Annotated in this window: 52 protein-coding genes, 1 pseudogene and 1 riboswitch (1 of these 54 cut by a window edge); of the genes and pseudogenes, 24 read left to right on the top strand and 29 right to left on the bottom strand. The window is 70.0% G+C overall.

The annotated features are described in order from the left end of the window. Window positions 1–1,601, top strand: a pseudogene (locus MLJ35_RS08870) (hypothetical protein); the annotation flags it as partial. A gap of 108 nt (window positions 1,602–1,709) precedes the next feature. After that, window positions 1,710–2,339, top strand: coding sequence for a flavin reductase family protein (locus MLJ35_RS08875; RefSeq protein WP_243384034.1), 630 nt, complete (start codon window positions 1,710–1,712; stop codon window positions 2,337–2,339). A gap of 31 nt (window positions 2,340–2,370) precedes the next feature. On the opposite strand, the gene MLJ35_RS08880 is transcribed toward MLJ35_RS08875, so the two are convergent. The 11 genes from MLJ35_RS08880 to MLJ35_RS08930 form a co-directional block, all read right to left on the bottom strand. After that, window positions 2,371–3,207 (bottom strand): bifunctional transcriptional activator/DNA repair enzyme AdaA, encoded by an 837-nt coding sequence (locus MLJ35_RS08880; RefSeq protein WP_243384035.1) that lies wholly within the window; start codon window positions 3,205–3,207, stop codon window positions 2,371–2,373. Window positions 3,208–3,269: 62 nt separating this feature from the next. After that, a complete protein-coding gene (locus MLJ35_RS08885; RefSeq protein ID WP_243384036.1) occupies window positions 3,270–4,445 on the bottom strand; it encodes a diaminopimelate decarboxylase family protein in 1,176 nt (391 codons plus the stop codon). Window positions 4,446–4,464: 19 nt separating this feature from the next. Then, the gene (locus MLJ35_RS08890; protein WP_243384037.1) at window positions 4,465–5,580 is read right to left on the bottom strand and encodes a pyridoxal phosphate-dependent aminotransferase; all 1,116 of its coding nucleotides are present in this window, start codon (window positions 5,578–5,580) and stop codon (window positions 4,465–4,467) included. A 28-nt stretch (window positions 5,581–5,608) separates the two neighbouring features. Beyond that, window positions 5,609–6,430 carry a 2,3,4,5-tetrahydropyridine-2,6-dicarboxylate N-succinyltransferase gene (locus tag MLJ35_RS08895; protein ID WP_243384038.1) on the bottom strand — a complete coding sequence of 274 codons (822 nt, stop codon included), beginning with the start codon at window positions 6,428–6,430 and terminating at the stop codon, window positions 5,609–5,611. After that, the gene (gene dapA, locus MLJ35_RS08900) at window positions 6,430–7,332 is read right to left on the bottom strand and encodes a 4-hydroxy-tetrahydrodipicolinate synthase (RefSeq protein WP_243322413.1); all 903 of its coding nucleotides are present in this window, start codon (window positions 7,330–7,332) and stop codon (window positions 6,430–6,432) included. Before dapA ends, MLJ35_RS08895 begins: the two co-directional genes overlap by 1 nt. Beyond that, window positions 7,329–8,057, bottom strand: coding sequence for a 4-hydroxy-tetrahydrodipicolinate reductase (locus tag MLJ35_RS08905; RefSeq protein ID WP_243384039.1), 729 nt, complete (start codon window positions 8,055–8,057; stop codon window positions 7,329–7,331). Before MLJ35_RS08905 ends, dapA begins: the two co-directional genes overlap by 4 nt. Continuing rightward, window positions 8,054–9,394, bottom strand: a complete 1,341-nt coding sequence (gene lysC / locus MLJ35_RS08910; protein ID WP_243384040.1) for a lysine-sensitive aspartokinase 3 — start codon at window positions 9,392–9,394, stop codon at window positions 8,054–8,056. The genes MLJ35_RS08905 and lysC overlap by 4 nt, the downstream gene beginning before the upstream one ends. A 178-nt stretch (window positions 9,395–9,572) precedes the next feature. Further along, on the bottom strand, window positions 9,573–10,628 hold the full coding sequence (gene asd / locus MLJ35_RS08915; protein ID WP_243384041.1) for an aspartate-semialdehyde dehydrogenase: 1,056 nt from the start codon (window positions 10,626–10,628) through the stop codon (window positions 9,573–9,575). Between the two features lie 3 nt (window positions 10,629–10,631). Then, a complete protein-coding gene (locus MLJ35_RS08920) occupies window positions 10,632–11,666 on the bottom strand; it encodes a M20 family metallopeptidase (RefSeq protein ID WP_243384042.1) in 1,035 nt (344 codons plus the stop codon). A 57-nt stretch (window positions 11,667–11,723) separates the two neighbouring features. Beyond that, window positions 11,724–11,903, bottom strand: a riboswitch (Lysine riboswitch). A 37-nt stretch (window positions 11,904–11,940) separates the two neighbouring features. Continuing rightward, window positions 11,941–12,465, bottom strand: coding sequence for an RBBP9/YdeN family alpha/beta hydrolase (locus tag MLJ35_RS08925; protein WP_243384043.1), 525 nt, complete (start codon window positions 12,463–12,465; stop codon window positions 11,941–11,943). 46 nt (window positions 12,466–12,511) lie between these two features. After that, the gene (locus MLJ35_RS08930; RefSeq protein WP_243384044.1) at window positions 12,512–13,117 is read right to left on the bottom strand and encodes a TetR/AcrR family transcriptional regulator; all 606 of its coding nucleotides are present in this window, start codon (window positions 13,115–13,117) and stop codon (window positions 12,512–12,514) included. Window positions 13,118–13,201: 84 nt separating this feature from the next. Here MLJ35_RS08930 and rhlP (MLJ35_RS08935) point away from each other — a divergent pair, with 84 nt between their 5' ends. Genes rhlP (MLJ35_RS08935) through MLJ35_RS08950 form a run of 4 tightly spaced genes read left to right on the top strand, consistent with a single transcriptional unit; the run spans window position 13,202 to window position 16,236 of the window. Next, complete coding sequence (gene rhlP / locus MLJ35_RS08935) at window positions 13,202–14,017, top strand: rhombotarget lipoprotein (protein WP_243384045.1); 816 nt, start codon at window positions 13,202–13,204, stop codon at window positions 14,015–14,017. 50 nt (window positions 14,018–14,067) lie between these two features. Next, complete coding sequence (rhlP, locus tag MLJ35_RS08940) at window positions 14,068–14,925, top strand: rhombotarget lipoprotein (protein WP_243384046.1); 858 nt, start codon at window positions 14,068–14,070, stop codon at window positions 14,923–14,925. Then, window positions 14,925–15,422, top strand: a complete 498-nt coding sequence (locus tag MLJ35_RS08945) for a rhomboid family intramembrane serine protease (RefSeq protein WP_243384047.1) — start codon at window positions 14,925–14,927, stop codon at window positions 15,420–15,422. Before rhlP (MLJ35_RS08940) ends, MLJ35_RS08945 begins: the two co-directional genes overlap by 1 nt. 37 nt (window positions 15,423–15,459) lie before the next feature. Next, entirely contained in the window at window positions 15,460–16,236 is a 777-nt protein-coding gene (locus tag MLJ35_RS08950) for a thiazole synthase (protein WP_243384048.1), read from the top strand. Here the strand turns inward: MLJ35_RS08950 and MLJ35_RS08955 are convergent. Then, window positions 16,233–17,159: a LysR substrate-binding domain-containing protein gene (locus MLJ35_RS08955; protein ID WP_243384049.1), complete on the bottom strand. Its 927-nt coding sequence runs from the start codon at window positions 17,157–17,159 to the stop codon at window positions 16,233–16,235. The two genes, MLJ35_RS08950 and MLJ35_RS08955, sit on opposite strands and share 4 nt — an antisense overlap. A gap of 122 nt (window positions 17,160–17,281) precedes the next feature. Between MLJ35_RS08955 and MLJ35_RS08960 the strand changes: the two genes are divergently transcribed. The 4 genes from MLJ35_RS08960 to MLJ35_RS08975 all read left to right on the top strand — a co-directional run bounded on the left by MLJ35_RS08960 (window position 17,282) and on the right by MLJ35_RS08975 (window position 20,419). Beyond that, the gene (locus MLJ35_RS08960) at window positions 17,282–17,701 is read left to right on the top strand and encodes a rubrerythrin family protein (protein ID WP_243287429.1); all 420 of its coding nucleotides are present in this window, start codon (window positions 17,282–17,284) and stop codon (window positions 17,699–17,701) included. A 114-nt stretch (window positions 17,702–17,815) separates the two neighbouring features. Then, window positions 17,816–19,210 carry a heterodisulfide reductase-related iron-sulfur binding cluster gene (locus MLJ35_RS08965; protein WP_243384050.1) on the top strand — a complete coding sequence of 465 codons (1,395 nt, stop codon included), beginning with the start codon at window positions 17,816–17,818 and terminating at the stop codon, window positions 19,208–19,210. Continuing rightward, entirely contained in the window at window positions 19,207–19,779 is a 573-nt protein-coding gene (locus tag MLJ35_RS08970) for a DUF3501 family protein (protein ID WP_243384051.1), read from the top strand. The genes MLJ35_RS08965 and MLJ35_RS08970 overlap by 4 nt, the downstream gene beginning before the upstream one ends. A gap of 7 nt (window positions 19,780–19,786) precedes the next feature. Continuing rightward, window positions 19,787–20,419 carry a YceH family protein gene (locus tag MLJ35_RS08975; protein WP_243384052.1) on the top strand — a complete coding sequence of 211 codons (633 nt, stop codon included), beginning with the start codon at window positions 19,787–19,789 and terminating at the stop codon, window positions 20,417–20,419. 13 nt (window positions 20,420–20,432) lie between these two features. Here the strand turns inward: MLJ35_RS08975 and MLJ35_RS15940 are convergent, their stop codons facing one another. The 3 genes from MLJ35_RS15940 to MLJ35_RS08990 are packed head-to-tail and all read right to left on the bottom strand — an operon-like array spanning window position 20,433 to window position 22,684. Then, the gene (locus tag MLJ35_RS15940) at window positions 20,433–20,891 is read right to left on the bottom strand and encodes a barstar family protein (RefSeq protein WP_243322381.1); all 459 of its coding nucleotides are present in this window, start codon (window positions 20,889–20,891) and stop codon (window positions 20,433–20,435) included. After that, the gene (locus tag MLJ35_RS08985; RefSeq protein WP_243384053.1) at window positions 20,891–21,316 is read right to left on the bottom strand and encodes a guanyl-specific ribonuclease; all 426 of its coding nucleotides are present in this window, start codon (window positions 21,314–21,316) and stop codon (window positions 20,891–20,893) included. The genes MLJ35_RS15940 and MLJ35_RS08985 overlap by 1 nt, the downstream gene beginning before the upstream one ends. A gap of 48 nt (window positions 21,317–21,364) precedes the next feature. After that, entirely contained in the window at window positions 21,365–22,684 is a 1,320-nt protein-coding gene (locus MLJ35_RS08990; protein WP_243384054.1) for an MFS transporter, read from the bottom strand. Between the two features lie 237 nt (window positions 22,685–22,921). On the opposite strand from MLJ35_RS08990, the gene MLJ35_RS08995 reads away from it, so the two are divergent. Continuing rightward, window positions 22,922–24,592 carry a M4 family metallopeptidase gene (locus MLJ35_RS08995; RefSeq protein WP_243384055.1) on the top strand — a complete coding sequence of 557 codons (1,671 nt, stop codon included), beginning with the start codon at window positions 22,922–22,924 and terminating at the stop codon, window positions 24,590–24,592. A 98-nt stretch (window positions 24,593–24,690) separates the two neighbouring features. Next, entirely contained in the window at window positions 24,691–25,410 is a 720-nt protein-coding gene (locus MLJ35_RS09000) for an FYDLN acid domain-containing protein (protein WP_243384056.1), read from the top strand. A 25-nt stretch (window positions 25,411–25,435) separates the two neighbouring features. On the opposite strand, the gene MLJ35_RS09005 is transcribed toward MLJ35_RS09000, so the two are convergent. From MLJ35_RS09005 to MLJ35_RS09015, 3 genes are read right to left on the bottom strand one after another with little or no spacing between them, the layout of a single operon-like run. After that, complete coding sequence (locus MLJ35_RS09005; RefSeq protein ID WP_243384057.1) at window positions 25,436–27,367, bottom strand: APC family permease; 1,932 nt, start codon at window positions 27,365–27,367, stop codon at window positions 25,436–25,438. A gap of 21 nt (window positions 27,368–27,388) precedes the next feature. Beyond that, window positions 27,389–29,278, bottom strand: coding sequence for an APC family permease (locus MLJ35_RS09010; RefSeq protein WP_243384058.1), 1,890 nt, complete (start codon window positions 29,276–29,278; stop codon window positions 27,389–27,391). A gap of 16 nt (window positions 29,279–29,294) precedes the next feature. Further along, a complete protein-coding gene (locus MLJ35_RS09015) occupies window positions 29,295–29,705 on the bottom strand; it encodes an EamA family transporter (protein WP_275976459.1) in 411 nt (136 codons plus the stop codon). Window positions 29,706–29,863: 158 nt separating this feature from the next. On the opposite strand from MLJ35_RS09015, the gene lipA reads away from it, so the two are divergent. Beyond that, on the top strand, window positions 29,864–30,790 hold the full coding sequence (lipA, locus tag MLJ35_RS09020; RefSeq protein WP_243384060.1) for a lipoyl synthase: 927 nt from the start codon (window positions 29,864–29,866) through the stop codon (window positions 30,788–30,790). Between the two features lie 27 nt (window positions 30,791–30,817). Here the strand turns inward: lipA and MLJ35_RS09025 are convergent, their stop codons facing one another. From MLJ35_RS09025 to purB, 3 genes are read right to left on the bottom strand one after another with little or no spacing between them, the layout of a single operon-like run. Continuing rightward, a complete protein-coding gene (locus MLJ35_RS09025) occupies window positions 30,818–31,465 on the bottom strand; it encodes a 4Fe-4S dicluster domain-containing protein (RefSeq protein WP_243384061.1) in 648 nt (215 codons plus the stop codon). A gap of 7 nt (window positions 31,466–31,472) precedes the next feature. After that, window positions 31,473–32,303, bottom strand: coding sequence for a hypothetical protein (locus MLJ35_RS09030; RefSeq protein WP_243384062.1), 831 nt, complete (start codon window positions 32,301–32,303; stop codon window positions 31,473–31,475). Between the two features lie 22 nt (window positions 32,304–32,325). Next, complete coding sequence (gene purB / locus MLJ35_RS09035) at window positions 32,326–33,777, bottom strand: adenylosuccinate lyase (RefSeq protein ID WP_243384063.1); 1,452 nt, start codon at window positions 33,775–33,777, stop codon at window positions 32,326–32,328. 117 nt (window positions 33,778–33,894) lie between these two features. Between purB and MLJ35_RS09040 the strand changes: the two genes are divergently transcribed. Together MLJ35_RS09040 and MLJ35_RS09045 are read left to right on the top strand one after the other, a co-directional pair. Continuing rightward, a complete protein-coding gene (locus tag MLJ35_RS09040; protein WP_243384064.1) occupies window positions 33,895–35,133 on the top strand; it encodes a serine hydroxymethyltransferase in 1,239 nt (412 codons plus the stop codon). Between the two features lie 75 nt (window positions 35,134–35,208). Continuing rightward, the gene (locus MLJ35_RS09045; protein WP_243384065.1) at window positions 35,209–35,637 is read left to right on the top strand and encodes a gamma-glutamylcyclotransferase family protein; all 429 of its coding nucleotides are present in this window, start codon (window positions 35,209–35,211) and stop codon (window positions 35,635–35,637) included. A 52-nt stretch (window positions 35,638–35,689) separates the two neighbouring features. Here MLJ35_RS09045 and gyrA read toward each other — a convergent pair whose 3' ends face one another. The 4 genes from gyrA to dnaA all read right to left on the bottom strand — a co-directional run bounded on the left by gyrA (window position 35,690) and on the right by dnaA (window position 43,698). Then, entirely contained in the window at window positions 35,690–38,296 is a 2,607-nt protein-coding gene (gyrA, locus tag MLJ35_RS09050; RefSeq protein ID WP_243384066.1) for a DNA gyrase subunit A, read from the bottom strand. A gap of 54 nt (window positions 38,297–38,350) precedes the next feature. After that, a complete protein-coding gene (gene gyrB, locus MLJ35_RS09055) occupies window positions 38,351–40,915 on the bottom strand; it encodes a DNA topoisomerase (ATP-hydrolyzing) subunit B (protein WP_243384067.1) in 2,565 nt (854 codons plus the stop codon). 49 nt (window positions 40,916–40,964) lie between these two features. Next, the gene (gene dnaN / locus MLJ35_RS09060) at window positions 40,965–42,098 is read right to left on the bottom strand and encodes a DNA polymerase III subunit beta (RefSeq protein WP_243295257.1); all 1,134 of its coding nucleotides are present in this window, start codon (window positions 42,096–42,098) and stop codon (window positions 40,965–40,967) included. Between the two features lie 214 nt (window positions 42,099–42,312). Further along, the gene (gene dnaA / locus MLJ35_RS09065) at window positions 42,313–43,698 is read right to left on the bottom strand and encodes a chromosomal replication initiator protein DnaA (RefSeq protein WP_243322353.1); all 1,386 of its coding nucleotides are present in this window, start codon (window positions 43,696–43,698) and stop codon (window positions 42,313–42,315) included. A gap of 233 nt (window positions 43,699–43,931) precedes the next feature. Here dnaA and rpmH point away from each other — a divergent pair, with 233 nt between their 5' ends. From rpmH to thiS, 9 genes are all read left to right on the top strand, one after another. After that, window positions 43,932–44,066: a 50S ribosomal protein L34 gene (gene rpmH / locus MLJ35_RS09070; RefSeq protein ID WP_026852422.1), complete on the top strand. Its 135-nt coding sequence runs from the start codon at window positions 43,932–43,934 to the stop codon at window positions 44,064–44,066. 10 nt (window positions 44,067–44,076) lie between these two features. Beyond that, entirely contained in the window at window positions 44,077–44,445 is a 369-nt protein-coding gene (locus tag MLJ35_RS16150; protein ID WP_243384068.1) for a ribonuclease P protein component, read from the top strand. Beyond that, on the top strand, window positions 44,442–46,007 hold the full coding sequence (locus MLJ35_RS09080; protein ID WP_243384069.1) for a YidC/Oxa1 family insertase periplasmic-domain containing protein: 1,566 nt from the start codon (window positions 44,442–44,444) through the stop codon (window positions 46,005–46,007). Before MLJ35_RS16150 ends, MLJ35_RS09080 begins: the two co-directional genes overlap by 4 nt. A 9-nt stretch (window positions 46,008–46,016) precedes the next feature. Further along, on the top strand, window positions 46,017–46,481 hold the full coding sequence (locus tag MLJ35_RS09085) for a R3H domain-containing nucleic acid-binding protein (protein WP_243384070.1): 465 nt from the start codon (window positions 46,017–46,019) through the stop codon (window positions 46,479–46,481). 9 nt (window positions 46,482–46,490) lie between these two features. Continuing rightward, window positions 46,491–47,792, top strand: coding sequence for a tRNA modification GTPase (locus MLJ35_RS09095; RefSeq protein ID WP_338028451.1), 1,302 nt, complete (start codon window positions 46,491–46,493; stop codon window positions 47,790–47,792). A gap of 33 nt (window positions 47,793–47,825) precedes the next feature. Next, window positions 47,826–49,310: an Asp-tRNA(Asn)/Glu-tRNA(Gln) amidotransferase subunit GatB gene (gatB, locus tag MLJ35_RS09100; RefSeq protein ID WP_243384071.1), complete on the top strand. Its 1,485-nt coding sequence runs from the start codon at window positions 47,826–47,828 to the stop codon at window positions 49,308–49,310. Further along, window positions 49,307–49,597 (top strand): hypothetical protein, encoded by a 291-nt coding sequence (locus MLJ35_RS09105; protein WP_243384072.1) that lies wholly within the window; start codon window positions 49,307–49,309, stop codon window positions 49,595–49,597. Before gatB ends, MLJ35_RS09105 begins: the two co-directional genes overlap by 4 nt. 72 nt (window positions 49,598–49,669) lie before the next feature. Next, window positions 49,670–50,863 carry a trans-sulfuration enzyme family protein gene (locus MLJ35_RS09110; protein ID WP_243384073.1) on the top strand — a complete coding sequence of 398 codons (1,194 nt, stop codon included), beginning with the start codon at window positions 49,670–49,672 and terminating at the stop codon, window positions 50,861–50,863. Next, window positions 50,860–51,060 (top strand): sulfur carrier protein ThiS, encoded by a 201-nt coding sequence (gene thiS / locus MLJ35_RS09115; protein ID WP_243384074.1) that lies wholly within the window; start codon window positions 50,860–50,862, stop codon window positions 51,058–51,060. Before MLJ35_RS09110 ends, thiS begins: the two co-directional genes overlap by 4 nt. 1 nt (window position 51,061) lies before the next feature. On the opposite strand, the gene MLJ35_RS09120 is transcribed toward thiS, so the two are convergent. From MLJ35_RS09120 to MLJ35_RS09135, 4 genes are all read right to left on the bottom strand, one after another. Further along, a complete protein-coding gene (locus tag MLJ35_RS09120; protein ID WP_243384075.1) occupies window positions 51,062–52,738 on the bottom strand; it encodes a hypothetical protein in 1,677 nt (558 codons plus the stop codon). A 69-nt stretch (window positions 52,739–52,807) separates the two neighbouring features. After that, window positions 52,808–53,971 (bottom strand): bifunctional diaminohydroxyphosphoribosylaminopyrimidine deaminase/5-amino-6-(5-phosphoribosylamino)uracil reductase RibD, encoded by a 1,164-nt coding sequence (gene ribD, locus MLJ35_RS09125; RefSeq protein WP_243384076.1) that lies wholly within the window; start codon window positions 53,969–53,971, stop codon window positions 52,808–52,810. Continuing rightward, a complete protein-coding gene (gene ftsY, locus MLJ35_RS09130; protein WP_243384077.1) occupies window positions 53,964–54,875 on the bottom strand; it encodes a signal recognition particle-docking protein FtsY in 912 nt (303 codons plus the stop codon). The genes ribD and ftsY overlap by 8 nt, the downstream gene beginning before the upstream one ends. A gap of 79 nt (window positions 54,876–54,954) precedes the next feature. After that, a protein-coding gene (locus MLJ35_RS09135) for a hypothetical protein (RefSeq protein ID WP_243384078.1) crosses the window boundary here: on the bottom strand, window positions 54,955–55,159 show its 3' portion. 5 nt of this gene lie beyond the right edge of the window; only the last 205 of its 210 coding nucleotides appear in the window; the start codon falls outside the window, past its right edge; the stop codon is at window positions 54,955–54,957.

Genomic DNA, 55,159 nt, shown 5'->3' on the forward strand with positions numbered 1-55,159 from the left:
CTCCCGTGCCTGCGCCCACTCCGGCCGTGATCATGGCGCCGCCGGCCCCGCTTCCTCCACCTCCCGCCCACCCTCCCGCGCCGGCTCCGCCCACACCAGTCGCCCCGCCGCCCCCCCCTCACGTGGAGCCCGAACGCCTGGTCATCGAGGGCTGCACGCTCTACGACATGGGCCAGGTGGCCGACGCCCTCCAGAAGTGGGAACAGGCCCTGGCCATCGATCCCACCCAGAGCCTGGCCCTGGGCTACGCCAATGGCGCCCGCCGCGAGCTTGGGCTCCCGCCCCTGCAGGGAACGGCTCCCGCCGTTCCCGCCGAGGAGCCGGCCCCCCAGGCCGACGAGGACGTGGACAAGCTGCTTCGCGAAGCGGTCCAGCTCTACGACATGGGACTGACGGAAGAGGCCATCTCCAAGTGGGAGCACGTGCTCGCCCTGGAACCCCATCGGGAGGAGATCCGGGGGTACCTCCGCCAGGCCCGGATGGAAGTGACCCAGGCCGCGCCCCAGCCGGCCCCGGTCCAGCCCCCACCTCCAGCACCAACCCCTGCGCTGCCCCCGGCTTCAGCCGCGAGCCCCGCCGCCCCTGCCCCGACCCCCGAGGCGGAGGCCCTGGCCCTCAAGCTCCGGCAAGCCGAGCACCTGCTGACCCTCCAGCGTCCCGATGAGGCCGCCTTCACCTATCAGCAGGCCCTCCGGCTGGCGCCCGGAAACCCCGAGGCCCTGGCGGGGCTCGAGCGCTGCCGGCGACCCCAACCCGGGGCCGGAACCTCCAGCTCCGGCATCAGCCTGGACCTACCGGACCGCATCGCCATGGTGGAGGAGGAGCCCACCCTCATCGTCACCGATCCCGGTCGCGTGGAGCCTCCCGCCTCCATGACCCGGAGCGCCCCGGCCCCGCGGGAGGGCCTGAGCCTGCCGGCCCGCCTCCAGGAGGCCTCGTCCAACCTTCCCTGGCTCCGGGAGCCCAAGGTCTGGGCCATCGCCGGGGGGAGCGCCCTGACGCTGGCGGTGGCCCTCTACGCGATCCACTCCTACCGCAGGGACCAGGAGCTGAAGGAAGCCGTCAAGGCCGCCCGCCAGGCGGCCATCGCTCCCGTCGCCCAGCAGGCCCAGTCGCCCGACCTCACCGAAACGCCCGCGGCGATCCTCCGCGAGGGTGAGTCGGCCCTGGAGGCGGATCCGCTCCGGGCCTATTTCCGGGCCCAGTACATCCTGGCCCAGAATCCCGGCGACGCCACCGCCGCCCAGCTGCTGGAGAAGGCCAAGGCCGCTCTGCCCGGCGGGGCCGCCGGGGCGACCCTCCCCGAATTCCAGAAGCACCTCCAGGCCGGCGATCTCGACGCCGCGGCCAAAGTCATAGACGCACTCCTGCGGGCCCAGCCCGACGATCCCGCCCTCCGTGCCAAGGCTGCCAGCCTGCATCTGGCCTTCTGCGCGGCCCATGCCGGCCAGGCCAAGTGGGATGCGGCCGCCGAGGATCTGCGCCAGGGCCGGGCCCTGTTCCCCAGCGACAAATCCTGGCAGGCGCGCCTGCTCCTGCTCGAGCGCGTGAAGACCCTGCCCAGGTCGCAGCAGGCGGCCTGGCTTCCCCTGCTGGGGTAGGCTTCTCCGCCGGCATATCACGGCAAGAACCGGGTCGCCCGGCGTGCCGACGCGCCGGATGCTGAGCCCACGGGAGCGCCCTGGCGCCTCCCGCCTGGGAGGTGCGCCATGCACAAGGTCGTCCGTCCAAAGATGCTGTACTTCGGGACCCCGGTGGTCCTCATCAGCACACTGAACCCCGATGGCTCGGCCAACCTGGCACCCATGTCCTCGGCCTGGTGGCTGGGGGACACCTGCCAGCTGGGGATGAGCAGCCGATCGCGGACCGTGGAGAACCTCGCCCGCGAGGGGGAGTGCGTCCTCAACCTGCCCTCCTCGGCGCTGGTGGCCGCCGTGGACCGCCTGGCGCTCCTCACGGGAAGCGATCCGGTGCCTCCCTACAAGGCGGCCATGGGCTACCGCTACGAACCCCGGAAATTCGAGGCCGCGGACCTCACCCCGATCCCCGCGGACCTGGTGAAGCCGCCGAGGGCCCTGGAGTGTCCCGTCCACCTGGAGGCCCGAATCCGCAGCATCCGCCGCATCGGCGATGAGGGCAGCCACCTGGCCGCCATCGAGGCCCAGGTGGTCCGCGTCCACATCGACGAGACCCTGATGATGCCGCGGGAAGGGGACTACATCGATCCCCAGCTCTGGCAGCCCCTCATCATGAGCTTCTGCGATTTCTTCAGCCTGACCGGGTCGCCCCTCCTGCCCTCCCGGCTGGCCCGGGCCTGGCGCCCGCCGGTGGCCTCCTGAGGCCTTGGCTCAGGAAGAGTTCTGGAAGCCTTCAGGCCGTCCTCGCCCGCTCAAAGGCGAGGATGGCCTGCTTGCGCGGGGCGCCCCAGTGGTACTGGCCCAGGGCCCCGGTGGCCTGGATCACGCGGTGGCAGGGGATGAGCCAGGCGATGGGATTCTGCCCCACGGCCGTGCCCACGGCGCGCATGGCGCCTGGGGCCCCGGACAGGGTGGCCAGGTCGCGGTACGACACGGCCTGGCCCGGAGGAACTCGCAGCAACGCCTCCCAAGTGCGGAGCTGGAAGGGCGTGCCCTTGAGGACGAGGCTGAGGGGCTGGCCCACGCCATGCCGCATGCGGGCCTCGAAGGCCTCCGCATAGGGACGGATGAGGGCCTCCCCCCGCTCCAGGCGCGCCCCCGGCCAGCGCGCCCGGAGCTCGGCCAGGGCGCCGTCCAGCCCCTCGTCCTGGAGGAAGGCCAGGCCGCAGAGGCCCCGGTCCAGGGCCGCGAAGAGGGCCGGACCGAAGGACGTCTCCGCCACCCCCCAGTGAATCATGAGGCCTTCGGCCTGGGCCTTGTACTCCCCGGGGGTCATCCGCTCCAGACGAAGGAAGAGGTCGTGCAGGCGACCCGGGCCCGAGAGGCCCACCGCGTGGCTCACCTCGAGCAGGCTCCGGGACTCGGCGAGCATGCGCTTGGCCTCCGCCAGGGTCAGGACCTGGAGGAAGCGCTTGGGGCTCACCCCCGCCCACCGCTGGAAGAGCCGCTGGAAATGGAAGGGGCTGAGGCCCACCTCCTCCGCCACCCGCTCCAGGCTCGGCTGCTCCTCCGCGTGATCGGCGAGGAAGCGGATGGCCCGCTCCACCCGGCTGTAGTCGCTGCTGGACATGGGGACCTCCCCTGCCAGGGTGGGTCCGGGGGCGCTCCGTTCCCACCCGGATCTTGCGGGGATCAGCCCGCCACCCAGACCTCCGGCGGCACAGGGTGGCTGAGGAAGTGGGTCATGCCCTCGTTCAGGCCGTACGCGCCGGCGGTGCCAAAGGCGAGCAGGTCTCCGGCCGCCAGCTCCGGCAGGCGCACCTCGCCCAGGCGGTCCAGGCTCGTGCAGAGGGGACCAGCCAGGGTGTAGGACACGGTTCCCCCGGCCTTCCCCGAGCTCTTCTCCGCGCCCTTCCCCACGGCCTTCACCGGAAACGGCTGGCCTGTGAGCAGGGGCCGGATGAGGTGGTTGATGCCGCCCTCCAGGATGGCGAAGTACGTGCCCCGGCTCTCCTTGAGGCGCACCACCCGGGCCAGGTAGACGCCGCAGGGGCCAGCCAGGAAGCGGCCAGGCTCCAGGATCAGCTCGCCCTTGAACCAGGCGTGCCGCGCCAGCAGTTCGGACAGCCCTTGTCCAAAGGCCGCCAGGTCCAGGGGCGCTTCATCGGAGGCGTAGGGCACGCCCAGGCCGCCCCCCAGGTCGATCTGCTCGAAGGCGAGGCCATGGGCCGCGTGCAGGCGCTTCGCCAGGTCCAGCACCGCGCCGTGGATGGCCTTCAGCTGGGCGGCATCCCGCTGATTGCTGGCGGCGAAGACATGCAGCCCCTTGATGCGCACGTGCGCCAGCCTCGCGGCCTTCTCGAGCAGGGCCGGCACGTCCTCTTCGTCCACGCCGAAGGCCGAAGGCCCGCTGCCGCCGATGATGCGGTTGCCCTCGTCGATGTCGAAGGCCGGATGCACCCGAAGGTTCACGGCCGTCTCCCGGGTAGCCAGGGCGTCAATCCGGGCCAGGTCCTCGAAGCCCTCGGCCTGCACCCGCACGCCCATCTCCAGGGCCTTCTGCAGCTCCGCCTCCCGCTTGCCCGGCCCGGCGAAGAAGGTGCGGCCCGCCGGCAGGCCCAGCGCCTCCACCCGCTCCAGCTCCCCGATGGAGGCGCAGTCGAAGCTGGCTCCCAGGGCGGCGAAGCACTTCAGCAGGTCCGGATGCGGGTTGGCCTTCACCGCGTAGGCGAGGCGCACCCGCGGGGGTAGCACCCCACGCAGCGTGGTGAATTGCTCCGCCGCGACGGCGGCGGAGTAGGCGAAGCAGGGCGTGCCGTGGGCCTCCGCGAGGGATCGGCACTGGGCATCGTCGAAGGCAAAAAGCATAAGGGCCTCTAACCGCGGATCAGTTCTTCCAGTACGGTGCGAACCGCCGCACGCCCTCTCGCAGCTGCTCGGGGGTGGCGGCGAAGCTGAGGCGGGCGTGGCCGCGGCCGCCTTCGCCGAAGGCCAGGCCGGGGATGAGCACCACCTTGGCCTCGTCGCGCAGCCTCAGGCAGAAGGCCACGGGATCTGCATGCGCGGCCTCGGGCAGAGCCATGAAGTGGTAGAAGGTGCCATCCGGCGGGGCCGGCGTCTGGCCCAGCTCCTCCTGAAGAGCCGCGGCCAGGGCCTCCCAGCGCTCGCCCACGGCGGCCCGGGCCTCGGCCAGCACGCTGTCCGAGTGCTCGATCAGCGCCAGCGCCGCCCACTGGGCGGGCGTGGCCGTGCCCGTCACCGCATAGCCGTGCACCGTGCGGGCCGGCACCAGCCAGGCGGGATCACCCACAGCCCAGCCCACGCGCAGGCCCGGGGCGCCCCAGCCCTTGCTCGCGGAGCTGGTGACGACGCCGCGGTCCGTCACATCCCGCAGGCTGGGGCAGCGCGTGCCGAAGTGCAGGTCGCGGTAGACCTCGTCGGAGATGAGCAGCACGCCGCGGGCGAGGCAGGCGTCGGCCACGCGCTTGAGCGCCTCCAGGCTCCCCCCGCCACCGGTGGGGTTCGAGGGCAGGTTGAGGATCACGACGGACACGTTTGGCGTGGCGTCCAGCACGCTGATCAGCGCGTCCGCATCGAGCCGGAACCGGTCCTTCGACAGCGGATAGGGCACGACCTCGGCGCCGGCCATGAGGGCCAGGGCCGGATAGGCCACGAAGCCTGGATCGGGCACCAGGACCTTCGTCCCTGGATCCACCCAGGCCTGGAAGAGGGAGAACAGCGCCCCTTGCGAGCCCGTGGTGATGAGCACCTCGTCCACGTGGGCGCCATGAAAGGCGGCCACGGCCTTCCGCAGGTCGAGCAGGCCCACGTGGGGCACGTAGGGGCAGGGGCCCGGGTTCCGCAGCAGGGCCTTCCGGCCCACCTCGGGCAGGTCCCAGGTGGGCTCGCCCAGGCCCAGGGGGATGGCCCCGGGCGGCGTGCCGTCCGTGATGGCTCGGATGGGCGAGGGCTTGAGCAGGGATAGGCGGGAGGCGGGCTTCATGGCTTCTCTCGGTCGGGCCGGAACGGGGCTACCTCAGCGCCCGTTCCAGGGCGGTGGCCGCGTCGGTCCTGTCGTCGCGGTACTTCACGATACAGGGGGCCGACACCTGGAGTCCGTGAGCCTTGGCATAGTCGCCCGAAGCGGGGCGTGAACCCGGCACCACCACGGCGCCTTCCGGCACCTCCTGGCGCAGCTCGCGGCCATGCACCAGGTCGTAGATCGCCGTGCTGCCGGTGATGACCACGCCCGAGGCCAACACCGCCCGCCTCCGCACGACGATCCCCTCGAAGAGGCCCACGAGGCCGCCCACGAAGGCCTCGTCCTCCACCACCACGGGCCGAGCCCCGGCGGGCTCGAGCACCCCTCCGATCTGGGCGGCGGCGCTGAGGTGCACGCGCTTGCCGATCTGGGCGCAGCTGCCCACCAGGGCGTGGCTGTCCACCATGGTGCCCTCGTCCACGAAGGCGCCCACGTTCACGTAGGCCGGCGGCATGATCACCACGCCCTTGGCGATGTGGGCGCCGCGGCGCACGGAGGAGCCGCCGGGCACCAGGCGCACACCGTCCTCCAGCCCGAAGTGGCGGGCCGGATAGGCGGTCTTGTCGAACATGGGAAAGCCGGGCCCGGGCATCTCCACGATGTTCGTGCGCCGGAAGCCGCAGAGGATGGCCTGCTTCACCCAGGGGTTGGCCTGCCAGCTGCCGTCCGGCTGCTGTTCGGCGGCCCGCACGATCCCGCTCTCCAGGGCGGAGAGGAGCACCTGGTGCATGGCCGGCGCTTCGGGATCGGCGGCCAGATCCTCGGGGGGCCGGCTGAAGAAGCGGTGGATGGTACCGAGGTCGACGACCATCAGATCACTCCGGGGAAGGTGCCCTCGGTGGAGAGGCAGAGGGCCTCGGCCAGTCGGGTGCGCGTGGCGGCGACGGCGGGGACCAGGGGCAGGCGCAGGCCTTCCCCGCAGAGGCCCAGCATGCGGAGGGCGGCCTTCAGCGGGATGGGATTGCTCTCGAGGAACAGGGCGTCCATGAGGGGCAGCAGCTGCTGGTGGAGGCGGAGGGCCTCCTTGCGGTCCCCCCGGCGGGCCGCCGCGACCAGGGCGGCGGTCTCCCGGGGCAGCGCGTTCCCAAGCACCGAGATCAGGCCCGAGGCCCCCACGGCGATGGAGGCCACGGCCAGGTTGTCGTCGCCCGACAGCAGGACCTTCCCCTTGGGCAGCTGGCGGACGATTTCCGCGATCTGCGCCAGGTTGCCGCTGCTCTCCTTCACGGCCACCACTTGGGGATTCTCCCAGAGGCGCGCCAGAACCGGCGGAGTCACGTTCAGCCCGGTGCGGCCCGGCACGTTGTAGGCGATGATCGGCAGCCCCGGCGCAGCCTCGGCCACGGCGGCGAAGTGGGCCACGAGGCCGTCCGGCGTGGGCTTGTTGTAGTAGGGCGTCACCACCAGGGCCCCCTGGGCGCCGAGGGCCTGGGCCCGCTTCGTCATCGCGGCGGCCTGGCGGGTGGCGTTGTGCCCCGTGCCCACCACCACCGGGCGGCCCCCGGCCTCCTCGAGGCAGGCCGAGATGATGGCATCCCGCTCGGCGTCGAGGATGGTGGCGGCCTCGCCCGTGGAGCCCAGGGGCACGAGGAAGTCCGCGCCGCCGGCCGCCACGTGGCGCACCAGCTTGCGGTAGGCGGGCAGGTCCACCTCGCCCGAGGCCGTGAACGGCGTGGCCAGGGCGACGGCAAGGCCGGAGAGGTCGAGGGTCATGGTCTGTCTCCAAACACAAAGAGGGGGTCGAGCAGATCGGCGGCGAGGTCGTCCATGGTGAAGACGCCCTTGCGGCCATGGAGCCACCGGGCGGCCGCCAGGGCGCCCTGCGCGAAGGGTACGCGGGAGCGGGCCCGGTGCGTGAGCTCCAGCACTTCCGCCGGGGCGTCCAGGCCCACGGTGTGTGTGCCGAACTCGGCGCCGGCCCGCACCACGCCCAGGCTCAGCTGGTGGGCCGCCGGAGCGCCAAGGGTCCACTCGGTCTTGCGGGGGCAGCCGGTCATCAGGGCCGCCGCCAGGGTTTTGGCGGTACCCGACGGCGCATCGGCCTTGAGGCGGTGGTGATGCTCCGCCAGGTAGGGATCCCGGGCGGGATCCAGGGCGGCGAAGCGGCCCAGCACGGTGGCCATCCGGGCCATCAGGGCCACCGCCAGGGAGAAGTTCGAGGCGGTCAGCACGCCGATTCGGCCGGCGACCCGGGCCTCGAGATCGGGCATGGACCAGCCGGTGGTGCCGATCACCAGGTCCGTGCCTGTCTCCAGGGCCCAGGCCAGGTGCGCCTCCACGGCCTCGGCCACGCTGGCATCGATGACCACATTGGCCACGCCGGTCCCGGCGTCCGGGGTCTCGCCCCGGCCGGCGTGCCAGGCCAGGGCCGGCCCGGCCTCGGCGGCGATGGCCGAGCCCAGGCGGCCCTTCCCGAAGAGCCCGAGGCGGAGCGTCACGGCGCCCCTCCCACCAGCACTTTGTGGAGGCGGCGCAGGGCCTCGTCGCCCTGCTCCCGGCGCACCACGAGGCTCAGGTTGATCTCGTTGGCGCCCATGCTGATCATCTCCACGTTGATGTCGCCCAGGGCCGAGAGCAGGCGCGCGCCCAGGCCCGGCGTGGACTTGAGGCGCTCGCCCACGGCGGCGATGATGGCCCGGTTCTCGTTCACCTCCACCGTGGCGAAGGCCGAGAGGTCCTTGATGAGGGCCTTCAGGGGCATGTCCGCCTCCACCGTGAGGGAGACGCTCACCTCGGCGGTGGCCACCAGGTCGACGCTCACGCCGCGCCGCCCGAACACCTCGAAGAGGCGGGCCAGGAAGCCGCTCTGGGCCAGCATGCGGGAGCTGCTCACCGTGAGCACCGTCACGGGGCCGCGGCTGGCTAGGGCCGTGATGGGCCGGCCCGTGCGGACCTCGGCGGAGATGGTGGTGAAGCGGCCCTCTGGCTTCTGCGTGTGGCGCACCGTGACGGGGATGCGGGCTTCCACGGCGGGCTGGATGGTGGCCGGGTGGAGCACCTTGGCGCCGAAGGCCGCCAGCTCGGCGGCCTCCGCGAAGCTCAGCTCGGGGATGGGCAGGGCCTCGGGGACGATGCGGGGATCGCAGGTGAGCACGCCTTCCACGTCCGTCCAGATCTGGACCTCGGCCGCCCCCAGGGCCGCGCCGAAGAGTGCGGCCGAGAAGTCACTGCCGCCGCGGCCAAGGGTGGTGGTGAGGCCGTCCTCGGTGGCGCCGATGTAGCCCTGGGTGATGACGGAGCGGCCCGGCCCCACGCGGGGCTTCAGGTGGGCCTCGGCCAGGGCCCGGATGGCTTCCGGCTGCGGCGTGGCCTCGCCGAAGGTGGCGTCGGTGCGGAGCACCGTCCGGGCATCCGCCCAGGCGCCGTCCACGAAGGCCGCGAAGATCCGCGTGGACAGCCGCTCGCCGATGGAGGCGATGGCGTCCATGCTGCGGGGGCTCAGCTCGCGCAGCATGGCGACGCCGCGGAGCAGCAGCTCCAGCTCTCCGAAGAGCTCCGTCAGGTCCGCATCCAGTGCCTCGGGCACCTCCCCCGCGAAGAGGTCCTCCGCGGCCTTGCGGTGATGGGTCATCAGCTTCCGCTGCCGCTCCATGGCGCCGCCCAGGTCCCCGGCCTCCGCGGTCTTGGCGGCATCGAAGAGCCCGTTGGTGGTCTTGCCCATGGCCGAGAGCACCACCAGGGGCGATTGGGGAAGGGCCGCCTTCACGAGCGTCGCCACCTGCCGCATGCAGGCCGCGTCGGCCACGCTGCTTCCGCCGAACTTGAGGACGATCATCGGAGGTACCCCTTCGCGTGGGCGAGTTCGGCATTGAGGATGCTGCCGCCGGCCGCCCCCACTCGGGGGGGCCCCGCTCTGCGATCCCGCGCAGCGGGGAGCAGGAGGACATGCCTTGATGGCATGTCCGATCGCGGGCTGCCAGACAACACGTGCGAGGGGCGATTTGAGGAACGGGTCATCGGAGGTACCCCTTCGCGTGCGCCAGTTCGGCATTGAGGATGCTGCCGCCGGCCGCCCCTCGCTCAGTGTTGTGGCCAAGGAGCGCGAACTTCACGCCCAGGATGGGGCAGGGCCGCAGGCGGCCCACGTGGACGCTCATCCCCTCGTCCTTCTCCACGTCGCGGCGCACCTGGGGACGGTCCTCCAGGGTGTGGATGTGGATGGGCACCGCCGGCGCGGAGAAGAGCTTGAGCTGCTGGGGTTCCGGCCGCCAGGTCAGCCAGGCGTCGCGCACGGCCTCCAGGGACGGGTTGCCCTTCAGCTTCACGCTTACGGCCTCCGTGTGGCCTTCGATGACGGGCACGCGGTGGCAGAGGGCGCTCACCAGCATGGGCGCCAGCTCCACCTCCTTGCCCGTGAAGCGGCCCAGCATCTTCGGGGTCTCCTCCTCCACCTTCGGCTCCTCGTTGCGGATGAAGGGGATGACGTTGCCCAGGATGTCCAGGCTGGCCACGCCGGGATAGCCGGCGCCGCTGATGGCCTGCATGGAGGTCATCAGCACGGCCTCGATGCCGAAGGCCCGCTGCAGGGGCGCGAGCGCCATCACCAGCACCGTGGCCGTGCAGTTGGCGTTGGTGACGATCCCGCCGCTCCAGCCGTGGTGGTGGCGCTGCACGTCCAGCAGGCCCAGATGGTCCGCGTTCACCTCGGGCACCAGCAGCGGGACCTCCGGCGACATGCGGAAGGCCGCGGCGTTGGAGAACACCATGGCTCCGGCCCGGGCGAACTCGGGCTCCAGCTCCTTGGCCGGGCCCGTGTCCAGGGCGCTGAAGATCACGGGCGAGAGGGCGAACTCCGGCGTGCCCTCGGCCATGACTTGGTCGCCCAGGCCGCCGTAGGGTTCGCCGTCCAGGCGCCAGGCGCAGGCATCGCGGTAGCGCTTGCCCGCGCTGCGCTCGCTGGCGGCCAGGTGCTCCACGCGGAAGAGGGGATGGTTGGCCAGCCGGCGCACGAAGCGCTGGCCGACGACGCCAGTGGCGCCCAGGACGGTGACGGGGATTTTGGCGGTCATGGTTCAGTCTCCCAGGAAGTGCAAGGCCAATCGGTGGTTGAGCGCCACGCCCGCCTCGAGGTCGGCGAGGCTGAGGCGTTCCTCCAGCGTGTGCGCCACGCGGATGCTGCCGGGCCCCGCCAGCACCACGGTGCGGTCGGGCACCAGGGCCCGCAGGGTGGCGGCGTCGGAGCCGAAGGGCATGGGGGCCCGCTCGAAGCCGGGGATCTCGGGGTAGCGGTCCGGCGGCTCGTCCAGCGTGAGGGCCAGGGAGCCCTCGGGCGGCGCCAGGCGTCGGGCCTCGTCCACAAAGGTGCTCCCGGGCAGGGTGCGGATCATGAGCCGGGCTTCTCCCGCCGCGGGTACGGAATTGAGGGCCTCGCCCGCGCGGAGGATGCCGAGGTTCCAGACCTCCGGGCCCAGGGCCGGGTCCACGGGGCGCGGCTGGGCGCGCAGGCGCTGGAGCCAGTCCAGCAGGGGCCAGGCGGCGTCATGGCCCAGCTCGGGGCTGCCGCTGTGGGCGGCGCGGCCCGCGCAACGGAGGTGCAGGTGCTGGGCCCCGCGCTGGCCCGTGGCCAGCTTCAGGTCCGTGGGCTCGCCGTTGATGAGTACGCGCAGGTCGCGGAGCCGGTCCGCCAGACCCAGGGCCGCCGTGGCCCCGGCGCTGTCCGTCTCCTCGCCCACCACCCCCAGCCAGGCCAGGCCTTCGCGGCCCTCGACCAGAAGCGTCTTCACGGCACCGAGCTGCGCGGCGATCTGGCCCTTGGCATCGCAGGCCCCGCGGCCGTGGAAGACCTCGCCCTCCAGGCGCAGCGGCAGGTGGGGCGGCACCGTGTCCAGATGGGTAGAGAAGAGGACTTTCGGCCGGCCCCAGGTGGCCAGCACGTTGGTGCGGCCTTCGGCCACGGGCTGCTCCACCACTGCGGCGCCGAGCTCCCGGAGGAGCTCCCGCAGCTCCGGCAGACCCGCGTCCTCCTGGCCCGAGGTCGTCTCGCGCGCGCAGAGCCGCTGGAGGCTGCCGGTGAGCCAGCTTCGGAGATCAGCGGGGGTGGCGTTCATGGAAACCTCGGCGGGCCGACGGTGCCATCAGGAACGCGGGGGGAAGGATCCCACCGCCGCGCCTCAGGCCCTCCGCGCCGGGTGACCGGCACGACAGCCGCCGGGCTTTCGCCTCGACGTCCAGGGGCCGCGCCGATGAGTCGCGAACCCTTCGGCGATCCTCCCCTTTCCCACCGGGTCATCGGGTTCATCGCCCTCACCGCCGGTACTGATGGGGACCGCTCCTCCATCGGAACCTCCACCTTCCCACGCCGGGCCTCCCTTCCGCAACCCGCTAAAGGATGTCGGCCAGCAGGCCCTCGCCCCGGGGCCAGGGGCCGTGGCCCGAGGCCAGGTTCAGGTGCCCGCAGGGTCCCAGGTCCACCAGCCGGGCCCCCCAATCCGAGGCCAGGATGTGGGCCCGGGCCGGGGTCAGGAAGGGGTCGTCCGACGAGGCGGCCAGGATGCTCTGGAAGGGCAGCCGCTGACGGGGGATCGGCGCGAAGCTGCGCAGGACCGGCAGCACGTCCGGACGCTCCACATCCGAGGGGGCCGCCAGGAGGGCCCCGCGGATCTCGCGGTCATGGTCCTTCGCCCAGTGGACGATCGCCAGGCAGCCCAGCGAGTGGCCCACGAGGATGGGCGGCTCCGTGCAACCGGCGATGGCCTCGTCCAGGGCCTCCACCCAGTCCACCTTGTGGGGGAAATCCCAGTTGGGCATCTCCACCCGCTTCGCGTCCCTCAGGCTGCCCTCCCACAGGCTCTGCCAATGGCCGGGGCCCGAATTCTGGTAGCCGGGGACGATCAGGATCGCGGCCATGGATCACCGTGGAATGGCTCCATGGAACGCCCACCGGAGCCGGAGTTCAAGCCCTCCTTGGGACCCGCGCCGGCACCAGTGCGTCCGCCAGCTGGCGCACGTAGCCGCTGAGGTCCGTCACTTCCTTCACCGCCCTGGGCGTGGCCCGCAGCAGCTGGAAGTAGCCCGCATAGGCCGCGTAGGCCAGCAGGGCCCGCTGGCGCGCCTCCGTTTCCGTCAGGCCCAGCGCCAGGAAGGCTTCCGCACCGAAGGCCAGGCGGCGCTCTGTGGCGCGACGGAGGAAGGGCGCCACGCGGGGATCCTCACCGGACAGCGCCAGGGCTGCGAAGAAGAGACCGTTCTCCACGTCCTCGAAGGCCGCGAAGAGCAGGACTCGCAGGCGCCGCCGCGGGTCGGCGATGCCCCCGTAGCGGGTCACCACATCCGCGCTCTGGTCCTGCTCCCAGTCCGCCAGAGCCGCCTTGATGAGGGCGTCCCGGCTGTCGAAGTGCCAGTAGAAGCTGCCCTTCGTGACCCCCAGCCCCTGGGCCAGCGGCTCCACCGCCACGGCCGACACGCCCTCCCGGATAATGAGGGCCTGGGCCGCCTTCACCCAGGCCTCGGGGGACAGGGGTTCGGCGGAGCGGCGGGGCTTCTTGCGGGGAGCGGGCATGGCGGCCTTGACAGGTGACCGGGCCAGCTTACCATACCATACCGTATGGCAACCATACGCATGCGTATTGAACCCGGAGGCTCCATGCGACACGCACTCCTCCCCCTCCTCGCCGCGTTCTGCCTCATCGCCGGCGGCTGCGCCACGCCCGAGACCGTCCAGCGGCGCAGCAGCCTGACCGCCTACCTCGGCGCCGGGGAGGCGCCTCCACCCGGAGAGGCAGCCGAGCCAGCCCGGCTGCAATTGCCCCTCCGCCTGGGCATCGCCTTCGTGCCCAGCGAGTCCACCGAGCGCAAGGGGCACAGCGGCCTTGGCGAGGGGCCCTCTGGCCTGATGTCGCCTGATCAGGAAATGCTCCAGCAGCAGAAGGTGGCCGAGGTCTTCCAGGCCAAGCCCTGGACCGCCACCTTCAAGGTGATCCCCAGCCACTACCTCACCCGGAACGGAGGCTTCGCCGATCTGGGCCAGGTCGCCCGCACCTTCGGCGTGGAGGTCGTGGCCCTCGTGAGCGTGGACCAGGTGCAGTTCAGCAGTCCCCGGTGGTACTCCTGGACCTACTGGACCCTGGTGGGCGCCTACATGGTGAAGGGCGACAAGAACGACACCACCACCCTGGTGGACGCCGCCGTCTACCACGTGCCCTCCCGCACCTTCCTGTTCCGGGCCGGGGGCGTGGGCACGGCCAAGGGCAGCTCCACCTGGTCCGGCCGAGAAGAGGCCTTCCGCCGGCAGGCCCAGGAAAGCCTCTCCCTGGCCATGACCCAGCTCTCCACCTCCCTCGACCAGGGCGTGGCCGCCTTCAAGCAGGACCTGCTCAAGGGCGCCCGGAAGGACGTCCTCCTGGTCGACAAGGCCGGGAACCCCCTGGGCAGCCCCGGCTACGACCCCGCCCGCCATTGAAGGCCCGGCCCAGGCGCCGTCCTGACCTTCCACCCTCCTCCGGAGCCCCCATGTCCCGCCCCCTCCTCACCGCTGCCCTGGCCCTCCTGGCCCTCCTCGGCTGCAACACGCCGGAGACGCACGTGCGCCGCAGCAGCCTCATGGACTACCTCTACCCGAAGGAGAAGGCCGCCCCCCTGCCGAACCCCGCTGGGGCCCGCCTCAAGCTGCCCCTGACGCTGGGCGTGGCCTTCGTCCCCGGCGGCGCGGCCTCCTGGCGGGTCCAGAACCTCATGGCCCCGGGCCAGGAGAAGCAGCTTCTGGACGTGGTGAAGCAGAGCTTCAAGGACCGGCCCTGGATTTCGGAGATCAAGCTCGTCCCCAGCGCCTACCTCCGTCCGGGCGGCGGCTTCGAAAACATGGACCAGGTGGCGCGGATGTACGGGGTGGACGTGATGGCCCTCGTGAGCGTGGACCAGGTGCAGAACACGGATCCCCGCTGGTACAGCTTCACCTACCTCTCCATCGTGGGCGCCTACGTGCTGCCCGGCGACGCCAACGACACGAACACGCTCATCGACGCCGCCGTCTACGACGTGGCCAGCCACACCTTCCTGCTGCGCGCGCCCGGCCAGAGCCAGGTCAAGGGCAGCTCCACCTGGGCCTACCGCGAGAAGCAGCTGCGCGAGCACTCGGCGAAGGGCCTGGAGCTGGCCATGACCGATCTGGCCAAGAACCTCGACGCCGAGGTGGGCGCCTTCAAGGCCGAGGTGGCCCGGGGCGAGCGCAAGGACGTGGACGTGGTGGACCGCCAGGGTGTGTCCCTGCGCCAGAGCGGCGGTCGCAACTTCGGCGGCAGCACGAGCTGGATCGAGGTCCTGGGCGCCCTCATCCTCCTGGGCGCGGCCCTGAGGCTGCGGCGAGCCTGATGGATGCCCTCGCGCTTACCGCCGAGGCCCTGCGGGAGCCCTGGCGCCTCTGGACGGGGCACCTGGTCCACTTCGGCTGGGAGCACGCGCTGGCGAACGCTGTGGCCCTGGCCGTGCCCTGGATCCTGGCTGCCCCCCGCGACCGGCGACGGCTGGCCCTCGCGACACTCATCCTCCCGCCCCTGCTGAGCGTGCTGCTGCTGCCCTCCCTGGGCGGTGGCGAGTACCGGGGCGCCTCAGGCCTGGTCTGTGCCCTCTGGGCCCTGGTGGGCCTGCGGCTGGCCGTCCGGAACGAGTCCGCCCTTCTGGGCCTGATGCTGCTGGCGAGCCTTCTCGTCAAGCTGGCCGCCGAGACGGTCGTTGGCGGGGGGGTCTTGTTGCGCGCGGATGGCTGGTCCACCCTGCCCGCCGCCCACCTCTGGGGCTCGGGGCTGGGCCTGGCGGCGGCCCTGCCGGTCCAGGCGCGCATCCGGCTCTTCCGCCCGCGCCGAACCTGAGGCGGGGCCGGGGTACACTGGAGGCTCGGAGCGCCCCATGTCCCTCGTCATCGCCGGCAAGACCTTCAGCAACCGCCTCGTCCTCGGCACGGGCAAGTACAAGGACTTCGCCACCATGCAGGCCTGCTACCGGGCCGCGCGGGTGGAGATGGTCACCCTGGCCGTGCGCCGCTTCGATTTGAACGCCACGGGCGAGGACAACATCCTCACCTGGATCCCCAAGGACATCACCCTCCTGCCCAACACCGCCGGCTGCTACACCCGCGAGGAGGCCCTGCGCGTGGCCCGCCTGGCCCGCGAGGCCCTGAACACCCCGTGGGTGAAGCTGGAGGTCATCGGCGACCAGAAGTCGCTCTACCCTGACAACGAGGAGACCCTGGAAGCCGCGAAGATCCTCGTGAAGGAAGGCTTCACGGTGCTGCCCTACGTGAACGCCGATCCCATCCTCGCCAAGAAGCTCTGCGACGCGGGCTGCGCGGCCGTCATGCCCCTGGGCAGCGCCATCGGCTCGGGACTGGGCGTGCAGAACCCCATGACCCTGCTCCTGATCAAAGAGGTCGTGGAGGCCTACCAGCTGCCCATGATCGTGGACGCCGGCGTGGGCACGGCCTCGGACGCCACCCTGGCCATGGAGCTGGGCGCCGACGGCGTGCTGCTCAACACCGCCGTGGCCGAGGCCGGCGAGCCCACCAAGATGGCCCAGGCCATGGACCACGCCGTGCAGGCCGGCCGCCTGGCCTTCGAGAGCGGCCGCATGCCCAAGCGCCTCTACGCCAGCGCCAGCAGTCCCGTGGCGGGCGTGGTGGGCCGCTAGCGCTCCGGCCAGGCCCTCCGCAGGTCCTCCGCGAAGGTTCCCATGGCCTCGGTCAGGGGTGATTCCTTCCGCCACGCCAGCACCAGGGTGCGTCCAGGCACGGGCCGGCCGAAGGGGCGCAGAGCCAGCGGCGCGCGGCTCGCCTCCACCGGGATGCAGAGGCCGGGCAGCAGGGTGAGACCCAGCCCCGCGGCCACCATCTGCACCAGGGTGGGCAGGCTGGAGGCCCGGAAGTCGACCTCCCGCGCCCCCGCCTCCCCGCAGAAGGCCAGGGCCTGGCCCCGCAGGCAGTGGCCGTCCTCCAGCAGAAGGAGGGGCTGGCCCTCCAGGTCCCGCAGGCTCACCCGCGCCTTAAGGGCCACAGGGTGATGGAGGGGCGCCGCCAGCAGGAAGGGATCCTCCCTCAGAGGAACGCGCACCAGCTCCCCAAGATCGGTGCCTTCCGCCAGGATGGCCGCCTCCAGGCCCCCGGCGGCCAGCTCCGCCAGCAGGACGGGGGTGCGCTCCTCGCGCAGCTTCAGGCGCAGATCCGGGTGGGCGGCGGTCACGACGGGCAGCACCTCCGGCAGCAGGTAGGGCGCCACCGTGGGGATGACGCCCAGGCGCCAGGCCCCCTGGAAGGGGTCCCGCCAGGCCTCGGCGGCCGCCAGGAGGTCCTGGGCCTCCCGCAGGATGCGGCGGGCCCGGGCCACCACCGCCTCGCCCGCGGGCGTGAGGAGCACCCGGCGGTGGTCCCGCTCGAAGAGGCGCAGGCCCAGTGTGGCCTCGATCTGCTGGATCTGGGCGCTGAGGGAGGGCTGGGAGACGTGGACGCGCTCCGCGGCCCGATGGAAGCCCAGGGTGTCCGCCAGGGCCACCAGGTACTCCAGCTGCCGGAGCGAGAGGTCCGAGGGACGCACCATGGGCGGGAGCATGGCAGCCATGATCAGAAAAACCAAGAGCCAGAGCCATGTCTGATAGCCCAGCTCTATCGGACTGATCCACAAGAAGTATCGGCCCACCCGGCCACTCGGACCTATGTTGGGGACCCGATCCCGGAGGAACCATGACCAAGCTCAAAGGCACCCGCACCCACCAGAACCTGAAGGACGCCTTCGCGGGCGAATCCCAGGCCAACCGCCGCTACCTCTACTTCGCCAAGGTCGCCGACATCGAGGGCTACCCGGAGGTGGCCGGCAACTTCAAGGAGACGGCCGACGGCGAGACCGGCCACGCCCACGGGCACCTGGACTACCTGAAGGCCGTGGGCGATCCCGCCACGGACCTGCCCATTGGCGACACCGCCCTCAACCTCAAGTCCGCCATCGCGGGCGAGACCCACGAGTACACGGACATGTACCCGGGCATGGCCAAGACCGCCCGGGAGGAGGGCTTCGCCGAGATCGCCGACTGGTTCGAGACCCTGGCCAAGGCCGAGAAGAGCCACGCCGGCCGCTTCCAGAAGATGCTCGAGTCCATCAGCTGAAAGAAGAACGCGAAGGGCGCCAAGGAAGCGAAGAACGCTAAGCAGTCATTTTTGTATTCGTGGTTCTTCGCCCCATTCGCGTTCTTCGCGTTCCAGATCCTTTCGAGGTGACGCATGGCCGAGCGCTACTCGGTGGGTGACCACGACCGCCCGCACACCACGCCCGGTGAGCGCATCAGCTACCTGGCGGGAAAGAGCACGGTCTACGACCTGGCGGATCCCCGCTACTGGGACGAGGCCTTGCTGAAGGAGGAGGTGGAGCGGGCCTTTGAGATCTGCCACGGCTGCCGCATGTGCTTCAAGTACTGCGACGCCTTCCCGGGCCTCTTCGCCCTCCTCGACCAGAGGCACCACGGCGACGTTCGCGCCCTCTCGAAGGCGGAGCGCGACGGCGTCATGGACGACTGCTTCCAGTGCAAGCTCTGCGAGGTGCAGTGCCCCTACACGCCGCGGGAGGGCCACGCCTTCGCCCTGGACTTCCCCAGGCTCGTCCACCGCTACCAGGCCCAGCGCCGGAAGCGCGAAGGCGGCACCCTGCGCGACCAACTCCTGGGCGACCCGGACCTCTCCGCCAAGCTGGCCCGAGCCTCCTTCGGCCTGGCCAACACCATGAACCGGGTGGCGATCCACCGCTGGTTCATGGAGAAGACGCTGGGCATCCACCGGGAGGCCCACCTGCCGGACTTCGCCTCCGCCACCTTCGAGGCCTGGGCCGAGAAGAGCGGCCGCATCCAGACCGAACCCGGCGCCGAGGCCGTGCTCTTCCAGACCTGCATCGTGCAGAACAACGAGCCCCAGCTCGGCAAGGACACCCTGGAGGTGCTGGAGAAGAACGGCTGCCGGGCGGGCTGCGTGAAGGGCCTCCAGTGCTGCGGCATGCCCGCCTGGGAGCACGGTGACCTGGACAGCCTGAGACGGCAGGCCCGCGCCAACCTGGACGCCCTCATGCCCCACGTGGAGGCGGGCTCGCTGGTGCTGGCCATCAACCCCACCTGCGCCATGATGCTGCGCCAGGAGTACCCGGAGCTGCTGGAGGGCGCGGATCGCGAGCGCGCGAAGAAGCTGGCCGCCGCCGTGCGGGATCCCGCGGAGTTCCTCTGGTCCATCCGCAACGAGCCCCGGGCGAACTGGAGCTTCGAATCCAGCCCCGGCCCCATCGCCTACCACGCCCCCTGCCACCTGCGCGCCCAGCGGGTGGGGTTCAAGGGCCGCGACCTGCTGAAGAAGATCCCCGGCGTCTCCATCGTCTCTGTCATGGAATGCTGCGGCCACGACGGCACCTACGCCATGCGCGCCGAAACCTACGAGGCCAGCCGGCGCGTGGGCCAGAAGGCCTTCGCGGGCATGAAGGGCGCGGAGGAGGCCGAGGTCTGGGCCACGGAGTGCCCCCTGGCGGGCATGCAGTTCGAACAGCACGCCGGGCGGCGGGCCCTGCATCCCATGACGATCCTGGCCCGGGCCTACCGCAAGGACGGCTTCCCGAACCCCGTGGGTCCGGAGGCGCCATGACAGCGAAAGTCGAGCGCGCCGAGATCCTGGACTTCCTCACCTACGCGGACCGGAGGGACGCCATCCGGGCTTCCGCCATGGCCGCCAAGGACCTGCGCCGGGTCCACCTGGGCGAGCACCTCACCCTGCTCTTCGAGAACCGGGAGACCATCCGCTACCAGATCCAGGAGATGGTCCGCGCCGAGCAGATGGTGCGCGAGTCGGACATCCGGCACGAGCTGGACACCTACAACGCAGTTCTCGGCGGCGAGGGAGAGCTGGGCTGCACCCTGCTCATCGAGATCCCCGATGCCGCCCTGCGCCCCGTGCTCCTCCGCCGCTGGCGGGGCCTCCCGGGCCACCTGCACCTGACCTTCACAGACGGAAGCCGCGAGTCGGCCCGCTTCGATGCGGCCCAGATGGACGAGGCGCGCCTCTCCTCCGTCCAGTTCCTCCTCTTTCCCGTGGGCGACCGCATTCCCGCGGGCCTGGTGGTGGATCTGCCGGAGCTCGCGGTCGGCACCTCCCTCAGCCCTGCCACCCAGCGGGCCCTGTTGGAGGACCTGGGTCGACCCCCGGCGGAGGCATAATGCCTCCATGCCCGACCTCGACCTTGCCCCCCTGGAGTGCCGCGTCCTCGGCTGCCTGCTGGAGAAGCAGCTCAGCACCCCGGATGCCTACCCGCTTTCGCTGAACGCCCTGGTGAACGCCTGCAACCAGTCCAGCAACCGGGAGCCCGTGCTGGCGGCGTCGGAGGTCGAGGTTCAGGCGGCGGTGGATGCGCTCATGGCCCGGGGTTTGGCGGAAACCTGGCCGGGCCGGGTGACGAAGTTCGCCCACACGGCCAAGCCCACCTGGAACCTCTCCGTGCAGGAGGCGGCCCTGCTGGCGGAGCTGCTGTTGCGGGGCCCGCAGACGCCCGGCGAGCTGCGCACGAACACGAGGCGCATGTACACCTTCCCGGACCTGGCAGAGCTGGAGGGCTGCCTCGCGGCCCTGATGGAGGCCGAGCCCCCCCTGGCCGTGCGCCTGACCCGGGCCCCGGGCGCGCGGGAGGCGAGGGTGGCGCACCTGCTCGCGGGACCCGTGGCGACCGAGGCCGCTCCCGCCAGGCCCGCCGTTCCAGCTGCGCCCGGCCGCATAGAGCAACTTGAGACCGAGGTCGCCTCCCTGCGCGAAGAGCTCACGGTCCTGCGCCAGGCCTTCGAAGCCTTCAGGGCCCAGTTTTAGGGCCGGACAGGCCCTAAAGATCCCCGTAGGCCACATTCAGGGCCCGGAGGCCGGCCACCAGGTCGCCCCGGCGGGCGGGATCCACCTGGAGCACCAGGTGGAAGGGCTGGGGGGCCAGGTCCTCGGCGACGTCGGCCAGGACGGCCATCAGCGTGACCCCGTCCTCAGGCGAGGCGTCCTGAAGGAGCTGGTCCGCCTCCAGCACCAGGAAGGCGCCGCCCTCGGGCAGGTCCGAGAGGCAGTCCCGCAGGCTGTCCCAGGTGCCGCCGAAGTGGGGCGGGAACTGGGCCGCGGCGGCCCATTCGTCCAGGAGCCCCGCCCGGGTCCGCATGCGGTCGCCCCGCAGCCAGCGGAGCAACCGGCCGGTCTCCGCGGGCGCAGCATCCACCAGGGCGGAGGCGGACCCGGACCACACGTGCACGCGGGGCCGCTGGGTCGAAGCCAGAAAGGACCAGTCCAGGCGGCCAGCCATCACTTCACCTCGGTGAAGGTGCGGTAGTGGTCCGCCGTGTACCAGGCCCGGCCGTCGCTGCCGGTCACCAGGCGCTCGGCGCCGCGGTTGCGCCCCTCGGCCTTCGGATGCACGTCCCACTCGCGGTACTCGATGCGCTTGCGGCGGGCGTCGTAGCGAGGCAGCACGCCTTCGTAGTTCCCGAAGACCCGCCCCCCGATGAACCCGGGTGCGGCGTAGCCGTGCTGGCGGACGTAGGCCAGGGTCTCCCGGGCCGCCGCGGGAATCATGTCGTTCGGCGGGGCCTGACGCACCTGGGCCGGGGGCTGCGCCGCTGGCTGGGCTGGGGGCGCCGCCCCGGGGCCGCAGGCCAGCGGGGCCATCAGGGCGGCCAGGAGCGCCAAGCCACCGGCCAGGTGTGCGAGGGTCCTCCGCCAGCGGGTCATGGGGACTCCGGAAAGGATTTCCAGTCTACTCCGGCTCTTCCGAACCGATCAGACCTTGGAGGACCCGGCCTCCAGGACGCCGCCGTGCCGCTTGTCCGCCCGAAGCAGAAGGAAGGCGAAGACCAGCCCTGCCAGGCCGAGCCCCGCGAACATGATCTGGGTGGAGGTGTAGGTTCCCGTCACGTCCCGCAGCTTGCCGTTGAGGTAGGGGAACAGGGCCAGCCCCAGGTTCTGGATGGCCGTCATCAGGCCGAAGGCCGTGCCCACCCGGTTCTCCTCCACCACCAGGGGCACGGAAGGCCACATGGCGGCGGGCACCAGCACGAAAGCCGCGCCCAGCATCACCATCATCGGGATGGGATTCCAATGGGTGATGCCCATCAGGAGGTGGGCCGGGATCATCAGCAGGGAGCCCACCACCATCAGGGAGGCGCGCCGGCCCAGGCGATCCACCAGGTCCCCCGCGAAGGGCGCGAAGAACATGGAGGCGGCGATGGCGATGCTCGTGATCCCAGGGGCGGTGCTGAACATGTGGGTGAAATTGTAGAAGACCCGGGTCAGGAACCCGCCGTTCGAGGCGCTGACCAGGGGGATCCCCCACTTGTCGTGGAACATGTCCGTGGAGAGGGCGGTGAACGGGAAGATGGCGCTGTAGAAGGTCACGCAGAGCAGCACCACGAACCAGTAGGACGAGGTGAACTTCTTGAGGTCCGAGAAGACGATCTTGTCGCCCGCGCCGGCTTTCGGCAGGGACAGCTCGCGTTCCCCATGCCGGTCCATGGCGATGAAGACCAGGTTGCAGACCACGGAGAAGAGGCAGAGCAGGGCCGCAGCCCAGAGGGCGGTGCGGAAGCTGTGGAAGTGGTCCGCGATGAGCTCCTCGGTGTTGAAGGAGAACAGCGTACCCACGCGGCTGAGCGTCAAGGCAATCCCGAAGGCCATGGCCATCTCCTTGCCCTTGAACCAGCGGCTGATGATGGCACTCTGGACCACGATGAGGGATTCCGAGCCGGCGCCGAAGATCAGACGTCCGAAGATGAGCATCCACTTGCCCTTCGCCACCGCCACGATGACCGCGCCCAGGAAGACGAGGGTGCTGAACAGCAGGCTGGCCTTGCGGGGCCCCAGCTTGTCGTAGAGCATGCCGCCGAAGAACACGATGGCGATGGCGGCCACGGAATAGGCCGTGTAGAGGTTGCCGATGGTGCTCCGGTCGAGGTTCAACTCCCGCATCAGCGTGGTCTCGAGGGCCCCGATGCTGTCGTAGGCGAAGTAGCTCCCCAGCACCAGCAGGCTGATGAAGATCAGGATCGTGAACCGGTAGAGCCGGGTGCTCGGATGGAAGGCACCGGGAATCGCGGAGGTCATCGTGGGGTCCTCAGGTGGGCCAGGGCGTCAGCGGAAACTAAAGGGGGAAAGCGGAGTGGCTCGATCCCCGATGGTGACAGGGGCCTCCCCAAACCTCGCAAATAGAATTGATTCTCATAAAAATTCATAACTCTTAACAGGGATGATTTGCCTTCTGCCGCCTAGGATTCATCCACGCACCTCAGTCCTTGTCATCCCCATCCACCCATCTGGAGCTTAGACTCCCTGGAGGTCATCATGCCATCCCGTCTCACCCTACGTCTTGCCGCCGCCGCCCTTCTGGTGGTCCCGGCCTTCGCCGCCCGTCCCGTGGACAGCCCCCTCGCCAACGAGGCGGCCCGCCACCTGGACGCCCGCGTCTTCCAGCTGGGCCTGGACCGGAATGCCGGCTTCGCCACCAAGAACGTCTTCGAGGAGGCCACCGGCGAGGCCCACGTCCGCATGAACCAGTTCTACAAGGGCGTGCGCGTGTTCGAGGGCGAGACCATCGTCCACATGAAGGGCGGCGCCGTCACGGGCCGCACGGACGCCCTGGTCCGCGGCCTCAACCTGAACGTCACGCCCACCCTCGGCGCCTCCGAGGCCATGGCCGTGGCCCACCAGTCCCTGGCCCCCAAGGGCGCCTACGCCCACACGCCCACCTCCGAGTTGGTGGTGGTGAACGTCGGCCAGCCCACCCTGGCCTACCACATCCACACGGAGCTGGAGAACGGCGCCGAGGAAACCCGCCACACCGACTTCCTCGTGGACGCCCACAGCGGCGCCATCCTGGAGCAGTGGAGCACCCTGCACACCGCCGCCGCCAACGGCACCGGCAACAGCCAGTACTCCGGCACGGTGGCCCTGAACACCAACAGCCTGGCCAGCGGCTACGAGCTGCGGGACACGGTCCGCGGCATGAACTTCGACACCCGCGACCTGAACCACGCCACCACCGGCAACGGCACCACCTACACCGACGCCGACAACACCTGGGGCGACGGCGCCAACTACGTTTCCGGCGCCAGCACCACCTCCGCCAACGGCCAGACGGCCGCCGTGGACGCGCACTACGGCGTGGGCCTCACCTACGACTTCTACAAGAACATCTTCGGCCGCAACGGCATCGACGGGAACGGCACCGCCACCTACAGCCGCGTGCACTACAGCAGCGCCTACGACAACGCCTTCTGGTCCGACAGCTGCTTCTGCATGACCTACGGCGACGGCTCCTCCTTCAAGTCCCTCGAGTCCATCGACGTGGCCGGCCACGAGATGAGCCACGGCGTCTGCGCCCGCACCGCCAACCTCACCTACCGCGGCGAGTCCGGCGGCCTGAACGAAGCCAACTCGGACATCTTCGGCACCATGGTCGAGTTCATGGCCCACGGGGGCGGCACCACCACCGTGCCCAACTACAGCAACATCACCTCCACCATCAACGTCTACTGGACCGGCACCACCACCCCCACGCCTTCCACCAGCAAGGCCGTGCCCGCCGCCAACTACTACATCGGCGAGCAGCTGGCCACCGCCAGCTACTACCGGCCCCTGCGCTTCATGCACAAGCCCAGCCTGGACGGCAAGAGCCCCGACGCCTGGTCCAAGTCCCTCGGCCGCCTGGACGTCCACTACAGCTCCGGCGTCGCGAACCACTTCTTCTTCCTCCTGGCCCACGGCAGCCAGATCGACACCTTCTCCGACGGCATCCAGTCCCCCATGGCGAACGGCGTCACCAGCATCGCCGGCATCGGGAACGACAAGGCCTCCCGCATCTGGTATCGCGCCCTCACGGTCTACATGACCAGCAGCACCAACTACGCCGGTGCCCGCACCGCCACCCTGAGCGCCGCCGCCGACCTCTACGGCGCCGCCTCCGTGGAATACAACACCGTGAACACCGCCTGGAAGGCCGTCAACGTCCTCTAGGACCACGGCTCCATCCCCCGCAGCGCCCCGGGTTCCCGGGGCGCTGTTCGTTCCGGGCGGCTTCCCTCGCGGAAGCCCCTGCCTGATAGTGGTGCTTGATGACCGTCACCACCCGGCGCACCTGCCCCAGCTGCCAGACCCGCCTCTCCCCCCTCGCGGCGGAGTGTCCGGAGTGCGGCCTGGCCCTGGCGCCGCCGCGGCGGGGGCGCCCCATGCTCTTCCAGGCCTCGGCCCTGGCGCAGGTGCCCCTCGAAGCCTCCCCCCGGGCCCTGACCGCCCCCGCCCTGGGCCGGGTGCCGGAAGTGGCGGTGGAGGTGGCCCCCGAGGAACTGCAGCGAACCGACGCCGGCGATCCCCTCCCCACCCCCGGGTTCCACCCCCAGGCCGTCCTCGGGATCCAGGATCCCAGCTCCAGCTTCTGGCCCCTGGTGAAGGTAGAGGCCGCCGAGGCGCTCCTGCTCGTCCTCGTCCAGGGCCTGACCCTGGTCTTCCCGGCCTGGGCCCTGGGCATCTCCCCCCTGCGGCTTCTCGCCGGGGCCTGGCCCTTCGTGGTGCCCTATCTGTTCGCGACGTCCTGGATCCTCTTCATGGCGCCCCTGGTGCTCACGGGCCAGTCTCCGCTCATGGCCCCCTTCGGCGTGACCCTGCCCGAGAACGCTCCGGAGCGGCGCATCACCTTCTCGCTCGTGCATCTCATCTCGGTGGCCTGCTTCCCCCTCAGCTTCCTCTGCATGGTGCTGAGCCCCCGGCACCAGACCCTGGGGGAGCTGCTCAGCGGCCAGGAGCTGTTGACGCGCCCCACGGGCCGAATGCGCTGAAGGGCGCTCCCTTCCTGCTTGGGGCCTACTCGGGCAGGTGCATGGGCACGGACGTGACGATCACGCCGGGCTTCACGAGCAGGGCGGCCTTGATGCGCAGGGCGCTCTGGTTGTGCAGGAACTGCTGCCACCACTTGGGGGCGATGAACTCCGGCAGGATGACCGTGAGGACCAGCTCGGGCTCCGCGAGCCGGATGCGGTCCACCTCCGCCAGGATCGGCTCCACGACCTTGCGGTAGGGGCTCGGGATGCAGCGCAGGGGCACGCCCATGCCATAGATGGTCCAATCCGCCCGCAGCTTCTCCATGGCCCTGCTCTCCCGGACGCCGTCGGAGCCCAGGTCCACCGTGAGGGCCTCCACGCGGTCCCCGGCGACGTGGCGGCCGTAGAGCAGGGACTGCACCACCCCCCGGTGGATGCTGTTCACCAGCACCAGGGCATGGTGCTTGGTGGGCAGGGTGGCGTCCGTCCGGCTGGCGGCCAGCTTGCCCTTCACGCCGACATAGTGGCGGCGGATGTTGAAGTGCACCACCACCAGGGCCGGCACCAGCAGGATCACGATCCAGGCCCCGTGGATGAACTTGGTGACGGCGATGTCCAGCAGCACCACGAAGGCGGTGATGGCCCCCAGGCCGTTGATGGCCGCCTTCAGGTGCCAGTGGCGGCCCCGGACCTTGCGCCAGTGGGCCACCATGCCCGTCTGGCTGATGGTGAAGCCCATGAACACGCCCGCGGCGTAGAGGGGCAGCAGGATGTCCGTGTTGGCATGGAAGAGCCAGACCAGCACCCCCGAGAAGAAGAAGAGGATGAGGATGCCGTTGGAGAACACCAGGCGGTCGCCTTGGCTCGCGAACTGGCGGGGCAGGAACCCGTCCCGGGCCTGGAGCGCCGCCAGGCGGGGGAAATCCGCGAAGGCCGTGTTGGCCGCCACCACCAGGATCGCGAAGGTGAATCCCTGGACCACGTAGTAGACCAGCTTCGGCAACCCGTGGCTCACATCGCCCAGGATGGCCTTGTTCAGCTTGGACAGCAGCGTCTCGGCCACCACCGAGGGATCCGCGCTGTGCTGGTAGGTCACGCCAAACCGGTGGGCCAGGAGCGTGATCCCCAGGAACATGACCGCCAGCAGCCCCACCATCCACAGCATGGTCTTGGCGGCATTGGGGCCGGCGGGGTCCCTGAAGGCCGTCGTGCCGTTGCTGATGGCCTCGACGCCGGTCAGGGCCGTGCATCCGGCGCTGTAGGCCCGCATGAACACCCAGGCCATGGTGAGGCCCGCCAGGTGCGTGCCCTGCTCCACGGCCGCCTGCGCCTGGACCGGCGAAGGCCCGCCCGCGATCACCAGCCTCAGCGTCCCGTAGCCGAGCACCACGAGGATGCTGATGACGAAGCCGTAGGTGGGGATGGCGAACAGGCCGCCGCTCTCCTTGACCCCGCGAAGGTTCATGAGGGCGATGAAGCCGATGGCCGCCAGGGTCAGGGAGACGTTGTGCCCCTCCAGGGCCGGAAGGGCCGCCGTGATGGCCGCCACGCCCGAGGACACGGACACGGCCACCGTCAGGATGTAGTCCAGGAGCAGGGACGCACCGGCGGTCAGGGCGGCGAGGTCGCCCAGGTTCTCCATGGCGACGATGTAGGCGCCGCCGCCGCCGGGATAGGCCAGGATGGTCTGCCGGTAGCTGACGGCCAGGATGGCCAGCAGGGCCACGATGCCCAGGGCCACCGGGATGGACCAGCCGAACAGGGCATAGCCCGCGGCTCCGGCCAGGGCCCCGGCTCCGAGGGCATGGCCCACCGTGCTGGACAGGGAGGCCATGATCTCCTGGGTGGCATAGGCCACCGAAGACAGGGCGTCGGAACTGAACACCGCCAGGGCGACAGGATTGCTGATCTTGGTGTGCTGCGTCTCTTCGCTGGAGAGCCGACGTCCCAGCAGGATCCGCCTCAAGCTCTGCATCCGTGTCTCCCGGACAGAACGCTACTCCAGTATGGGCTCCAGGTGGTAGGGGATCGAGATCACCACGGTCTTGGGCTTCATGAGCAGGGTGCCCTTGATGCGCCAGGCGGTCTGGTTGTGCAGGAGGTTGGCCCACCAGTGGCCTGTGACGAATTCCGGCAGGATCACGGTGATGGTGTACTCCGGCTCCACGCGGCGCATGCGGTCCAGCTCCTCCACGATGGGCTCCACGATCTTGCGGTAGGGGCTGCGGATGGACCGGAGGGGGATGCCCTCGCAGTACCGCGGCCAGTCGGACCGCAGCTTCTCCAGGGCGGCGCTGTCGCGGCCGTGCTCATCGGGGAAGTCCACGGTGAGGGCCTCGACTTCGCCGTGATCCGCGATGACCTTGGCGTAGTTCAGGGACTGCACCACGCCGGAGTGGATGCCGGAGACGAGCACCACCACGCGGTTCTTGCGGGGTGTGATGAAGTCCGCTCGGCTGCCGGCCAGGATGGACTTCACGCGGATGTAGTGCCGGTGGATGTTGAAGAAGGTCATCACCATGAGGGGCAGGACCAGCACCACCACCCAGGCCCCATGAGTGAACTTGGTCAGGATGATCACCGTCATGACGACCAGGGTGGTGAGGCCCCCGGCGCCGTTGATGAGCGACTTGAAGACCCACCGGCGGCCGCGGAGCTTCAGCCAGTGCCGGACCATGCCCATCTGGGACAGCGTGAACCCCAGGAAGACGCCCACGGCGTAGAGCGGCAGCAGGTGGTGCTCACGGGCGTTGAAGATCCACAGGAGGACGCCCGAGAGGAAGGACAATATGAAGATGCCGTTGGAGAACACGAGGCGATCGCCCTGGCTGGAGAACTGGCGGGGCAGGAAGCCGTCGCGGGCCATCATGGCCGCCAGGCGCGGGAAGTCCGCATAGGCCGTGTTGGCTGCTAGGCAGAGGATCAGCATGGTGAAGGCCTGCATAAGCAGGTAGGTGACGTGAGGAAGCCCCGGGCCGTTCCCCAGGATCCGGTGCTCCAGCATGGACAGCAGCGATTCGCCCTCGCCGGTGTACATGATGCCGAAGTGGTTGGACAACCAGGTGATGCCCAGGAACATGGCGCCGAGCATCAGCACCATGGCGATCATGGTCTTGCCCGCGTTCCGCGCCGTGGGCTCCCGGAAGGCCGATACCCCGTTGGAGATGGCCTCCACGCCCGTGAGGGCCGTGCAGCCGGCGGCATAGGCCTTCATGAACACCCAGATGGCGATCCAGCCCGGCAGGGGCGGCGCCACCACCGCGTGATGTTCCCCCGCGGCCACGCCTCCCGCGAAGTAGCGCCAGAACCCGAGCCCGATGATCGCGAACATCGAGATCACGAACCCGTAGGTCGGAACGGAGAACACCGCCCCGCTCTCCTTCACCCCCCGCAGGTTCATCAGCCCGATGAAGGCCACCACCGCCAGGGCGAGGGCCACCCGGTGGGTGTCCGCCCCGGGAAAGGCGCTGGTGATGGCGGTGACGCCGGCAGAGACGCTCACCGCCACCGTCAGCACGTAGTCCACCAGCAGGGAGGCGCCCGCCACCTGGGCCGGCAGCTCGCCCAGGTTCTCCTTGGCCACGATGTAGGCGCCGCCGCCGCTGGGGTAGGCGAAGATGGTCTGCCGGTAGCTGATGGTGAGGATGGTCAGCAGCAGCACGATGCCCACGGCCACGGGCCAGGACCAGGACAGCACCGCCGGCCCGAAGGCCGCCATGGCCATGTAGGGGCCCAGGGCGGCCATGATTTCGCCGGTGGCATAGGCCACGGAGGAGAGCGCGTCGGAGCTGAACACCGCCAGGGCGACGGGGTTGCTGATGCGGGCCTCGTGGCTTTCCTCGCTGGCGAGGCGGCGGCCCAGCAGGAGGCGTCGGACATTGGCCATGTTCAAGGCTCCTGGTTCAGCGGGCCATCAGCCAGAGGCCGGAGAGGGTGGCCGCGAGTCCCACCAGCTTGGAGGGCTGGAGCTGCTCGCGGAAGAGGAGGAAGGCCATCAGGGCCACGAGGATGAAGTTCGCATTCATGATGCCCACGCCCACGGCGGCCTTGGCGCCCCGAAAGAAGCTTTCGTTCACGGCGATCAGGGCCGCCGCGGTGGCGATCCCGGCCACCAGGGCCCAGGCCTTGGCTCCGGCGGGCTCACCAGGGCGCCCGCGCCACAGCCAGTAGGCCAGCGCCAGGGGCACCTCGCCGGCCACCACCCAGAAGAGCACCGCCGCTGGGGGCAGCCCGTGGTGACCCGCGGCCTTCATGCCCAGGTTGCCCAGGCCCATGAGGACCATCGCCGCCATTGCCCAACCCAACCACGCCATACCCGGCACACCCCAAAGGAACCCATTATGGGGGCAGGCGCAGGCTGTGGGGACAAGGGTTGACGGACGCCACAGGCGTCGGGGTCCTTCCGCCCGGGGGCGGACGGGTTGGAGATTCCGGTCCGCTACGAGAAACTGGAGGTTCGCAAGGAGGGCGGATGCCCCGATTCTCGAAGCGCGTGGGCCGCGAAGTGCTCGAAGGACACCCCCGCCTCCCCGAGTGGATCACCAAGGAGCGGGTGAAGCTGGGCGACCTCCACGGCATGAAGGCGGGCCTGCGGGATTCGCACCTGCACACCGTCTGCGAGGAGGCCCGCTGCCCCAACCGGACCCACTGCTTCACCCATGGCACCGCCACCTTCCTCCTCATGGGCGAGGTCTGCACCCGCGCCTGCGGCTTCTGCAGCATCCAGAGCGGCAAGCCGAGGGCCCTGGACCCCCACGAACCCGCCGAGACGGCCGAGCGCGTGGCCGCGCTCGGCCTGCGCTTCGCCGTGCTGACCTCCGTGAACCGGGACGACCTGCCGGATGGCGGCGCCGCCCACTTCGCCGAGACCGTGCTGGCCATCAAGCGCCGCAACCCCGGCGTGGGCGTGGAGGTGCTGGTGCCGGACTTCCTGGGTGATCTCGACGCCGTGGCCCGGGTGGTGGCCGCGGGCCCCGCCGTCTTCAACCACAACACGGAGACCGTGCCCAGCCTCTACCCCGAAGTCCGGCCCGCGGGGCGCTTCGAGCGCAGCCTCCGCGTGCTGGCGCACGCCAAGGAGATGGGAAGAGCCCTGTACGGTGAGGCCTTCCGCACCAAAAGCGGCCTCATGCTCGGCCTGGGCGAGACCGAATCCGAGCTGATGACCACCCTCGAGGCCCTGGCCGCCCATGGCGTCAACATCCTCACCCTGGGCCAGTACCTGCGCCCCACCCGCCACCAGCTGCCCGTGAAGCGCTACGTGCATCCGGACGAGTTCGCCGCCCTGGGCGCCAAGGCCAAGGCCTTCGGCTTCCAGACCGTCTACGCCGGACCCCTCGTGCGCTCCAGCTTCAACGCCCACGAAGTCGCAGGCATGGAAGGCATCAGCATCGCCTGAGGCTTGCTTCAGCGCGGGATTTCAGGCTCAGTCCCGCCGCGGATCCACCACGATGGCCACGGGCTCGGCAGGGCAGGCGAAGACGCAGAGGCCGCAGCCCGTGCAGACCTCCGCCTCCACCACGGGATGGCCCACGGCCTCACCCTCGGCCGGCGGGGCGATGCGGATGGCCTCCTCCGGGTAGGGGCAGCGGTCCACGCACACGCGGCAGGCGCGGGGCTCCCGGTCCACGTCGCCCCAGGTGGCGCAGAGGCTCGGCTTCACGCGGGCCGTGCCCATGCGGACAGCCTTCGGTCCCTCGATCACCGTGCCGTCCCGGAGGGTCCGCGTGGGCCAGACCAGGGCCTCGTCGTCGCATTCGGCCACGCAGGGCAGCGTGGTGCAGAGGAAGCAGGGGATGCTGCGCGGGTCGAGGTAGGGCGTCTTCAGGCCCAGGCCCGCGTTGGGGCCCGCCTTGAGGATGGCGTTCTCGGGACAGGCCCGCATGCACTTGTCGCAGCGGGTGCACTTGGTGAGGAACTCCAGCTCGTCCAGGGCCCCGGGGGGGCGCAGCAGCTTGGGCCCAAGGTTCGTCACCGCCTCCTCGACCCTATTGGCCACGAAGCCGGCGAACAAAGTGCCGAGGGACTTGAAGAAGTCGCCTCGTTCCTGGGGTTCGTCCAGCTTCTTCGCCATCGCCGCCTCAGTCCATGAGTCCCAGTACCCGCATGGTGGGCCGCAGGGTCCCCCAGAGCACGGGATCGAAGCCCAGGGTGAGAACGGCAGCCTTCCCGTCCCCCGCGAGGTCCAGGTGGGCCAGGAGCTCCGCACTCACGGCCACATCGCGGGAGCTGGGCGCCGCGTCCACCCAGGCCACGCCGGCCGGAGCCGCCTTCTTCGCCAGGGACTGCCCCTCCGCGGCGCGAATCTGAAGGACCAGGAGGTCCCCGTGGAACGAGGGCACGCGGATCTCCATGAGCCGGCCCTTGCCCGCGACGGGAGGGACCGGCACCACCTCGAAGGCCTGGCGGTAGCCCAGCTTGGCGAGGTCCGGATCCTCGCCGTTGAGGACGGCCAGGGTCTGCTCCACAAGACCATCCAGACCCCGATCGCCCATCCAGGCCACGGACCGCAGGTGGGTGCCGCCCACATCGCCGATGCCCTCCAGCAGAGACGGCAGAAGCGCCAACACCTGCTCCAGGGCCGGGCGCCCCCGGAGGGACTTCACCCCCTGGGGCCACCGTCCCGCCAGGGGCACGGGGTCGACCCGGGCCTCGGGCTCGGCCCGCAGGTCCAGGATGCGCCCCGGGAATCCCTCCAGGAACAAGGGCTCGGGTGTGTCGGCGAGGATCACCGCGTCCAGGCCCTCCAGCAGCACGGGATCGGGGGCGAAGACCACCAGGTCCCCCTCCTCCTCCGCCAGGGTGAGCGGACCGATGGACAGGGGCACCACCGAGGCATCCTGCGCCTCCAGCGCATTCACGAGTTCGCGACCCAGCAGTGTCTGGGCGCCGATGACGGCGAGCTTCAGCATGTCGTACCTTTCGATGTCGGTGTCAGACGCGGACGGCGGCCTCGTCGGCCGGAGCGTGATCCTTCAGGGCGGCGGCCACCGGGCCCGCCAGGAAGATCCGCACCTGGTCGCCGGCCCGGCCCGTGAAGCGGCCGGCATCCAGCAGAGCGGCCAGCTCGGCCTCGGTCATGGCCCAGGCGGGATCCGCCGCCAGGAGCTTCAGCAGCTCGTTGGGACGGCCCTCGGCCTTGATGCGGCGGCCGGCCTCCAGGGCGGCCACACGGAAGCGCTCGTGCAGGTCCTGGCGGTCGCCGCCCCGCTTCACGGCCTCCATGAGCAGCACCTCGGCGGCCATGAAGGGCAGCTCCTGGGCCAGGCGGCTTTCGATCATCTTCGGGTAGACCACGAGGCCCGAGGCCACGTTGCGGAAGAGCACGAGGATGGCGTCCGCCGCCAGCAGGCCCTGGCTGATGGTGAGGCGCCGGTGGGCGCTGTCGTCCAGGGTGCGCTCCATCCACTGGCTGGCGCTGGTCTGGTAGCTGGAGGGCATGAGGCCCAGCACGAAGCGGGCGAGGCTGTTGATCCGCTCGGACCGCATGGGGTTGCGCTTGTAGGGCATGGCGGAAGATCCGATCTGCTTCGACTCGAAGGGCTCTTCCACCTCTTTAAGGTGCTGGAGCAGGCGCAGGTCGCAGGCGAACTTCGAGGCGGAGGCCGCGATGCCGCAGAGCACCTGGCCGATGCGGTCCTCCAGCTTGCGGGTGGCGGTCTGCCCGCTGACGGGGATCGCCGGGAAGCCCACCTTTCCACAGAAGCGCTGTTCCAGGGCTTCGACCTTGTCGCCGTCGCCCTCGAACAGCTCGAGGAAGCTGGCCTGGGTGCCCGTGGTGCCCTTCACGCCGCGCACGGGCGTGGTGCGGATGAGGTGGTCCAGGTCCTCCAGGTCCAGCAGCAGGTCCTGGATCCAGAGGCTGGCGCGCTTGCCCACGGTGGTGGGCTGGGCGGGCTGGAAGTGGGTGAAGCCCAGCGTCGGCTGGTCCTTCCATTGGCCCGCGAAGGTGGCCAGCGAGGCGATCACGTCCTGGAGGCGGCGACGCAGCAGGGCCAGGGCCTCCTGCACGATGAGCAGGTCGCCGTTGTCCGTCACGAAGCAGCTGGTGGCGCCCAGGTGGATGATGGGCCGGGCGCCGGGCGCCTGCTCGCCCCAGGCGTGAATGGCGGCCATCACGTCGTGGCGCAGGGCGGACTCATGCCTCGCGATGGCGTCCAGGTCCACCTCGTCCTGGGTGGCCCTCAGCTCGGCAATCTGGGCCGCCGTGACCGGAAGGCCCAGCTCGGACTCGGCCTCCGCCAGGGCGATCCACAGCCGCCGCCACACCCGCTGGCGGTAGAGGGGCGAGAGCAGGCGCACCATGGCCTTGCTCGCGTAGCGGCTGGCCAGGGGATGCTCGAAACGCTCCAGGTCGGATCCGTCGTGGGGCGGGAGGAAGGGCATGGGAACTCCGGCCTTCCAGTGTCTCACAGGCTCCGACCTGTGATTCCGCTCACGAAGAGGCTTCCATGCCCTGCTCGAAGCGCGGCTAGGATAGGGCATCACCCTGGAGCCTCCGCCATGTACGAAGTGATCCGAACCTCCGATCCCGCTGTGTTCCAGGCCCTGGAGCTGGAGGTGCAGCGCCAGCGGCATCACCTTGAGCTCATCGCGTCGGAGAACTACGCCTCCCGCGCGGTCATGCAGACCATGGGATCGCACTTCACCAACAAGTACGCGGAGGGCTACCCGGGCAAGCGCTACTACGGCGGCTGCAGCCAGGTGGACATCGTGGAGAACCTGGCCCGCGACCGCGCCAAGCAGATCTTCGGGGCCGAGCACGCCAACGTGCAGCCCCACAGCGGCGCCCAGGCCAACATGGCGGTCTACCTCGCAGCCCTGAAGCCCGGCGACACGGTGATGGGCCTCGACCTGGCCCACGGCGGCCACCTCACCCACGGTCATCCGCTGAACAGCTCCGGCATCCTCTACAAGTTCGTGCCCTACCACGTGCGCCAGGAGGACGAGCGCGTGGACATGGACGAGGTGCGCGCCCTGGCCAAGCAGCACAACCCCAAGATGATCGTGGTGGGGGCCTCGGCCTACAGCCGCACCTGGAACTTCCCCCTCTTCCGGGAGATCTGCGACGAGGTCGGCGCCATGCTCATGGTGGACATGGCCCACATCGCCGGGCTGGTGGCCACGGGACATCACCCCAATCCCGTGCCGCATGCGGATTTCGTCACCACCACCACCCACAAGACCCTGCGCGGCCCCCGCGGCGGCATGATTCTCTGTAAATCCCAATATGCCAAAGATTTGGATCGGGCCGTCTTCCCCGGTGTCCAGGGCGGTCCCCTCATGCACGTCATCGCCGCCAAGGCTGTGGCCCTTCACGAGATCATGCAGCCCGAGTTCAAGGCCTACAGCGGCCAGGTGATCCGGAACGCCCACGCCCTGGCCAAGGGCCTGCAGGAGCGCGGCTGGCGCATCGTCAGCGGCGGCACGGACAACCACCTCTTCCTCGTGGACCTGCGCGACCACGACCTCCTGGGCCACGAAGCCGAATCCTGCCTCCACCGGGCCGGCATGACCACCAACAAGAACGGCATCCCCTTCGACCCCAACCCGCCCCTCAAGCCCTCCGGCGTGCGCCTGGGCAGCCCGGCCCTCACCACCCGCGGCATGAAGGAGGAGGAGATGGATCAGATCGCCCGCTTCTTCGACGCGACCCTGCGGCACCGGGCGGACGAATGCACCTTTGCCCGCATCCGCCAGGAAGTGTTCCATCTGACGGACCAGTTCCCCATTCCCGAGTAGCCCGTTCCATCACGGCCCGTTCGACCGCCGCCAAAGCGCCTCGCGTTTTGGCGGTATGTTTTTGGGGGAGGAAACGTGGTCGCCGATGGGCTGTTCGTTTATGGATCCTTGCGGGAGGGTGGGTCGAACCACGCCTGGCTGATGCGGACCCATCCCGAGGGACTCACCCGGGCCTGGGTGGCGGGGCGGCTCTTCCACCTGTCGGCGGGCTACCCCGCCCTGGTGCCGGAGCCCGATCCTGCGGAGCCGCCGCCGGGCCCCGGCTGGGTGCGAGGCGACTTCGTAGGGTACGAGGACGAGGGGGATCTCGATTCTGCCCTGGCCGACCTGGACCCCTTGGAAGGTGTGGAGGAGGGCCTCTTCACCCGCGAGATCCGCCCCGTGGTCCTCGAAGGAGGGCACCGCTACCGGGCCTGGGCCTATGTGTTCCATGTGGAACGCCTGCCCCGACTGGAGAAGGAGGCCATCGAGCTTCCCGATGGGGACTGGGCGCCCTACCTCTAACGAAAAACGGCGCGAATTGCGCCGTTTTCGCAGATGGAAAACCAAGCGGGAACTACAACCCCAATTTGGGCTGCTCGCCGCCCTCGTCGGGACCGGGATGGGCGGCCTCGCTTTCGATCAGGTCCTCCTCCTCATCCAGGGCCATGGCGCTGGCGTCGATCTTGGCCAGGCCCACCACGCGGTCCTCGGCGCTGGCCAGCTTGAGGAGGCTGACGCCCTGGGCGTTGCGGCCGGTCTTGCGGACCTCGTCGATGAGGAAGCGGATGACCATGCCCTCCTGGCTGATGAGGAGGCAGCCTTCCCCGGGCTTGACGAGCTTGAAGCCCACCACCTGGCCGTTGCGGACCCCGGCCCGGATGTTGATGACGCCCGTGCCGCCCCGGCCCTGGAGCCGGTAGTCCTGGAGGAGGCTGCGCTTGCCGTAGCCCTTCTCGCAGACCGTGAGCAGCATGCCGTGGTCTTCGGTGCTTTCGTCGGGCTCCACGCCCTCCGGCAGGTCCGGCAAGGGGTCCGCCACCTCCATGTCCACGATGTGGTCCCCCTTGGCCAGCTTCATGCCACGGACGCCGGTGGTGGCGCGCCCCGTGGCCCGGACATCCTCCTCCGGGAAGCGGATGGCCTTGCCCTGGGCCGTGGCCAGGACGATCTGCTGCTGGCCCGTGGACCGGCGCACGGCCACCAGCGTGTTGCCGTCGTCGATGTTGAGGGCGATGAGGCCGTTGGACCGGATGTTGGCGTAGGCCGCCAGGCTCGACTTCTTGACCGTGCCATCGCTGGTGGCGAAGACCAGGTTCTCCCCCTCGGGGAAGTCCCGCAGGGCCATGAGGGTCACCACGTTCTCCCCGTCCTTCAGGGAGATGAGGTTCCGGATGTGCTTGCCCCGGGTGGAGGCGGCGGCCTCGGGCAGGTCGTAGACCTTCAGGGCGTAGACGATGCCCTTGTCCGTGAAGGCCATGAGGGTGTCGTGGGCCTTGGTCATGAAGAGCTGCTCGACGAAATCCTCGTCCTTGGTCTTCATGCCCACCTTGCCCTTCCCGCCCCGCCGTTGGCGGCGGTAGGCGGTGAGGTCCGTGCGCTTGATGTAGCCGGCCTTGGACATGGTGACGACCATGGGATCGTCGGGCACCACGTCCTCCATGCGGATCTCGCCGGAGTAGCCGGTGATCTCGGTGCGCCGGTCGTTGCCGAACTGCTCGGCCACCTGCTGGAACTCCTCCTTGATGACCTTCAGGAGCAGCTTCTCGTCAGCCAGGATGGCCTTGAGCTTGGCGATGAGCTTTTCCAGCTCGGCCAGCTCGTCGAGGATCTTCTCCCGCTCCAGTCCCGTGAGGCGCTGGAGGCGCATGTCCAGGATGGCCTGGGCCTGCACGGCGGACAGGCAGAGGCTGGGATCCTTCTTGAGGGCCGCGGCGCTGGCGAAGGCGCCCGCCATGAGGCCGGCCTTGGCCTCCTCGGGGGTCTTGGCGGCCCGGATGAGCTTGATGACGGCATCCAGATGGTCCAGGGCGATCTTGAGGCCCAGCAGGACGTGGTGCCGCTCCTCCGCCTTCCGCAACTGGAAGAGGGTGCGGCGGGTGACCACCTCGCGTCGGAAGCCGATGAACTCCTGCAGCACCTCCCGGAGGGTGCAGATGCGAGGCTGGCCGTTCACGATGGCCAGCATGGTGATGGGGAAGCTGTTCTGGAGCTGGGTCAGCTGGTAGAGCTGGTTCAGCACGATGTCGCTGGGCTCGTTCTTCTTCAGCTCCACCACCAGGCGGATGCCCTCGCGGTCGCTCTCGTCCCGCAGGTCGCTGATGCCGTCGATCTTCTTCTCGCGGACCAGGTCGGCGATCTTCTCGATAAGCGTGGCCTTGTTCACCTGGTAGGGCAGCTCGGTGAAGACGATCTGCTCGCGATCGCCGGCCCGGCGGATCTGCTCCACGTGGGACTTGGCCCGCACCACGCACCGGCCGCGGCCCGTGCGGTAGGCATCCACCACGCCCTCGGTGCCCAGCATGAGGCCGCCGCCGGGGAAGTCCGGCCCCTTGATGTGGGCCATGAGGCCATCCAGGCCTGTCGCGGGGTGGTCGATGAGGGTCACCAGGGCCGAGCAGCACTCCCGCAGGTTGTGGGGGGGAATGCTGGTGGCCATGCCCACGGCGATGCCCTGGGAGCCGTTCACCAGCAGGTTGGGGAAGCGGGTGGGCAGGACGAGGGGCTCCTGCATGCTGCCGTCGTAGTTGGGGCCGAAATCCACCGTGTCCTGGTCGATGTCGCCCATCATCTCGTTGGCCAGCCGGGAGAGGCGGGCCTCGGTGTAGCGCATGGCCGCGGCGGAGTCGCCGTCGATGGACCCGAAGTTGCCCTGGCCGTCCACCAGCACGTGGCGCATGGAGAAGGGCTGGGCCATGCGGACGAGGGTGTCGTAGATGGCCGAATCGCCATGGGGATGGTACTTACCCATCACGTCGCCCACGGTGCGGGCGGACTTCTTGTAGGCCCGGTTCCAGTCGTTCCCCGCCTCGCCCATGGCGAACAGCACGCGGCGGTGCACGGGCTTGAGGCCGTCCCGCACATCAGGCAGGGCCCGACCCACGATGACGCTCATGGCGTAGTCCAGGTAGGACTTCCGCATTTCCTTTTCGATTTCCAGGGGCTCGATGCGATTCAGGTTCATGTGTTTCCCGGTGTTCTACGTGGAACGCTGCTCGACATCCTGCAAAAACAGGACTTAGATGTCGATGTTCTCCGCGAGGAGGGCGTTGGTCTCGATGAAGCGGCGCCGGGGTTCCACGGCATCGCCCATGAGGACGGTGAAGATCTCGTCGGCCTCCACCGCATCGTCGACGCGGACCTGCAGCAGGGTGCGGCGCTCAGGGTCCATGGTGGTCTCCCAGAGCTGCTCCGGGTTCATCTCGCCCAGCCCCTTGTAGCGCTGGATGCCCAGGCCGCGCTTGCCCTCCTCCAGGACCATGGCCAACATGGCCTCGGGGTCCGAGAAGACCTGCTCCTTGCCGAGCTTGGGGGTGCTCTCCTCGGCCTCCTCGTCCGCTTCCTTCTCCTTTGGGGTCTCCTTGACGTCCTTGAGGCGCCGGAGGCGCAGCTCGCCCCCTCGGAAGCCCGCCAGCTCCACCTGGAGGGTGGCCAAGCGGCGGAATTCGCCCCAGTGGGCCACCTGGCTGTCGATCCAGAGCGTGATGGGGCGGCTCATGTGCATGCGCACCAGGCGAAGGCGGTGAGAGGCCGGCACGGACACCGGGGCCCCGCCATCCTCATCCGAGGGCACTTCCATGGCCTCGATGGTCTCGATCTCGCAGGTGCCCAGTTTCTGGCGGGTGATGGCAGCGGCCAGCTCCTCCAGGGCCTCCCGGGTCTGGAACCGCTCGGGGTCCAGCAGGCCCTCGGCCAGGAGGGCGCGCACCAGGGGCTGAGCATAGCCGCGGCGGTCCAGCTTGCCGAAGAGCTGCTGCACCTCGCCCCACTTCTTCATCTCGCGCACCAGGGTGGCGCCCTTGTGCTCGGTGCCGTCCGGCAGGCTGAGGGTCCAGCCGTCCAGGGCCTTCTGGAAGAGGAACTCCTCCAGGGCCCGCTCGTCCTTGAGGTACTTCTCGGTCTTGCCCTTCTTCACCTTGTAGAGGGGTGGCTGGGCGATGAAGAGGTGGCCCCGCTCCACCAGCTCGGGCATCTGCCGGTAGAAGAAGGTCAGCAGGAGGGTGCGGATGTGGGAGCCGTCCACGTCGGCGTCGGTCATGAGCACGATCTTGTGGTAGCGGAGGCTCTCGACCTTGAACTCCTCCTTGCCGATGCCCGTGCCCAGCGCCTGGATGAGCACGCGCAGCTCGTTGTGGCCGAGGATCTTGTCGAAGCGGGCCTTCTCCACGTTCAGGACCTTGCCCTTGAGGGGCAGGATGGCCTGGGTGGCCCGGTGGCGGCCCTGCTTGGCGCTGCCGCCGGCGGAATCGCCCTCCACCAGGAAGATCTCGCTGAGGGCCGGATCCTTCTCCTGGCAGTCCGCCAGCTTGCCGGGCAGGCCGCCCCCGTCCAGGGCGCCCTTGCGGCGGGTCAGCTCGCGGGCCTTGCGGGCGGCCTCGCGGGCCCGGGCGGCCTCGATGGCCTTCTCCAGGATGGCCTTGGCCTCCCGGGGGTTCTCTTCGAAGAAGCTGGAGAGCTTGTCGTAGACGATGGTCTGGACGATGCCCTTGACCTCCGAGGACACCAGGCGGTCCTTGGTCTGACTGGAAAACTTGGGATCAGGAACCTTGGCGCTAATGACCGCCGTGAGGCCCTCGCGGATGTCCTCGCCCGAAAGGCTCACCTTGGCGCTCTTCAGCAGGTTGTTCTTCTCGGCATAGGCGTTGATCACGCGCGTCATGGCGGCCCGGAAGCCCTCCAGGTGTGCGCCGCCGTCCCGGTTGCGGATGTTGTTCGTGAAGCAGTAGAGGGTCTCCTGGTAGGAGTCGTTCCACTGGAGGGCCACCTCCACGGTGGTGTCCTGCTTCTCGTCCTTGATGAGGATCGGGGGCTTGTGGAGGACCGGCTTGTTGCGGTTCAGGTGCTCCACGAAGGCGCTGATGCCGCCGGCGTTCATGAAGTCGTGGGTGCTGCCCGAGCGCTCGTCCGTGATGCGGATGTGGACGCCCTGGTTCAGGTAGCTCAGCTCCCGCAGGCGCTGGCTCAGGGTCTCGAAGCTGAAGTCGAGGACGTTGTTGAACACCTCGGGATCGGGCTGGAAGCGCACGCGGGTGCCGCGCCGGGCCGTGGGCCCCACCACTTTCAGAGGGGCGTCCGCCTTGCCCTGGGAGAAGGTCATGGCGTGCTCCTGGCCCTCCTTCCAGACGGTGAGCCAGAGTTTCGACGAGAGGGCGTTCACGCAGGACACGCCCACGCCGTGGAGGCCGCCGGAGACCTTGTAGGCGTTCTTGCCCTCGGTGCTGGTGTTGTCGAACTTCCCGCCGGCGTGGAGCACCGTCATGATCACTTCCGCAGCGCTGCGGCCCTCCTCCTTGTGGATGTCCACAGGGATGCCGCGGCCATTGTCCTCCACGCTGCAGCTTCCGTCATTGTGGAGGGTCACGTCCACGCGGGTGCAGAAGCCCGCGAGGGCCTCGTCGATGGCGTTGTCCACCACCTCGTAGACCATGTGGTGCAGGCCACTGCCGTCATCAGTGTCGCCGATGTACATGCCGGGCCGCTTTCGGACGGCCTCGAGGTCTCTCAGGACCGTGATGTTGTCGGCGGTGTAGCTGTCGGATTCCTGGGGAGTGTGGACACGGGCGCGGGAGACTTCTTCAGACATCAAGACTCACTTGGTTGGGTACGGTGGAATGCGGTGGTGCGTGCGCCGTTCAGGCGGTGGCGCTGGTGGCGAAGCGGACAGGCATGAGGACGTAGCGGAAGCTGAAGTCCTCCAGGCTGGGCGACATGAAGACGCCCTGGCCCACCTCGTCCTTGAACTGGTAGACCACCTCTTCGCCGGGGAGCCGCTCCAGCAGCTCCGTGAGGTAGTCGATGTTGAAGGCCAGCTCGAAGGGCTGTTCCTCGCCCGTGAAGGGCAGCGTGGCCTGGTTCACGCCCTCGTCTGGGTGCTGGAAGACCGTGCGCAGGTTGGGGAATTCGTAGAACAGGCGCACGTTCTTGTTGTAGTCGTCCTTCTTCAGGCCCACGAAGCGCAGGGTGCGGAGGAAGACTTCGCGGTCCATGATCACGCGCTTGGGCAGCTCGGCGGGCAGGACCTTCTCGTAGGCAGGATAGTTGCCCGTGACGAGCCGCGTGCTGAACTTGAGGCCGGGCTGGTCCAGGAAGAGCGTGGTGCCGTCCCAGCAGAGCTCCACCTCGCCCTCGTCGCCGAGCAGCGTGGGGATGAGGTCCAGGGCCCGCTTGGGCACAATGAGGCGGACTTCGTCCTTGAGCTTCGTGTCGCAGGGCACCTCCGCCACGGCCAGCCGGAAGCCGTCCGTGGAGACCACGCGCACATGGTGCTTGGAGAGGTGCACCAGCACGGCCGAGAGCGTGGGCTTGGTGGCGTCCTTGCTCACCGCGATGGAGCCGAGCTGGATGGCCCGCTTGAAGCGCAGCACGGGGATCTTCACCACGGGCAGCTGGTTTCCGGGCCCGGGGAGCTCCGGGAAGCCCTCGCCGGGCTGGATGTTGTGCTCGGAATTCATGCCCTTGGCCCGCAGCCACAGGCGACCGCCGGCATCGGGGCACTCCAGGCTCAGGAGCCCCTCGGGAAAGACCCGCACGGTCTCGATGAACTTCTTGCCGGGCACGGCCATGGTCCACTCGCCCTGCCCCTCGCCGGGCACGGTGGCTTCGAAGGCCAGCTCCATGTCCGTGGCCTTCAGCACGACCTCCTTGGGGCGCACGTCCACCAGGATGTGCTGGAGGATGGGCAACGTGACCCGACGGTCCAAGGCGTGCTTCAGAATCCCCAGGGTGCGATCCAGACGATCCTTGGAAACCTGTAACTGAAGACTCATGTATCACCCTTGATGATGCTGAAGCCCAGGACAACCTGTGGAATGACGTCTCAAAGCCCTATCCTACCGGAGTTTCCCCGCTCGGGACAGGCTGTGGAGAGGCTCCGGGGAGGTGCGGAATCCAGGGCCCGGAACCCCTCCGCGCGGCCTGGTCGGCTGGTTTGCGGATTCCCCGGAGGAACCCGGTGTTGAAAACGTATTAACAATAATTAATTCAGTGAATGCTATTCAGGAGGGCCTGGACCATCCTGTGGAATTCCGGATCGCGCTTCATGCGCTCCCGCACGGAATCGATGGCGTTCATGACGGTGGAGTGGTGCATGCTGAAGGAGCGCCCGATGTCCGTGAAGGGCGCGGATGCGATCTCCCGGGCCAGGTACATGGCCACCTGCCGCGGCACGAGGATGACCTGCTGGCGGGAGCGCTTCTTCATGAGGTCCACGAAGGAGACGTTGAAGGTCTCGGCGGTCATGCGGTAGATCCGTTCGGGCGGCACGCCGGCCGTGGGCTCTTCCCCGCTCTGGCCCTGGAAGGCCGCGTGGGCCACTTCCAGCGTGGGGGGGACACCGATGAGGCTGGCCTGGAAGATGACGCGGGTGAGGAAGCCCTCCAGGTCGCGGACGCTGCCCTTGGCCTTGTGGGCGATGAAGGTGAGCACGTCTTCGGGGATGGGGGGCACGTTCTTGAAGTCCGCGTCCTCCAGCTTCTTCTTCAGGATGGCGATGCGGGTCTCGAAGTCCGGAGGCTGGATGTCGGCCGTGAGGCCCCACTTGAAGCGCGTGATGAGCCGCTCGTGGCAGCCCTCGAGCCGCTGCGGCGGCTTGTCCGAGGTGAGGACGATCTGCTTTCCGTGCTGGAGCAGGTACTCCAGGATGTAGAAGATCTCTTCCTGCGTCCGCTCCATCTTCCCCAGCGTCTGCACGTCATCCAGCAGCAGCACGTCGTTCTGCTGGTACTTCTTCCGCATGGGCTCGGTATTCTTGGCCTTGATGGCAACCGTGAGCTCGTTGAAGAAGTTGTCCACCTTGAGGTAGGCCACACGGAGCTTCGGATTGCGCGCCAGCAGGCCCTTCCCGATGCCCACCATGAGGTGGGTCTTGCCGAGCCCGGCGCCGCCGTAGATGAACAACGGATTCATGCTGAGGGGCGTGGCGGCCTTGCCGTAGCTGTCCACCACGGCCTTGGCGGCGGCGAAGGCCAGCTGGCTGCCCGGGCCCACCACGAAGCGGTCCAGGGTGTAGCGGTTGAAGAGGTAGGGGAAGGAGGTGGGCGCCTCGGCGGCGGCATAGGCGGCATGGGAGCCGGACTCGCTCTTCCTGGGCGGGGCCGCGGGCTCCACGGGCGGGGCGCCGGTCACCTGGAACACCAGGTGGAGGTCCGCCAAGCCGCCCTGGGCCAGCGCGTCGTTGAACTCCTCGGGCAGCTGCTGCTCGATCCAGAGCTTGGCGGCGGCACTGGGGACCCGGATCCACAGGGTCCCGTCCTCGACCTTCAGGGGGGCACAGGGCGCGATCCACTCCTTGAAACTGGCTTCCGGGAGCTGTTTGGACAGGCTGAGTCGGATGGTGTCCCAGAGGGCGGCGGGATCGGTGGAGCGCATGTGTTCACCGGGGGCGGTGGGTGGGGCGGCTGACGTGGCGGAAGCGCGTGGGCACGCAACCTCGGGGGCGGGCTTCGCACGCCACCGGCCACGGAAGACTCGCGGGGAGGATCCCAAATCTAGCACCCCCGAGGGCTCCTGGGAGGATGGAAATGGCCTTGAGCGGCGCGCCCACCGCTGATACCCTCGAAGGTTCGTCCTCCTCCCCGGGAGGGGACCCCCGAGGTGGAACCATGAAGCGCACCTTCCAGCCCAACAACCGCCGCCGCGCGAAGACCCACGGCTTCCTGAGCCGCATGAAGACCAAGAACGGCCGCCTGGTGCTCAAGCGCCGCCGCGCGAAGGGCCGCCACGTCCTGGCGGTCTGACGCCGGTCCCGTGATCTTCAAGGGCCGCTACCGCACGGTCCGCCAGCGGGACCACGCCGTGCCCACGCCCCCGCCCCGGCCCCTGCTGGGGCAGGAAGCGTTTCTGGACATCCGGGCCTGGCGCCGCCCCAGCGGCGCTCTGCCGCTCCTGCTCGTGACCTCTCCACGGAAGACCGGTTCCGCCGTCCGGCGCAACCGCTTCCGCCGGCAGGTCCGCATGGCCTTCCTGTCGCTTTCCGGGCGCCTCGCCGGCCAGCCCTGGGTCGTCTGGGTGCGCCCCGCCCGGAGCGCGCCCCCCCTTGATCGGCTCACCTTCCGGGATATCGAGGTTCAGCTCGGGCTGGCCCTGCGCCGTCTCCTCCCCTTGGACACGCCATGAAAAACCGCAATGTCCTCTACTTCGTCATCGGCAGCATGATCCTGCTGGGGGCTCAGTTCTGGCTCAGCTCCCGGTATGCCAAGCCGGTGCCGCCAGCCCAGGCCCAGGCGCCCGCGACAGAGGCCCCCAAGGCCCAGCCGGCCGCCGCGCCCGCCCAGACCCCTGCCGCCTCCGTGGCTCAGGTCGCCGCGGCGAGCGTGCCCGCGGGCGTGAAGGCCGCGGACCCTGCCGCCACGTACACCCTGACCACGGCGGACTTCCGCCTGACCTGGCAGGTGGCCACCGGCGCCCTGAAGCAGGCCATCTGGCTCCAGGACGGCACCACCTTCTTCCCCGACGCCTTCCCGGGCCTGGGCGCCCTCCAGGGGCCGGGCTTCGAGACGGCACACGAGGAGAAGGCCGCGACCGGCGTCACCACCGTCACCTTCGAAAACGCCGCGGGCGACCGCTTGAGCTACCTCGTGCCCCAGAAGGGCCTCGAGATCCGCGTCGAAGGCCTCTCGGCCCGGAACGCCGCGCTTCAGCTGATCGCCAACCCCACCAGCGACGACCCCGTGAAGCACCTGGGCCGCGTGTTCACCCTGTCCGAGAAGTCCATCCAGGCCGTGACCTGGACCGAGATGCTGCATGACCCCTTCTTCAGCTTCCTGGGCGCCAAGCGCAAGGAACTGCCGCCCTCCTCCAGCCGACTGGGCCTGGACGCAGGTGTGGAGAAGGACGCCAAGAACCAGCGCAACCACTACTTCGCCGCCCTCTGGAAGCTGCCCCGCCCCGCGGGCCGGGACGCCTCGGGCTACCAGCTGCTGCCGGAGAACGGCCGCCTGGAGGCCTCGCTCTACCTGGGCCCCAAGCAGGCGGAGCCGCTCCTGGCCTTCGAGAAGCCCTTCACCCGCGTCATCGACTACGGCTTCTTCGGCGCCGTGGCCCAGCTGCTCTTCTGGATGCTGCGCATGGTCTACCGCGTGGTGGGCAACTGGGGCTGGGCCATCGTGCTCTTCACCGTGATCATCCGCCTGGCCACCTGGCACCTGAACACCAAGCAGACCATCTCCATGCTCCGCATGAAGGACTTCGAGCCGCACCAGAAGGCCATCCAGGCCAAGTACGAGAAGTTCGGCGGCGACATGACCAAGAAGGCCGAGATGCAGAAGGAGCTCATGGAGCTCTACAAGAAGAACGGCCACAACCCCATGGGCGGCTGCCTGCCCATGCTGCTCCAGATGCCCATCTTCCTGGCCTTGTGGTCCATGCTGAACGCCGTCTTCGAGCTGCGCCACGCGCCCTTCTTCGGCTGGATCGTGGATCTGTCCGCCCGGGACCCCTACTTCATCTACCCCGTGCTGATGGGCGCCTCCATGTTCGCCCAGCAGTACATGACCCCCGCCGTGGGCGATCCCGCCCAGCGCAAGATGATGCTGGTGCTCATGCCGGCGATGATGACCTTCTTCTTCGCCCAGAGCCCGGCCGGGCTCGTGATCTACTACTTCGTCTTCAACCTCATCGGCATCGCCCAGACCTGGTGGATCATGAAGTCCTACCAGCCCCAGCCCATCAAGGTCTAGGAGACAGCCATGCGTAAGAGCGGTGCCAGCCTGGAGTCCGTGCCCGAGCTCATCACCCGGTGGATGGGCCACCTGGGCCTGTCCGTGGAGGCGAAGTCCGCTCCCTCGGGCGACGAGGAGGCCTTCCCCAACCGCCTGTCCGTGTCCGGCCCCGACGCGGGCTGGCTGGCGGCCAACCGGGGCGCGGGCCTGGACGCTCTCCAGTTCCTGGTCCACGAGGCCCAGGGCGAGCGCGAGGACGCCAAGCTGGCCTATCTGGACGCGAAGGGCGCCCGTCTCTTCCGCATGCAGGAGGTCATGGCCATGGGGCGCTTCGCCGCCGAGAAGGCCCGGGAGCTGGGCAGCCACACCCTGGGCGCCCTCAGCCCCCGCGAGCGCCGCTGGGTGCATCTGGTGGTGAGCCGCGAGGAGGGTCTGGGCACCGAAAGCGAAGGCACCGGCACCTTCAAGCCCGTGAAGGTGTTCAGGAAGTAGACTGGCCCGGTGACCCCGGAACCGATCTGTGCCCCCGCCACGCCGCTGCTGCCCGCGGCGGTGGCCGTGGTGCGCGTCTCGGGGACGGGCCTGCCGGCCATCCTTGCGCCCCTGCTGGCGCTGCCGGAACCGCGAGTGGCCTCGCTGCGCACGCTTCGCTGGGGCGGCTTTGCCGAGCGGGCCCTGGTGCTCTTCTTTCCGGCCCCTGCCAGCTACACGGGGGAGGACCTGGTGGAGCTCCAGGTCCACGGCAACCCGCTGCTGGTGCGCCGGCTCCTGGAGCACCTAGGCACCCTGGGCGTCCGCCTGGCCGAGCCGGGCGAGTTCACCCGGCGGGCCCTCCTGAACAGCAAGCAGGGCCTCCTGGAGGCCGAGGCCCTGCGGGACCTGGTGGCGGCGGAGACCGATACGCAGATCCGGCTGGCCCAGGCACGGGCGGGGGCGCTTCCGCCCTGGATTCTGGCGGCCCGGGAGGCCCTCGCGCCCTGGGTGGCCCGGGCCGAGGCGGCCGTGGACTACGGGGACGAGGAAGACATCTTGTTGGATTTATTGGCCTTGTGCCGAGTGTTGGAGCCCGTTCGGCAACAGTTCCACGTGGAACAAGTCCGCTGCCGGGCCGCCCGGCACCTCCAGGATGGCCTCCGCCTGGCCCTGGTGGGCCGCCCCAACGCCGGGAAGAGCACCCTGTTCAATGCCCTGGCCGGCGAGGACCGGGCCATCGTCACCGACATCCCCGGCACCACCCGCGATGTGCTGGAAGTCCGCTGCGAGTGGCGGGGGCTGCCACTCCGCCTTTACGACACCGCGGGCCTGCGGGACACGGAGGATCCGGTGGAGCGGCTCGGGGTGGCCCGCGTCGCCCCCGTTCTGGAGGGGGCCGACCTGGTCCTGCACCTCTGGCCGGCCCCAGACGCTGCACCTGATCCGGCCCTCCAGGCGGTCCTGGCCCCCTTCGCCGCCAAGGTCCTGGAGGTCCGCACCTTCGGGGACCTGGCCGCGGTTCCCGGCGTGGCCATCGCCGCCCACCGCGGCGAGCTGGATGCCCTGGAGGGCGCCCTCAAGGACCGCATTCTGGGAGGACTCGCGCCGGACGCCTGCCTGGGGGCCCTGGCCACCCAGCGGCAGGCCGGCCTCCTGGAGGACCTCGCCCGCCAGATGGACCTGCTGGCCGGCCTGGAACCCGGCTGCCCGCCCGAGCTGCCGGCCTCGCTCCTCCAGGGGGCCTGGGGCCTGCTGGCCCAGCTCACGGGGGAGGACCGCGCCGAGCGCACCCTGGACGAACTCTTCAGCGGCTTCTGCCTCGGAAAATAGGCCCGGCGAAGTAGACTGGCCCGAGGAGGGCGCGTGAAGCCTGGGTTTGAAGCCATCATCGGTCTCGAGGTCCACGTCCAGCTGCGGACCCGGTCCAAGCTCTTCTGTGCCTGCCGCAACGCCTACGGGGCCTCCCCCAACACCCAGACCTGCCCCGTCTGTCTTGGCCTGCCCGGAGCCCTCCCCGTCCTCAACGGCGAGGCCGTGCGCCTGGGGATCCGCCTGGGCCTGGCCCTGGGCGCCCGCATCCATGAGCGCAGCACCTTCTACCGGAAGCAGTACTTCTACCCGGACCTGCCCAAGGGCTATCAGATCACCCAGGGCCCGGTGGCGCTGGTGGAGAGCGGATCCCTGGAGATCGCCGGCGACCCCACCGTGCGCGGGGGGGACGGACCCGTTCGCATCCGCCTCGAGCGGGCCCATCTGGAGGAGGACGCCGGCAAGAGCCTCCATGACCAGCGACCCGACGCGACCCTGGTGGACCTCAACCGGGCCGGAGTGCCATTGCTCGAAGTGGTGGGGATGCCGGACTTGAGGAGTCCCCAGGAGGCTTCGGACTACCTCAAGGCCCTGCACCGCCTGGTGGTTTTCCTGGGCATCGGCGACGGGAATCTGGAGGAGGGCGGCTTCCGCTGCGACGCCAACGTGAGCCTCCGGCCACGGGGTACCCAGGCCCTCGGGACCCGGGTGGAGGTGAAGAACCTCAACTCCTTCCGGTTTGTGAAACAGGCCCTGGCCCACGAGGTGGCGCGGCAGACGGCCCTGCTGGAGGCGGGCGGGGCCGTGGTCCAGGAGACTCGCGGCTGGGACGCGGAGGCCGGCGAGACCCGGGCCCAGCGGACCAAGGAGGCCGCCATGGACTACCGCTACTTCCCCGAGCCGGACCTGCCGGCCCTGGAGGTGACGGAAGCCGAGATCGCCGCGGTGCGGACCTCCCTGCCTGAACTCCCGGAGGCTCGGGCCCAGCGCTGGCGGGCCACCTTCGGCCTCGGCGGGGAGGAGGCCCTCACCCTGCTCCAGGATCCGGCCTTCGCGGACTACTTCGAGGCGCTGGCCGCCGCGTCGGGCCAGGGCAAGGCCGCGGCCAGCTGGATGCTGGGCGAGGTGAGCCGCACCCTCAACGAGCGGGGGGGCGGCATCGCGGCCTTCCCCCTCCCGCCGGAAGCCCTGGCGGAGCTGGTGCGCCTCGTCGGCGATCGCCGGATCAGCTTCGGCACGGCCAAGGAGCAGGTGTACCCGGCCCTGCTGGCGGGGGAGGGCCGGGCCGGCGACATCGTGACCCGCAAGGGGCTCGCCCAGGTCAGCGACCGGGGCGCCATCGAGACGCTGGTGGCCCGGGTGCTGGCGGACCACCCGGGGCCGGTGGCCCAGTTCCACGCGGGGAAGACGAACCTGCGGGGCTTCCTGGTGGGCCAAGTGCTGAAGGCCGGCGGCGGCCGGCTGGATCCCGGCGTGGTGAACGAAGTGTTGGCCGAAGGGCTGGCCAAGGGCGGGTCCGCACCGCATGCTGGGCCATGAGCAACGAGATCCCCCCTTCCCTCTCGGCCTACCTTCCCGGCGTGGGCCATGTGTGCCAGGGCTGCGGGCGGGTGATCGTGGATGCGGTGGAGACGCCGGGCGAGCCCTTCCTCTGCCTGGATTGCCAGGCCCCCGTGCCGCCCTCGGACATGGACGAGCTGACCCGCGCGGCCCTGACGGACCAGGAGCCCAGCGGGCGCCCGACGGGCAAGGCTCCGGTCTGGCGGTTGGTGGCGGTGATCGGCCTGGCGGTGGTGGCCCTCGCCCTCGTGTTCTGGAAGTGGTAGGCCGGAGGAGGCTTCCGCGCCTATGCTGGGAACCAGGAGCCAAGGCGCTCCCGCGCACCTGACGAGGCCCACATGCCCACGCCCTGGGGACCCACGACCACCGCCATCCACGCCGGGAAGCACCACAATCCGACGCGGGCGGTGACCACGCCCATCTTCCAGACCTCCGTGTTCGAGCTGCTGGAGAACCGCGAGGGCGCCGAGTTCGCGGCGGCCGTCGAGCCCCCGGCCTTCTACACCCGCTGGGGCAATCCCAACGCCAGCGAGGTCGAGTCGGTGCTGGCGGCCCTGGAGGGGGCCGAGCGCGCCCTGGTGGCCGCCTCGGGCATGGCGGCCTTCGCCCTGGTCTTCGAGGCCTTCTTGAAAACGGGGGATCACCTCGTGGCACCCGCCGCCATCTACCTGGGGACCGAGCAGCTCATCCGCCGCTGGGAGGCCGAGCGGGGCCTGAGCGTCACGTGGATCCAGAACACGCTGGACGGCGCGGAATGGGAGGCGGCCATCCGCCCGGAGACCCGGATGCTCTGGGTGGAGACGCCCTCCAACCCGACCCTGGCCGTGACGGATCTCGCCGCCGTGGCCGCCCTGGGGAAGAAGTACGGCATCCGCACCGTGGCCGACAACACCTTCCCCAGCCCCTTCCACACCAAGCCCCTGCGGCTCGGCATCGACCTCAGCGTGGCCTCGGCCACCAAGTACCTGGCGGGGCATTCCGATGTGGTGGCGGGCGTCATCGCCGGATCGGACGCGGATGTGGTGGCCTGCTGGCACCTCACCAAGGTCATGGGGCCGACGCTGGATCCCATGGCCGCCTGGCTCCTGCACCGGGGCCTCAAGACCCTGCCCCTGCGGGTGCATCGCGCCTCGGACAACGCCCAGGCCCTGGCCCAGTGGCTGCTGTGGCAGCCCTCCGTGGCCCGAGTGGACTATCCGGGCCTGCCCACCCACGCGGGCCACGAGGTCGCAGCCCGGCAGATGGACAAGGGCTTCGGCGCCATGATCAGCTTCGAGCTGCGGGCGGGCCTCCTGGCGGGCCAGCGCTTCTGCGAGGCCCTGGAGGTCATCACCCGGGGCGTGAGCCTGGGTGGCGTGGAAAGCCTCATCCAGCACCCCGCCAGCATGAGCCACCTGAGGACGCCACCGGACGTGAAGGCCCGACTGGGCATCACGGAAGGCCTCCTGCGCTTCTCCGTGGGGATCGAGGACCAGCCGGATCTCATCGCCGACCTGGAAAAGGGCTTCCAGGCGGCCGCGGAGGCCCGGTGAAGCTGCGCATCAACGGGGAAATCCGCGACACCCCGGCCCTGGCCACGGTGGCGGACCTGGCGACCTGGCTGGACCTGCCGGCCTTCGGCAGCGCCGTGGAGTTGAACGGGGAGGTCATCCGCCGGGCCGACCACCCGGCCACCCCCCTGAAGGAGGGCGACCGGCTGGAGGTGGTGCGGCTGGTGGGCGGCGGCTGACTCAGTTCACGCTGATCGAGTAGGTGTTCATCCCCGTGGCCGTGGTGGCGCCGGCCCGCACGCGGGCCACGTAGGTGCCTGCGGGCAGGTTGCTGAACGTCAAGGTGCGGGTGCTGCCGGGATTGCTGTAGCTCCCCGCCACCCAGCCGCCGGGGCCGATGAGCTCGAGGTAGAAATCCTGGCCGCTGGTGGGCGTCATGGTGATGGTGCGGGCGCCGCCGGAGTGGACGAACCGCCAGGCCTGGCTCTGGTCGCGGTCATAGTAGTAGCCCAGGCTGGGGGCGTAGGTCTGGAGGCTGCCGGAATCCGCGAAGGGGAGGCTCCGGGTCAGCCAGAGGGCCGTGCCGGCGAAGTAGGTGGCGTCCGGGCTCGGCACGGACTCCAGGGCCAGCTCGTTGAGGGCCGATTGCCAGGTGGTGGCGGTGGTGCGGCTGGCCACGCCCTGGAGGTAGGTGGGGTAGCAGCCCAGGGTGGCCTGCTCGTACTCGCCGGTGCCGTTCGGGTAGGCCTGGGTCGAGCGCACGGCGGCCCAGAGGGTGTTCAGGCCCGTGGAGCCGCCCCCCAGCACGTTCTTCCAGAGGCCCCAGAGGCTCACGGCCACGGAGCCCCGGGCGAACTCGCCCTTGGCGGCCGCAGGCACGAAGCCGTGGTCCGTGAGGTCGAAGACGTCCACCTGGGCCACGCCCGCGCCGTCCACATAGCTGTCGAGGATCTGGCTGTTGTTCCGCACGGCGCCAGCCAGGAAGTCCGAGAAGCCGGCGACGAAGGCGGCCGAGGATTCGCTCTGCACCCCCCGGTCCACCCAGACATTGTCGTTGTCCCGGCGCAGGAGGGAGAGGCTGCTGCTGCCATCGGGTTTGAAGCTGTAGTCCGCGAAGAGGAGGCGGGCGAAGGTCTCCTGGAGCACCCCATCGTCCCATTCATCCGTTTCCGTGTTGGGGGCGCCGCTCCCCAGGCCGTAGACCTGGTGGCCGAAGAGGGCGCGGCTCTGGCCGGAGACCAGGATGGTGGACCCGGAGCCCGTCAGGACGGCGGGATAGGTGCGCTGCTGGTCGGCGCTGCTGGCGCTGGTGGTCCAGAAGGTGTGGAGGTCCGGCAGCCGCAGGGTGGTGGAGCCGTCCATGTCCCGCACGGCAGCTCCGAAGGTCACGGCCTGGTCGGCGATGTTGAACGCCCCGGCGATGCGATTGCTGGTCCGGGCTGTGACCGCCAGGGTGCCGTCCCGGTCCGCCAGGAAGGTGCTGCTGGTGACGGACCACTCGGGGAGGGCGTCGAAGGCCGCGTTGGTGAGGGAGGTGGCCGGCAGGGGCGCGTTCCTCACGCTGCCCCGCATGAAGAAGCTGGCGGGATCGGCGCTGGGCACCTGGTAGTCCGCGAAGACCTGCACGTAGACCTGGAGGCCCTTGGGCACCGTGGTGCGGCCGGTGCCGTCGCTCCCCAGGTAGCCGGAGGCCAGGAGGCTGCCGGAGGAGGCGTCCCGCACTTCGGCCCAGCAGTAGCGGGCGGGGTGCAGGGTCGTGGCGCCGGGGCCCGCGGAGGTGAGGGACAGCTTCTCGAACTGGGCCTGGAGGGTGATCACCGCGTCGGGGTTGACGTTGGAACCAGACCCGCCGCCGCACGCGGCGAAGGGCAGGAGAAGCAGGAGGCCGAGGAGGAATCGCCAGGATCGGGGAGGCATGGGAACTCCTGAGGTGGGGGGAACGAGCGGGCTTTTCAAAGGTCGTGCCAGGAAACGGCAGAGGCCAGTCTAACGCCAGACCTCCCAGCGTCCCCCCGGCCAGCGGCCGGCGGCACGGAGGGCCCAGGCCGGCGGAAGGGCCAGCGGGAGCGGGGTTCCGCAGGCTGGTCGATCGCTCTGGAAGCGGTGGAACTCGTCCACCAGGTCCTGTTCGAGGAAGGCCTGGGCCAGCGTGCCGCCGCCCTCCACCAGCACCCGGCCCACCCCCCGGGCGGCGAGCTCGTGCAACAGGTGGCGCAAACTGCATCCCCGGGGGCCCGGAGGCAGGTGCAGGTCCTCCACGCCCCGCAGGGGCTCGGGGTCTCCGGTGACGGCCCGCAACGCGGGCTGCCCGGCCACCGGCAGCCAGACGCGGGCCCCGGCGGGCACCTGGCCGGCGTTGTCCATGACCACCCGGTGGAAGATGCGGTGGGGCGCCGTGGGCGCCGGCCAGCGGTCCGTGAGCTGGGGATCGTCCACCTCCGCCGTGTGGCGCCCCACGACGATGGCCTCCGCGGCCCGCCGCAGGGCGTGGCCCAGGCGCTGGACCTCCGGCGGGGTGATGGGGGTGGTCCGTCCGGCGGGGCCCAGGGCGCCGTCGGACCCCAGGGCCAGCTTGAGGCTCACCCAGGGCAGGCCCGTGCGGATGAGCCTGAAGAAGGGGGCGTGGAACCGGGCGCACGCCTCGCCCAGCACGCCCTCCTCAACGGCCACGCCCTGGGCCCGCAGGATGGCCAGGCCACCGCCGTCCACCCGGGGGTTGGGATCTCGCACGCCCACCACCACCCGGGCCACGCCGGCCTGGAGGAGGGCCAGGGTGCAGGGGCCCGTGCGGCCCTGGTGACAGCAGGGCTCCAGGGTCACATAGGCCGTGGCGCCGCGCACATCCTCGTCCCGGGCCTCGGCGTCCCGCAGGGCCATGATCTCACCGTGGGGGTCCCCGGCCCGGGTGTGGACGCCGGCGCCAAGCACCCGATCCCCCTTCACCAGCACGCAGCCCACGGGGGGGTTGGGGCTCGACAGGCCCACGCCCTTCAGGCCCTCCGCAAGGGCCAGGGCCATGAAGCGGGCATCTCCCGACAGGGCCTCCGGATCCGGCCAGGGGCCGCCCGTGGCCAGGGCCCAGGCCAGCCCCGGGGTCAGATCCGGGGTCAGGCCCTGGGTCAGGTTTGGGGTCAGGTCCGGCTCAGGCATCCAGCAGCCCGTCGACAAAGGCTTCGGCATCGAAGGAGATGAGGTCGTCCACGCCCTCGCCCACGCCCACGAAGGCGATGGGGAGCTTCAGGCGGTCCAGGATGGGCACCACCACGCCGCCCTTGGCGCTGCCGTCCAGCTTGGTGAGCACCAGGTCCGTGACGCCGGCGGTGCGGGCGAAGACCTCGGCCTGCTGCAGGCCGTTCTGGCCCGTGGTGGCATCCAGCACCAGCAGCACCCGGTGGGGCGCCTCGGGGATCACCTTCTGGAGGCTGCGGCGGATCTTGTCCAGCTCCTTCATGAGGTGGTCCTTGGTGTGGAGCCGCCCGGCCGTGTCGATGAGCACCCAGGGTGTGCCCTTGGCGCGCGCGCTGGTGGCGCCGTCGAAGGCGATGGCCGCCGGATCGCCGCCCATCTGGTTGCGGATCACCGGCACCCCGGCCCGCTCGCCCCAGCGCTCCAGCTGGTCGATGGCCGCCGCCCGGAAGGTGTCCCCGGCCACCACCAGGACCTCCTCGCCCCGGGCCTTCAGGTGGGCCGCCAGCTTGCCCAGGGTGGTGGTCTTGCCCACGCCGTTCACGCCCACCAGCAGCACCACCTGGGTGCCCGAGGCCAGGAAGGGCTTCGCGGGGCGCTGCCGGAGCAGCTTCAGCAGCTCGTCCTTCAGCACGACCTTGGGGTCGATCTCGGACCCGCCCCGCAGTTCGAACCGGAGACGGGCCATGAGCTGGTCCACGGCCCGCACCCCCAGGTCGGCCTGGAGCAGCAGGTCCTCCAGCTCCTCCAGCTGGTCCTCGTCCAGGCGCCGCAAACCCAGGAGGCGACCCATGGGCGCCAGCACCAGATCCTGGGTGCGCTTCAGCCCTTGCTTGAACTTGTCGAACAGACCGCCCAGAAGCCCCACGCCCACCTCGCGGATCCAGTCTACCGAAGGGCCCCGGTTTCCGGCCCCCTTTAACGGCGTTCCACGTGGAACAAGCGGACTAGAATCCCGGATTTGCCGGCAGCCACTGGGGCGTGTAGATCGGCGCCAGGGGGGCGGCCGGGAAGGGATTCCGCTCCGCCGGCGGGCGGAAATCCACCATTCCCCCCGTGCTGGAAGCCCAGCCGGCCAGGGCGAACAGGAGCAGGATGTCCGCCAGTGGGTTCACCAGGGGTTCGGGGGTCCGGTAGCGGAGGTTCCGGGGA

It is taken from the genome of Geothrix alkalitolerans (assembly GCF_022808885.1).
GTDB classification, from domain to species: domain Bacteria; phylum Acidobacteriota; class Holophagae; order Holophagales; family Holophagaceae; genus Geothrix; species Geothrix alkalitolerans.

Excerpts from the sequence above, each read along its gene's own strand:
- MLJ35_RS08875 (WP_243384034.1), top strand. The coding sequence starts at position 1,710 with ATGCACAAGGTCGTCCGTCCAAAGATGCTGTACTTCGGGACCCCGGTG.
- MLJ35_RS08880 (WP_243384035.1), bottom strand. The coding sequence starts at position 3,207 with ATGTCCAGCAGCGACTACAGCCGGGTGGAGCGGGCCATCCGCTTCCTC.
- MLJ35_RS08885 (WP_243384036.1), bottom strand. The coding sequence starts at position 4,445 with ATGCTTTTTGCCTTCGACGATGCCCAGTGCCGATCCCTCGCGGAGGCC.
- MLJ35_RS08890 (WP_243384037.1), bottom strand. The coding sequence starts at position 5,580 with ATGAAGCCCGCCTCCCGCCTATCCCTGCTCAAGCCCTCGCCCATCCGA.
- MLJ35_RS08895 (WP_243384038.1), bottom strand. The coding sequence starts at position 6,430 with ATGGTCGTCGACCTCGGTACCATCCACCGCTTCTTCAGCCGGCCCCCC.
- dapA (WP_243322413.1), bottom strand. The coding sequence starts at position 7,332 with ATGACCCTCGACCTCTCCGGCCTTGCCGTCGCCCTGGCCACGCCGTTC.
- lysC (WP_243384040.1), bottom strand. The coding sequence starts at position 9,394 with ATGATCGTCCTCAAGTTCGGCGGAAGCAGCGTGGCCGACGCGGCCTGC.
- asd (WP_243384041.1), bottom strand. The coding sequence starts at position 10,628 with ATGACCGCCAAAATCCCCGTCACCGTCCTGGGCGCCACTGGCGTCGTC.
- MLJ35_RS08920 (WP_243384042.1), bottom strand. The coding sequence starts at position 11,666 with ATGAACGCCACCCCCGCTGATCTCCGAAGCTGGCTCACCGGCAGCCTC.
- MLJ35_RS08925 (WP_243384043.1), bottom strand. The coding sequence starts at position 12,465 with ATGGCCGCGATCCTGATCGTCCCCGGCTACCAGAATTCGGGCCCCGGC.
- MLJ35_RS08930 (WP_243384044.1), bottom strand. The coding sequence starts at position 13,117 with ATGCCCGCTCCCCGCAAGAAGCCCCGCCGCTCCGCCGAACCCCTGTCC.
- rhlP (WP_243384045.1), top strand. The coding sequence starts at position 13,202 with ATGCGACACGCACTCCTCCCCCTCCTCGCCGCGTTCTGCCTCATCGCC.
- rhlP (WP_243384046.1), top strand. The coding sequence starts at position 14,068 with ATGTCCCGCCCCCTCCTCACCGCTGCCCTGGCCCTCCTGGCCCTCCTC.
- MLJ35_RS08945 (WP_243384047.1), top strand. The coding sequence starts at position 14,925 with ATGGATGCCCTCGCGCTTACCGCCGAGGCCCTGCGGGAGCCCTGGCGC.
- MLJ35_RS08950 (WP_243384048.1), top strand. The coding sequence starts at position 15,460 with ATGTCCCTCGTCATCGCCGGCAAGACCTTCAGCAACCGCCTCGTCCTC.
- MLJ35_RS08955 (WP_243384049.1), bottom strand. The coding sequence starts at position 17,159 with ATGGCTGCCATGCTCCCGCCCATGGTGCGTCCCTCGGACCTCTCGCTC.
- MLJ35_RS08960 (WP_243287429.1), top strand. The coding sequence starts at position 17,282 with ATGACCAAGCTCAAAGGCACCCGCACCCACCAGAACCTGAAGGACGCC.
- MLJ35_RS08965 (WP_243384050.1), top strand. The coding sequence starts at position 17,816 with ATGGCCGAGCGCTACTCGGTGGGTGACCACGACCGCCCGCACACCACG.
- MLJ35_RS08970 (WP_243384051.1), top strand. The coding sequence starts at position 19,207 with ATGACAGCGAAAGTCGAGCGCGCCGAGATCCTGGACTTCCTCACCTAC.
- MLJ35_RS08975 (WP_243384052.1), top strand. The coding sequence starts at position 19,787 with ATGCCCGACCTCGACCTTGCCCCCCTGGAGTGCCGCGTCCTCGGCTGC.
- MLJ35_RS15940 (WP_243322381.1), bottom strand. The coding sequence starts at position 20,891 with ATGGCTGGCCGCCTGGACTGGTCCTTTCTGGCTTCGACCCAGCGGCCC.
- MLJ35_RS08985 (WP_243384053.1), bottom strand. The coding sequence starts at position 21,316 with ATGACCCGCTGGCGGAGGACCCTCGCACACCTGGCCGGTGGCTTGGCG.
- MLJ35_RS08990 (WP_243384054.1), bottom strand. The coding sequence starts at position 22,684 with ATGACCTCCGCGATTCCCGGTGCCTTCCATCCGAGCACCCGGCTCTAC.
- MLJ35_RS08995 (WP_243384055.1), top strand. The coding sequence starts at position 22,922 with ATGCCATCCCGTCTCACCCTACGTCTTGCCGCCGCCGCCCTTCTGGTG.
- MLJ35_RS09000 (WP_243384056.1), top strand. The coding sequence starts at position 24,691 with ATGACCGTCACCACCCGGCGCACCTGCCCCAGCTGCCAGACCCGCCTC.
- MLJ35_RS09005 (WP_243384057.1), bottom strand. The coding sequence starts at position 27,367 with ATGCAGAGCTTGAGGCGGATCCTGCTGGGACGTCGGCTCTCCAGCGAA.
- MLJ35_RS09010 (WP_243384058.1), bottom strand. The coding sequence starts at position 29,278 with ATGGCCAATGTCCGACGCCTCCTGCTGGGCCGCCGCCTCGCCAGCGAG.
- MLJ35_RS09015 (WP_275976459.1), bottom strand. The coding sequence starts at position 29,705 with ATGGCGTGGTTGGGTTGGGCAATGGCGGCGATGGTCCTCATGGGCCTG.
- lipA (WP_243384060.1), top strand. The coding sequence starts at position 29,864 with ATGCCCCGATTCTCGAAGCGCGTGGGCCGCGAAGTGCTCGAAGGACAC.
- MLJ35_RS09025 (WP_243384061.1), bottom strand. The coding sequence starts at position 31,465 with ATGGCGAAGAAGCTGGACGAACCCCAGGAACGAGGCGACTTCTTCAAG.
- MLJ35_RS09030 (WP_243384062.1), bottom strand. The coding sequence starts at position 32,303 with ATGCTGAAGCTCGCCGTCATCGGCGCCCAGACACTGCTGGGTCGCGAA.
- purB (WP_243384063.1), bottom strand. The coding sequence starts at position 33,777 with ATGCCCTTCCTCCCGCCCCACGACGGATCCGACCTGGAGCGTTTCGAG.
- MLJ35_RS09040 (WP_243384064.1), top strand. The coding sequence starts at position 33,895 with ATGTACGAAGTGATCCGAACCTCCGATCCCGCTGTGTTCCAGGCCCTG.
- gyrA (WP_243384066.1), bottom strand. The coding sequence starts at position 38,296 with ATGAACCTGAATCGCATCGAGCCCCTGGAAATCGAAAAGGAAATGCGG.
- gyrB (WP_243384067.1), bottom strand. The coding sequence starts at position 40,915 with ATGTCTGAAGAAGTCTCCCGCGCCCGTGTCCACACTCCCCAGGAATCC.
- dnaN (WP_243295257.1), bottom strand. The coding sequence starts at position 42,098 with ATGAGTCTTCAGTTACAGGTTTCCAAGGATCGTCTGGATCGCACCCTG.
- dnaA (WP_243322353.1), bottom strand. The coding sequence starts at position 43,698 with ATGCGCTCCACCGATCCCGCCGCCCTCTGGGACACCATCCGACTCAGC.
- rpmH (WP_026852422.1), top strand. The coding sequence starts at position 43,932 with ATGAAGCGCACCTTCCAGCCCAACAACCGCCGCCGCGCGAAGACCCAC.
- MLJ35_RS09080 (WP_243384069.1), top strand. The coding sequence starts at position 44,442 with ATGAAAAACCGCAATGTCCTCTACTTCGTCATCGGCAGCATGATCCTG.
- MLJ35_RS09085 (WP_243384070.1), top strand. The coding sequence starts at position 46,017 with ATGCGTAAGAGCGGTGCCAGCCTGGAGTCCGTGCCCGAGCTCATCACC.
- MLJ35_RS09105 (WP_243384072.1), top strand. The coding sequence starts at position 49,307 with ATGAGCAACGAGATCCCCCCTTCCCTCTCGGCCTACCTTCCCGGCGTG.
- MLJ35_RS09110 (WP_243384073.1), top strand. The coding sequence starts at position 49,670 with ATGCCCACGCCCTGGGGACCCACGACCACCGCCATCCACGCCGGGAAG.
- MLJ35_RS09120 (WP_243384075.1), bottom strand. The coding sequence starts at position 52,738 with ATGCCTCCCCGATCCTGGCGATTCCTCCTCGGCCTCCTGCTTCTCCTG.
- ribD (WP_243384076.1), bottom strand. The coding sequence starts at position 53,971 with ATGCCTGAGCCGGACCTGACCCCAAACCTGACCCAGGGCCTGACCCCG.